Consider the following 56,925-nt stretch of genomic DNA (forward strand, 5'->3'; position numbering starts at 1 on the left):
GCGGGCCAGTATGGGGCCAGTCGCTGCCATAGGCGAGTATCGATGCCCCAGCCGGACAACAGCACGAGCTGTGTCATGATGCCGGCTCCGTGTCGAATGGTGCAGTGATGGCCAGGCGTGCCAGGGCGTCGAGTAGGGCATCGATCTGCACGTGGGTGTGTGCCGCCGAGAGCGTAATGCGCAGGCGTGCCTGCCCACTGGGTACGGTAGGCTCACGGATGGCGCCAACCAGAAAGCCGCTGTCGCGCAGGGCATGCCCCCACTGCATGACACGCTGGCTATTGCCCAGCAGGACCGGCTGGATCGGTGTCAGCGATGGCGTGAGTGGCAGCCCGAGCTGGTCGGCTGAGTTGCGCCAGTAGCGGATGTTGTAGTGCAGGCGTTGTCGGTGTTCGGGCTCTTTTTCGAGGATATCCAGTGCACGCAGGGTGGCACAGGCCACGCCGGGCGGCTGGGCCGTGGTGTAGATGTAGGGGCGTGCAAACTGGATCAATGCCTCCACAAGGTCGTTGTCGCCAGCGACGAAGGCGCCGGCGCTGCCCATGGCCTTGCCCAGGGTGCCCATCAGGACCGGTACCTGGTCCGTGCCAAACCGAGGGCCAACGCAACCGCTGCCGTCATCGCCAGTGACCCCGATGCCGTGGGCATCGTCGATCATCAGACAGGCATTGAAGCGTTGGCTGGTCTGGACCAGCGCGGCAATATCCGCGATATCGCCATCCATGCTGAACACCCCATCGCTTACCACCAGGCGCGGTGCATCGTTGCGTGAGCGCGCCAGCAGGCGCGCCAGGTCGTCAACGTCTCGATGGTGGAAGCGGCGCGATCGGGCGTTGCCGAGTCGGGCCCCATCAAGCAGGGAAGCATGGTTGAGCCGGTCGTGGAAAATTTGCATGTAGCCGTCGCCGAGCACCTGCAGGACGCTGAGGTTGGCCATGTAACCGGTGGAGAACAGCAGGGCGCGCGGGCGTCCGGTCAACGAAGCCAGACGCTCTTCGAGGACGTGGTGCGGCTCGAGATGGCCGCTGACCAGATGAGAGGCGCCACCTCCGGCACCGTAGCGTCGGGCACCTTCCGCCTGCGCCTCGGCGAGACGTGGATCCCGGGCCAGGCCGAGATAGTCGTTACCGGCGAAATCACAGAGTCTTTGCCGTCCATCATCGACCCGGTGATCGGGCAGGGGAGCCAGGGCCAGGCGTTGCCGCCATAATCCCCGCTGACGCTGCTGAGCAAGCCGCCGTTCGAGCTGTTGCTGCCACATGGTCAGTGCACGCTGGCGGCATCGTAGAACAGGGAGTCGTCTGTCTGGCGACGTGCCATGGCTGCATCCAGGATTGTCTGCTGGGCGGTATCGTCATGACAGGTTTCGGTGCGTTCGGGATGCAGGCCGAGCCGGGCAAACAATGCACGATCGCGTTCCACCTGAGGATTCTCGGTGGTCAGTAGCCTGTCGCCATAGAAGATCGAGTTGGCGCCAGCCAGAAAAGCCAGGGCCTGGGTGGCATCGTCCATTTGTTCACGGCCGGCAGACAGGCGAACATGGCTTTTCGGCATCAGAATACGTGCCACGGCGATGGCGCGAACGAAATCGAGCGGATCGAGGTCATCGACGTTTTCCAATGGGGTACCGGGCACCTTGACCAGCATGTTGATCGGCACCGACTCAGGGTGCGGATCGAGACGTGCCAGTTGCTGTAGCAGGCCGGCGCGATCGCGTGGCGCCTCGCCCATGCCGAGAATGCCGCCACTACAGACCTTCATCCCGGCCTGGCGGACGTGGCCCAGCGTCTCGAGACGGTCGGCGTAGGTCCGCGTGGTAATGATATCGCCGTAGAATTCGGGCGAGGTATCCAGGTTGTGGTTGTAGTAATCCAGGCCCGCAGCAGCCAGTCTTTCGGCCTGTGTGCCATCGAGCATGCCCAGCGTCATGCAGGTTTCCAGCCCCAGCGCCTTGACCCGGCTCACCATTTCCAGGACCACACCGAGGTCGCGCTCACGCGGGCTGCGCCAGGCCGCACCCATGCAGAACCGGCTGGCGCCGGCGTCCTTGGCGGCACGTGCCTGCTCGACCACCTTGTCGATCTCGAGCAGCTTCTCCTTGTCCAGTCCGGTATTGTAATGCCCTGACTGGGGACAATACTTGCAATCCTCGGGGCAGGCCCCGGTCTTGATCGACAGCAACGTCGAGACCTGAACGGCGTTGGCATCGAAGTGCATGCGGTGTACCTGCTGCGCTTGGAACAGCAGATCATTGAAGGGCAGGGCGAATAGCGCTTCGATCTCGTCGAGCGTCCAGTCGTGGCGCGTTGGGGTAGCGGCATGGGAGAACGAACTGGCCTGGGACATGTCGAGTCTCGCTAGGTAGTGAACCAAGGAAGAATGAAAAGTTGACTCCGATCATAGAGGTTGCCGAAACCCTGTCAACCAGGGCTTTTGAAAAAGTTGACGAGTGGTTGCGCCACTCGCTGCCGGGCCCGTGCAGTTTCTGTCTCTCGCCAGCGTTGCCCGGTCGGGCGTGGTGCCGGTCGTGCCTGGACGCGCTGCCCTGGAATGTACAGGCCTGCCGCCAGTGTGGCGAGCCTTTGCCGGCCGTCGCCGCAGAGCGCTGCGGGCGCTGTCTCAGCCAGCCGCCAGCCTTCAACTGGACGTTTGCAGGGCTGCGCTACGATGCAGAAATCGTCACGCTCATGCACCGGTTCAAATTTTCGGGTAAGCCCCGGGCCGGTGTGGTGCTGGCATCACTCATGCTCGAGACGTTGAAGGCGCTTCCGCAGAAGGACATGCCGCAGACGTTGGTCGCGTTGCCTCGCCATCCGAGTCGGGCACGCGAGTTCGGCTTCGACCAGGCGGCGTGGCTGACCACTTATCTGTCGCGTCACCTGGGCATCGTCGAAGCCAAGGCGCACCGGGTGCGGCACACCCCGACCCAGCGCGGGCTGGATCGTCGGGCCCGGCAACGTAACCTGCGCAATGCGTTTCGCATCGATGGCCCCTTGACCGGCCGGGTGGCGGTCGTCGATGACATCATGACGACTGGAGCGTCGCTGGATGAATTGGCTCGCGCCTGTCTAACAGCGGGTGCCGACGAGGTGCTGGCGTGGGCCATCGCCCGCACGCCGCCTGCCACGGCCGGCTGATTGCCTGCCGGTGGGGCCGGGGAGTCTGCTAGCATGGCAGCCATTGACGAACCAAGGAGCCACCATGGCTGCCAACCATCACCCTTTTGAAAGCCTGACGCCACAACGCATTGTCGAGGCCGTCGAGGCGCTGGGCATGTGGTTGCCCGGCGAGCCTTTCACGTTGAACAGTTACGAGAACCGTGTCTTTCTGGTCAGTGATGACGAGCGTCGACGCTGGGTCGTGAAGTTCTATCGACCCGACCGCTGGCGTGAGGCGCAGATTCGCGAGGAGCATACTTTCCTGGCCGAATTGGCGGACGCCGACGTGCCGGTGGCCGCTCCCTGGCAGAATGCCCAGGGCGAGACCCTGCACGACGCGTACGGATTTCGCTTTGCGCTGTTTCCTCATGTCCCTGGCCAGGCACCGGAACTGGAAAATCCCGAGCACCTGTATGCCCTGGGTGAACTGATCGGCCGGCTGCATGCCGTGTCCGAGCGTCGCGGTTTCGAGAAGCGTCCACGCCTGGACCCGGAAACCCTGGCTGCGCAGAGCCGTGAGCAGGTGCTGGCCGGGGCATGGCTCAACCGTCGGCAGCGCCAGACCTACGCCAGGATCAGCGAGACCCTGCAATCCCTGTTATCCGAGCGCGCCTGGCCGGCAGGCGTCGAGATCCGTGCCCACGGTGACTGCCACTTGGGCAATATTCTTGGCCGCGACCAGGAATTCGCGCTGGTCGATTTCGATGACTGCTGCATGGCTCCAGCCGTGCAGGATCTATGGATGCTGCTGACGGCCCAGAACGATCAGGAACTGCACATGCAGTTGAGTGAACTACTGGAAGGCTATGAGCAGCACCGCGATTTCGACCGGCGTCAGCTCGAATGGATCGAGCCATTGCGAGCACTGAGGCTGATGCGCCACAGTGCCTGGCTGGTGGCACGCTGGGAAGATCCTGCCTTTCCCCGGGCCTTTCCCTGGGTTGCCAGCGAGGATTACTGGGACCAGCACATTCGTATTCTGGAGCAGCAGCGTATGATTCTTGATGGTTCGCAGCGCTGGCTCGCCAGCACGTGATAGGCTAGCGAAGGCCAAAACGAAGCGGGGCCGCCCTGGTCAGGGCGGCCCCGCGTCTTTCGGCATGACGCGATACACGCTCAGTCGCCGGACTCGGAATTCGTCTCTTGCGGATTGCCGGTCTCTGCCTGCATCCGGCGTTGATTGATTTCCGCCGATGGGTTGCGCTGTGCATCGATCTGCAAGGCGCGGCCCAGACTTAGCTGGAAGGTGTGATCCGGCACGATCACGGCCCGAGAGCACTGGCCTTCCTGGCTCTCCTGGCAGACATCCAGGCCGAAGCCGCCTTCACGCTCATAAGCGGCAGCAGACAGCTCACCGCTGTAGATATGCGGTTGGCTGCCTTCGGGCTCGATGCAGGTTACTGACTCGGTGGTCAGGCGAACACGCTCTTCGGTGAGCTGGGCTCTGGCCGTGATCAGGCAGTACTCGGGCAGATGATGGGCCGCTGTGGACTGTGTGCGCGACACCGGGCGCAGCAGGACATCATTTCTTTCGGACGACGCACGGTCGAGGGTGACCCGGTCTATCACCTGAACATCGATGCGGGCATCGGCAGGCAGGCTCAGCGTGTCCTGCGCCGCCAGCGTCGGCATGGCCATGGCCGTCAGCAGCATATAGACGAAAGGTTTCAGCATGGCTTGGTCTCGACAAGCATTAGGGTTCCGTCGTGGGCAGGAACATGACGTCTGCACTCTAGCACAGTGCCGGATGGCTGGCAGCCGCGCCGGCGCGACAGGTTGTCGCGAATCACCGGATTAGCGCGTCACTGCGCGAGAGCCAGGAGTGCGGTAGAATCCGCCCGGCAGGGAAACATACCGTGACAATAACACGCACGCACCATGCCCGTGGGCAACGAGACATAGGTTCAACCGATGACTGAAGAACTTGCCAACCATTACCGGGAGATCATTGCCGGCCTGGGCGAAGACCCTGACCGCGAAGGACTCCGCGACACGCCCAAGCGCGCCGCCAAGGCGATGCAGTTTCTGACGCGGGGCTACAGCCAGTCTCTCGAATCGCTGGTCAATGGCGCGGTCTTCGCCTCTGAGACCGAAGAGATGGTGCTGGTCAAGGACATCGAGCTTTACTCGATGTGTGAACATCACCTGCTGCCTTTCATCGGCAAGTGCCATATCGCCTACATGCCGCGGGGCAAGGTGCTGGGATTGTCGAAGTTTGCACGTATCGTCGACATGTATGCACGCCGCATGCAGATCCAGGAAAACCTGACTCGGGAAATCGCCGAGGCGATCCAGCAGGTGACTGGCGCCCATGGTGTGGCTGTGGTGATCGAGGCCAAGCACATGTGCATGATGATGCGTGGCGTCGAGAAGCAGAACTCGAGCATGACGACTTCGGTAATGCTGGGTGCCTTCCGCAACAACCAGACGACGCGCCAGGAATTCCTGATGCTGGTCAACGGCCGCTGATCGAGACGAGAGGAATCGCGATGCCCTTGCATGCCCTCAACGATCAGCACCTCGATCACGACCTTGCCACGATCCGTATCAAGAACCTGCGTCTGCGCACGTTCATCGGCATCAAGGAAGAGGAAATCAAGAATCGTCAGGATGTGATCATCAATGTGGTAATCCGTTACCGTGCCGATCGCGCGGTCCAGTTCAACCACATCGAACAGGCCCTCAACTATCGCACCATCTCCAAGCACATCATTTCCCACGTCGAGGACGGTCGGTTCCTGTTGCTGGAGCGGATGACCCGCGAGATTCTCGACATCGTGATGTCCTATCCGCAGGTACTGACTGCCCAAGTGGAGATCGACAAGCCGTATGCCCTGCGCTTCGCGGATTCGGTGTCGATCACGCTGTCCGAGACCCGTGGAGACAATGCGGCAGTTTGACGGGTTGGTCTTGCACGGATAAACCTCTTAGCATTGGCATGTTGATTCAGCCAGCGGAGAGCGGCCTTGGACGGCAAGATCACCGAATTCGACGATGATGCACAGCAGGGCATGATCGTGACCCGCGAGGGCCAGTGCTATACCTTCTCGCTAGCCGATTGGCGGGGCCGGGGATTGCCCGGCCCGGATATCCTGGTCCGCTTCGACGTGGACGGCTCGAGGGCCGTGCAGGTATTCAACTTGCCTGAAAAGCAGCGTCGGGCGACGATGCGCGTGCCAGCCTCGACGGCTTCACCTGCCGTCAGCGACGCAGAGCTGTCCGGCGAATACGAGGAAGGCGTCGGTCGTCGCTATTCCGGGTGGGCGCTGGCGGCCATCGTCGTGGCCATCCTTGCGCTGTTCTTCGATGTTCTCGCCCCTGTGCTGGGACTGGTGGCCTCCGTGCTTGCCGTCCTGGGATTACGTCATGTACGCCGTCAGCCGCAACGTTACCGGGGCAGGGGGTTCTGCTGGGCGGCTATCGTGCTGTCGTTGATCGTTGCTACGCTATCCTTGCTGCTGGAACCATTGCCGACAACAACGTTATCCCTGTCGCCAGCTGTACCCGGCCATGAGCAAGCCGGGTAATGCACCGTCCAACGCGGCTGGCGTTCGTCATGCATCGATGAGCGTTAGCCGGCTCCGTGCGGCAACCATCGTTGTCGCCCTCATGGAAGGAGAACTTCATGGAATCCTTGCAAGACTGCCCACTGTTTCGTCCGTTTGCCTACATCGACGGTAGCTGGGTCGCGGCAGACAGCGGCGAACAGATCGATGTCCTCAATCCGGCAAATGGCGAGGTCATCGGCCAGGTACCCCGTCTGGGCCGGGCCGAGACCGAGCGTGCCATCGAAGCCGCGGAAGCCGCCTTTCCCGCCTGGCGCGCCCTGACCGCCCAGGAGCGCGCGGATATCCTGATGAAATGGCATGACCTGATGCATGAACATCAGGACGAGTTGGCGCTGATCATGACGCTGGAACAGGGCAAGCCACTCAAGGAGGCGGCCGGGGAAATCGGTTACGCTGCCAGCTTCCTGCGCTGGTTTGCCGAGGAGGCTCGCCGGGTCTATGGCGAGACCGTGCCAGCCGCGAAGAGCAATCAGCGAATCCTGGTGACCAAGCAGCCGGTCGGCGTGGTGGGCGCTATCACACCCTGGAACTTCCCGGCCGCCATGATCACCCGCAAGGTCGGTGCCGCCTTGGCTGCTGGATGCCCGATCGTCGTCAAGCCGGCCAGCCAGACGCCATTTTCGGCCACGGCAATGGCCCTGCTGGCCGAGCGCGCCGGGGTGCCTCGCGGGGTATTCAACGTCGTGCCCGGACGGGCCAGCGAAATTGCCTCGGCACTGACCGAGTCGCCGGTCGTGCGCAAGATCACCTTCACCGGTTCCACCGAGGTCGGTCGTCAGCTGATGAAGCAGGCCGCCGAGCATATCCAGAAGATCTCACTGGAACTGGGCGGCAACGCGCCGTTTATCGTCTTTGAGGATGCCGATTTGGATGCCGCCGTGGAAGGTGCCATGGCGTCCAAGTTCCGCAACGGTGGCCAGACCTGCGTGTGCGTCAACCGTTTCCTTGTCCAGTCCAGCGTGGTCAACGCCTTCTGCGAGAAGCTGGCTGCGGCCATGAACAGCGAACTGCACGTCGGCGACGGCACCGAAGAGGGTGTCAATATTGGCCCGCTGATCGATCAGGACGGGGTCGAGAAGGTCAGCCGTCATATTCGCGATGCCGTGGACAAGGGGGCGGAGCTGCTGCTGGGCGGCAACCCGCACCCACTGGGCGGCAACTTCTTCACGCCGACGCTGATCAACGATGCCAAGCCCGACATGCTGGTTGCTCAGGAGGAGACCTTCGGGCCGCTGTCGGCGGTGTTTCCCTTCGATGACGAGGAGGATGCCGTGGCAATGGCCAACGATACGCCGTTCGGCCTGGCCGCCTACTTCTATTCTCGGGACCTGAGCCGTGTGTGGCGTGTCTCGGAAGCGCTAGAGTACGGCATCATCGGGATCAACACCGGATTGATCTCCAATCCCGCAGCTCCCTTCGGTGGGGTCAAGGAGTCCGGTCTGGGCCGCGAAGGCGGTCATCAAGGACTGGAGGAATTTATGGAAACCAAGTATCTCTGCATCGACCTCGGGTGATGAGGAGAAACTCACCAAGCAGGGCGGCCCATGGGCCGCCCTGCTTGTTTGTGGCTGGGTCAGTGCTTGAAATGGCGCATGCCAGTGAACACCATCGAGATGCCTGCCTCGTTGGCTGCATCGATCACTTCCTGATCGCGCATCGATCCGCCAGGCTGGATGACGGCGGTGATGCCGGCTGCAGCGGCAGCATCAATGCCGTCGCGGAACGGGAAAAAGGCATCTGAGGCCATTACCGAGCCGGGCACCTCGAGACCTTCGTCCGCCGCCTTGATGCCGGCGATTCTGGCCGAGTAGACGCGGCTCATCTGGCCGGCACCGACACCGATGGTCTGGCCGTGCTTGGCATAGACGATGGCGTTGGACTTGACGTACTTGGCGACCTTCCAGGCAAAGGCCAAGTCGCGCATTTCCTGTTCGCTCGGCGCGCGCTCGGTGACGACCTGAAGCTCGTCGCGGCCGACCATGCCCAGGTCGCGATCCTGGACCAGCAGGCCGCCGGTGACCCGCTTGAAATCATGAGCGTGCTCGCGCTCGCCGGGCCACTGGCTGCCGGCGTCGAGCAGCCGCACGTTCTTCTTCTCGGCGACAATGGCTGCTGCCTCGTCACTGACACCGGGGGCAATGATCACCTCGACGAACTGGCGATCGATAATGGCGCGTGCAATGTCGGCATCCAGCGGGCGGTTGAAGGCGATGATACCGCCGAAGGCACTGGTGGGATCGGTGGCGAATGCCTTGTCATAGGCGTCGAGTGGCGTATCTGCCACAGCGACGCCGCAGGGGTTGGCGTGCTTTACGATCACGCAGGCCGTATCGGTGAAAGCCTTGACGCACTCAAACGCAGCGTCGGTATCCGCCACGTTGTTGTACGAAAGTTCCTTGCCCTGGCGCTGGATTGCCGTAGCGACACTGGCTTCGGTGGCATCGGCCTCGACGTAGAAGGCCGCCTGCTGGTGCGGATTCTCGCCGTAGCGCATCGACTGCTTCTTGCGGAACTGAACGTTGTAAGTGCGTGGGAACCCTGGCTCGCCCCCTTCCACGCGCTGACCCAAATAGTCAGCGATGGCCGCATCGTAGCCGGCGGTGTGCTCGAAGGCCTTGACCGCCAGGTCGAAACGCAGGGCGTCGCTGACGGCGCCCGCTGCAGAGTCCATGGCGTCGATAACACGCGAATAGTCCCCACTATCGACCACGATGGTAGTGTGGGCGTGATTCTTGGCGCAGGCACGAACCATGGTCGGACCGCCAATATCAATGTTCTCGATGGCGTCTTCCAGCGTGCAGTCGGTACGTGCCACGGTAGCGGCAAACGGATAGAGATTGACCACGACCATGTCGATGGGGTCGATGCCGTGCTCCGTCATGACCGCATCGTCCTGTCCGCGACGGCCGAGAATGCCGCCATGAATCTTGGGATGCAGGGTCTTGACGCGCCCGTCCATGATTTCGGGAAAGCCGGTGTGCTCGGAGACTTCGGTGACAGCGATGCCGTTGTCCTTGAGCAGGCGATAGGTCCCACCGGTGGACAGCAACGCCACACCGCGGTGCGCGAGTTCGCGCGCGAAGTCGACGATGCCAGTCTTGTCAGACACGCTGATCAGCGCGCGGCGTACCGGTAATGAGGACGGGGAGGATTGTTCGGCCATGGTGCTCCACTCTGCTCGCTAGGGGTCGCCCGGCGGCGGGGCGACGGCGTGAAATAACGCCAAGGGGAGCCGCTGGCGGCTCCCCTTGATGGTTGGATTCAGATCAGGTCGTATTGCTTGAGCTTCTTGCGCAATGTGCCGCGGTTGAGGCCTAGCATGTCGGCGGCACGGGTCTGGTTGCCGCCGGCATGCGCCATCACGGCACTCAGCAATGGTGCCTCGACTTCGGTCATGACCATGGCATACAGGTCGGTGACCATTTCGCCGTCCAGGTGGGCGAAATAACGTTGCATGGCGTCGTCGACAGCCTCGCGCAGGGTCTGCCCACGGGGTAGGCCGGCGGGAGTGTCGAGCGCCTCCTGATCGGTAGTGAAGGCTTGCCTGCTGGTCATGCTGCGCTGATCCCATGACTCGCCGGAGGGGTGCTCCGGTCGAAGAGTTCGTCGACGAATTGAAGTTGTTCCCCTGGGGCTTCCAGAGCATTGAAACGTGCCCGCAACGGCTTGGCATCCTCGCGTGTTCCCAAATACCAGCCGATGTGCTTGCGTGCGATGCGTACTCCCATATGCTGCCCATAAAACGCATGTAGTGCTGTCAGGTGGTCACTCATCACGTGGTGTCGCTCGGCCTGGGAGGGCTCGGGGAGTGTCTGGCCAGTGCTCAGGTAGTGATCAATCTCGCGAAATATCCAGGGATTGCCCTGGGCGCCGCGCCCCACCATCACGGCATCCGCACCAGTATAGTCGAGGACCTCGGCAGCCTTCCCGGCAGATGTAATATCGCCGTTGGCGAACACGGGGATCGTCACCGAAGCCTTGATGGCGGCGATGGTATCGTATTCCGCATAACCTGAATAACGCTGCTCGCGGGTGCGACCATGGACCGCCAGGGCGCGAATGCCGGCTTCCTCGGCCAGACGGGCAATGCGCGGACCGTTGATACTGTTTTCGCACCAGCCGGTGCGAATCTTCAGGGTCACGGGAATGTCGACCGCTCCAACCACGGCATCGAGAATGTCGGCGACCAATCGTTCGTCGCGCAGCAGGGCCGAGCCGGCCGCCTTGTTGCAGACCTTCTTGGCCGGACAGCCCATGTTGATGTCGATGATCTGGGCGCCCTGCGCGGCATTCAGGCGGGCCGCCTCGGCCAGCATGCCGGGATCGCCGCCGGCGATCTGCACCGAGCGTGGGCCGGGTTCGCCGCGATGATCGAGTCGTGAACGCGACTTGCGGGTATGCCACAGGCTAGGGTCGGACGTGACCATCTCGGACACCACCAGGCCGGCACCGAGCTTGCGGCAGAGCTGGCGGAAGGGACGATCGGTCACACCGGCCATGGGCGCCAGGATCACCCGGTTGGGGAGCTGGTAAGGACCAATGGCAGGCGGTTCGACGCAGGCAGTTGCTGGCATCGTGATTCGGGGTCTCGGCTCAAGGGGGTGGTAATGATACCGGCCGCAAGGGACTTATTGAAGGGCGACCGGTATCAACGCTGGTATTACCCGGCGGGCCGCCCGCCCGTCAGGCGCACCCAGCCGTCACGCTCTTCTGGGGCGTCCATGCGTAACCCTTGGGCAAGGTAGGCGTCGAGAACTTCATCGGCCTGGTTGGCAAGAATGCCCGATAGCGCAAGACGTCCACCCGGGGCGACTTGGCCGGCGATGCTCGGGGCGAGCTCGACCAGGGGGCCGGCTAGAATGTTGGCCAGGACAATAGCGTACTGGCCTTTCTCGAGCTGTTCGGGCAGGCATAATGCCAGTGCCTGGTCAGGGATGCCGTTGCGCTTGGCATTGTCGCGGCTGGCCGTCAGGGCCTGGGGGTCGATGTCGGTACCGACGGCGCGAGCGGCACCGAGCTTGAGCGCAGCGATGGCAAGAATGCCCGAGCCGCAACCGAAATCGAGAACCGCCTGGCCGTCGAGCCGCTCCTCGTCTGCCAGGGTGTCGAGCCACTCCAGACATAGCGCCGTGGTGGGATGCGTGCCGGTACCGAAGGCCAGCCCCGGATCAAGCAGCAGGTTTACGGCCTCGGGGTCAGGGGCCTCGTGCCAACTAGGAACGATCCACAGATGCTTGCCCATGCGCAGAGGCGAGAAGCCGTCCATCCATTCGCGTTCCCAGTCCCGGTCGGCGAGCAGTTCGTACTCGATTTCCGGGCAGGGTTCGTCGGGCATTTCTGCGGCCCAGGCCTGGCGCACGCGATCGAGCATGGCCTCGACGTCTTCCAGGTCGTCGTAGAGACCGGTCAGTACAGTCTCGTGCCACAGGGGCGTGGTGCCGCGTTCGGGCTCGAAGACCGGGTTGTCATGCGCATCCTGCAGGGTGATTGCCGAGGCGCCCTCCGCCGAGAGCAGCTCTTCCAGCGTGTCGGCCTGCTCGGGCGCAATGTGGGCTTTCAGTTGCAACCAGGGCATGAAGGACCTCCACGGTACGCGAGTCGAATGAAAAAAGGGGCGGCGTCGCCCCTTTCTTGATGGCTGTCGCCAGTGGGCGAATCAACCGCCGAGTTTCTTTTCCAGATAGTGGATATTGACTCCACCTTCCTGGAAATGGCCGTCGCGCACCAGATCCTTTTGCAGGTCGATATTGGACTTGATGCCTTCCACCAGCAGTTCGTCGAGGGCGTTACGCATGCGGTTCAGGGCCACCTCGCGGCTCTCGCCCCAGGTAATCAGCTTACCGATCAGGGAGTCGTAGTGCGGCGGGACCGTATAACCCGTATACAGGTGCGAGTCCATGCGTACACCCAGACCACCGGGGGCGTGAAACAGTGTCACCTTGCCGGGAGACGGCATGAAGGTGCGTGCATCCTCGGCATTGATACGACACTCGAAGGCGTGCCCGTCGAGCTTGACATCTTCCTGACGGATCGATAGCGGCATGCCGGAGGCGATGCGCAGTTGCTCCTTGACGATGTCCACGCCGGTCACCATCTCGGTGACCGGGTGCTCGACCTGAACGCGGGTGTTCATTTCGATGAAGAAGAACTGGCCATCCTCGTAAAGGAATTCAAAGGTGCCGGCGCCCCGATAGCCGATCTCGATGCAGGCATCGGTACAGGCCTTGAGTACCTTGGCGCGTGCCTCGGGCTCGATGTGCGGTGCGGGTGCTTCTTCCAGCACCTTCTGGTGGCGGCGCTGCAGCGAGCAGTCGCGGTCATAGAGATGAATGGCGTTGCCCTGGCCATCGGCCAGCACCTGAACCTCGACGTGGCGCGGCTTCTCCAGGAATTTCTCCATGTACACCGTGCCGTCGCCGAAGGCGGCGCTGGCTTCGGTGCGGGTCACGCTGATCGAGGAGAGCAGGTGGGCTTCGCTGTGCACCACTCGCATGCCGCGGCCACCACCGCCGGCTGCCGCCTTGATGATGACCGGGTAGCCGATGCGCTTGGCGGTGGCCAGTACCGCCTCGTCATTGTCGTCGGGCAGCGGGCCATCGGAGCCGGGAACGGTGGGCACACCGGCCTGCTTCATGGCTTCGATAGCGCTGACCTTGTCGCCCATCAGGCGGATGGTCTCGGCGCGCGGTCCGATGAACACGAAGCCGGAACGCTCGACCTGCTCGGCAAAATTGGCATTCTCGGACAGGAAGCCGTAGCCGGGGTGGATGGCGCTGGCATCGGTTACCTCGGCGGCGCTGATCAGCGCCGGGATATTGAGGTAGGACTGCGCCGAGGGAGCCGGGCCGATGCAGACCGCTTCATCGGCCAGGCGCACGTGCATCAGCTCGCGGTCAGCCTTGGAGTGCACGGCGACGGTGCGGATGCCCAGTTCCTTGCAGGCACGCAGGATACGCAGTGCGATCTCGCCGCGGTTGGCGATGAGTACCTTATCCAACATGGCGTTATCCATTCGTTCAGGAAATGATCAGCATCGGCTGGTCGAACTCGACCGGTTCACCGTCCTCGACAAGGATGGCCTCGACCACACCGTCCTGATCGGCCTCGATCTGGTTCATCATCTTCATGGCTTCGACGATGCACACGGTCTCGCCTTTCTTGACACTCTGTCCGACTTCGATGAACGGCTTGGCCCCTGGGGCCGGGGAGCGATAGAACGTTCCCACCATCGGCGAGGTCACGGCATGGCCTGCCGGCTGTGCCGGGGCCTGGGGTTCGCTCGGTTCGGCACCCGGCGCGGCTGTCGCGGGCTGCTGCGGCATCTGGGGGGCGCTGTGCATGCCCCAGGCCTGGGGCATCGGCATCGACGGGGCCTGGCCGCCATTGGGATGGCGGCTGATGCGTACCGATTCCTCGCCTTCCTGGATCTCGATTTCGCTGATGTTGGATTCTTCCAGCAGCTCGATCAGTTTCTTGACCTTGCGGATATCCATGTCGAAGTCTCTTGAATGTGAATTTGGCGTAATACGCTAACTATCGAGAAAGGCCGAAGACCATGCCGCGCGGCCTCCGGCACGAAAATCGCTTTCCTGCCCTGCCGGGGCTGTGAGCCGCTCCGACGGCTCCCGCGCACGCATGACAGCACCGGCCGAGACACCTCGCGATGCGAGTGACGAACCAGTGCAAATCGGAAGATGTCGAGGATGCGTATGCCAGTCATAGGGTCGAGAAGGGCGCTGTTAACCTGTTCAAACTCTGATCAGATCCCGGCAGAAAGCGGCAAGATGCTGCCTTGGGGCACCTTGAAAGCTAATGGAGGCGGAGTGTGACGAAAAACGCACAGGTTGTCCAGTTGCATCATCTCTCGGCCGCCGGGAATAACCGAACAATGTTCGAAATGAGCCTAGACCCCTTGGCTGGTTCGTGCGAACTGGCGGCGCACGCGTTCGAGGTGGGGAGCGAGTTCGGAGGCCTCGACTTCGCCTTGAATGCGCAGCCGAGAGAGTTCTTTGCTACCTGAAAAGAACAGTAGGCTGGGAGGACCGAACAGGCCGAACCGGTCGAGCAAGGCACGGCTGTCGTCGTTGGTGTCGGTGACATCGGCACGGATCAGGTAGAAGCCGGCCAGTTCACTGGCCACGGCCGGAGCGGGAAACACATCGCGTTCCATGATCTTGCAGGAAATGCACCATTCGGCGGTAACATCGACGAACGCAGGCCTGCCCTGTCGAGCAGCGACGTCTAACTCGTTCTCGAGTTGTGTCAATGTCGTGACCTGGGCAAACGCCGGAGCCCGCTCGGCATTGCCTGTCGTGGCCAGCCCGGCCAGTGGGCGAAACGGATTCTCGCTGCCTTGGGCGGCCCCCAGAATCAGGGCGATACCCCACGACAGCAATACGATGCCGGCCGCCTGCCGGACTCGCGGCCAGCCCTGGCGCTGGTTGAACGTCAGGGCACCCAGGGCCAGGGCCGTGCCGATCGCCAGGCCGCCCCACAGGAGAAGGCTGACAGGCCCGGGCAGGAGGCGCTCGACGAGCCATACCGCAACCGCCAGTAATAAAATGCCGAAGGCGGCCTTGACGCCGTTGAGCCAGGCCCCCGAACGGGGAAGCAGTGACGCTCCGAAGGTGCCTACCAGCAAAAGCGGAACGCCCATACCCAGTGCCAGGGCCAGTAGTGCCACCCCTCCCATCAGAGCATTGCCTGTCGTGGAGATGAATACCAGGGCACCAGCCAGAGGCGCTGATACGCAGGGCGACACGACCACCACCGACAGAGCGCCAGCCAGAGCCAGGCCCGGTACGCCGCTGCGTTGCAGACGGCTCTGCCAGGCATCGATGCGATTGGCCAGGCATGGGGCCAATCGCAAGTCGAAAATACCGAACATGGCCAGGGCAAAAAGCACGAACAGGATCGCGAACGGAATCAGGACCCAAGGCGACTGCAGGCGTGCCTGCAGATTGAGGCCGGCCCCGAATAGCCCCATCAGCACCCCGGCCAGGGCGTAGGTGATGGCCATGCCTGCGACATAGCTCGACGATAGCGCCAAGGCTCGGCCCCGCCCGGCCTGCTGGCCAACGATGATCGACGATAAGATGGGAATCATCGGCAGGACGCAGGGCGTGAAGGTCAGTCCCAGGCCGGCGAGGAAGAACAGGCCGAGCACGGCGAGTGGGGCAAGCTCGGTGAGCAGGTTGCGATAACGGGCGTCCTCGCTGAGAGTCGTTGCCAGCGAGCCTTGGTCTGCAAGTTCCGGATTGCCGGCGTCCTGAGGCGATCCTGGAGCGTCTGTCGTGTCAGCGTTCTGGAAAGCTATCGGCGGCGAACCGGGAAAGGCGCTCATCTCGAGGCGTTCGGGAGGGTAGCACAGGCCCGCATCGGCGCAGCCCTGGAAGGTGACGGCGACTTCGAGACCATCATCAGGCTGCCCCGTATAGGGAACCGTCAGGACGACCTGGTCGTAAAATACGTAGACATCGCCGAGAAACTCGTCGCTCTTGAACTGACCCGGTGGCAGTTGCGTTTCACCCAGCTCGACGCCGGACTCTAGGCTCTCGACGCTGAAACGGTGGCGGTAGAGATAGTATCCCTCGACGGCTTCGAAGCCGACATGCAGCCGCCCATCCTCGCGCCAGGCACTGGCCTGGAACGCCTGGTTCACCGGCAGGAAGGTCTGTTCCCCGGAGCGCTCGTCGAACCAGCCGGCCTGTGCCGTGGTCGTGAACAGTAGCGTGAATAGCAAAACGAGCAGGGAGGACAGACGTACCATCGACACCGGTTCCTTGAGGGGGGCTGTGCGCTGCATGCGACCATCGGCTTGCTGTCGAGTTCCGCCGTATCTTCAGCTAGGCCTAATGCCGTACGGGCGCACCGAAACGTGCATGATAGGATACCCTTTTGAAGGAACCAATCATCAACCGTCACGCCCAAGGACGTCGCGCATATGGCAATGTTTCGCAACCGCAAACGTCGAACCGAAGTGCTGGAACGCCCGGAGTATGGCTGGATATGGAAGCCCTTGCTGGCCTTGCTGGTGGTTTATCTTGTCGTCTGCATCGGACTGGGGATCTGGTGGAGTCTGCGACCGGACAGCTTCGACATCGACCAGGCGGTTGTCGAATGGCAGGGCAATGGGGCGCAGGCCACTCTGCCGCGAGGGGTGGCGATGTCATCGGCCGTGACCGCTTCGGTGGATACCCTGCTCGACAAGCCGGGTGGCCTGCTGCGCAATGATGTGGCACCACCCGGTGTGTGGCTCGATAACATGCCCAGTTGGGAACTGGGAGTGCTGCGCCAGGCGCGGCTGACGGTGCCGGCACTGGCCGCCATGAGTACCGGCGATGCTGCCCCCTTGGCCGATGCCGAGGAGGCGCTCGATACCGACAGCGAGGACTGGCTCTATCCGTCTGCTGAGAAGAGTTATGCCCTGGCCGTCGAGTTGCTGCATGACTTTACCGCAAGCCTGAGTGCCGGGAATGCCTTGACGACACGTGGTGATGCCTTGGCTAAGTGGTTGCGCAGTGAAGCCGAGCGGTTCGAGGCGCTGACGCGTCGCCTGTCGGCGAGCATTGACGATCCCGAGGCGCTGCGTGAGTTGGGGGTCGACGAAGCGGAGTTGCCCGAGGCTACGCCCTGGTACCGGGTCGACAATGTGTTCTACGAAGCGCGTGGCGAAGCCTGGGCGATGATGCATTACTTGCGGGGCGTGCGCCGGGATTATGCGGCGCTCTTCGAGCAGGCAGGCGCAATGGCTGGGCTCGAGCGCATGATTGCCGAACTCGAGATGGCGCTGCGTCCGCTGTGGAGCCCGATGGTACTGAATGGTTCCGGGTTCGGTATCTTCGCCAACCATTCGTTGACCCTGGCCAACTACACCATGGGGCTCAGCGATCAGGCCCGGCGCCTGGCCGATAGTATCGAAGGTGCCGAAGTCAGTACTCCGCAATCCACCCAGTCTCAGCCGTCCCCGGCTACGTCGCAGCAGGACACCCAGGCAGCGGCGGAAAATGGCGAGACATCAGCTGGCAATCCTGCTGACAGCAGTGGCGAGGGGCAAGAGCCACGCAATGCTGCCGAGCAGAACGAGGCGAGTCCACAGGCTCAGGGCAATGCAGCCCCTGAAGCAGCAAGTGGCAATGCGGACGCGGCGGGCCAGCCTGTCGGAGATGCCCTGCAGGTGCCTGCCTCTGACTCACAGGAAGCGTCGCAGTGAGCGACGCGCGTGGATAGGCATGAACGAGAAGGGCCGCCCTGGGGGCGGCCCTTCTCTCTTGAAGCGTAATCGCTGAGTTCGAGCTTAGTGGTCCTGATAGGCTGCCGCGGCCTTCTCGATGGCCTTGCGTGCTGCATCGGCGCCATCCCAGGACTCGACCTTAACCCACTTGCCTTTCTCGAGATCCTTGTAGTTCTCGAAGAAATGAGCGATCTGCTGGCGCAGCAGTTCCGGCAGGTCGGTGACTTCCTCGACCTCGTCGTACAGCGCGGTCAGCTTCTTGTGGGGTACGCAGACCAGCTTGGCGTCTTCGCCGGCTTCATCGGTCATGTTGAGAATGCCGACCGGGCGCGCACGGATCACGCTGCCGGGCTGGACCGGGTACGGTGTGACCACCAGGGCGTCGAGGGGATCGCCGTCGTCGGCCAGGGTGTTGGGGATGAAACCGTAGTTGGCCGGATAGAACATCGGAGTGGCCATGAAACGATCCACTAGCAGGGCATCCATGTCCTTGTCGATCTCATACTTGATCGGCGCATGATTGGCAGGAATCTCGATCGCCACGTAAACATCGTGGGGAAGGTCCTTGCCTGCGGGGATCTGGTTGAAGCTCATTGTCGAGTCCTTGCGGTTGGCCATGAAAGCGGAAAATTCGCCGAATTATACGAACTGCCCTGGACGATTACCAATCGTAGGCACGCAAAGGATGTTAGCCAATAGGCGATAGGCTGCCGCTGGCGTCGAAGGTATCATGTTTGGCTAATGCGTAATCCGAGGGGGTATCATCTTGGCGGAGCAAGCCTTGTCCTTGAGCTACGGTCAGGCCTTCGTGGCCCCGGAGCGACGTCGCCATCGCAGTTCGATGTCGGTCCAGGTGCCTGAAGGCAACACCCTGCGTAGCAAGGGGGTCTGCGCCCTGATCAGCGACTCGACCTGGCGCAATGCCATCGCCAAGCAGGCGGGTGACTTGAGCGTGCGCGGCTTTCTCGCCGATTACTATTCCACCCCAGAGCACTGGGATGTCAAGACCTCCGCTACCCGTGTCCTGCGGGCCCTCAACAGCTGGAGCTACAGCCAGAGCGGTTACATCGAGGGGGGAAGTTACGTCAGCTCCATGTCAGCCATGGTGTTGCGCGACCGGGAAGCGCATCTTTTCCATATGGGCGACACACTGGTATTTCGACTGCGAGGCGCCGAGTTCGAACAACTGACCCGCGATCATGTCACCGACCTGGGGGGCTACCGCTATCCGTCGCGCGCGCTGGGACTCGATGGCAATCTCGATATCGATTACGTGCGCACCCCGCTAAAGCAGGGTGATCTGTTCCTGTTCACCACGCGTGCCGTGCGCGGCACGTTGATGCCGTCGGACTACGTACAATTGATCCGCTCCGACGTCAGCGACCTTGACGCCGCCTGCGAGCGCCTTGCCGAGGCGGCCCAGACGCGTGCCGCCGAGCGTGGCTATGGCGGGGATCAGTTCTGCTTTCAACTGGTGCGTATCGACCGCCTTCCCGAGGAGGAGCCCGATCGTCCTCTAAGGCATTACGGCAACCTTCCTGTGCCCCCCGAACTCAGCGCCGGCGATCGGCTCGATGGTCTGGAGGTTCAGGCAGTGCTGTCGAAGACGGCCCAGGCGCGTGTCTATCGCATGCGTGACCTGCGCAGCGAGCGGGAGATGGTGCTCAAGGCACCCAGCCCCGAGTTGTCCAGCCGCAACGCCTATCTGGAACATTTCCTGTTGCAGCAGTGGGTCGTCGAGCGGGTCAATTCACCGTTCGTGGCGAGGGTCGTCGAACTCTCGAGACCACGCCAGCATCTCTACTATCTGATGGAATACATCAATGGGACGACGCTGGCGGATTGGGGGCACCGACATCCGCAGGCGAGTCTTGCCCAGCGCCTGGATATCGCACGCCAACTGGCCAAGGCCGTCCAGGCGCTGCATCGGCGGGATGTCCTGCACCAGCAGATCCATCCCGGCAATGTGCTCATCGATGCCCATGGCCAGGTGGTGCTCACCGATTTCAGTGCCTGCCACCTGCGTGAGGTGGATGGCCACAAGAAGGCCAGGGAGCTGGCGCGCCAAGTGGGACTAAGCGAGCATAGCGCCCCAGAGTATGCCCTGGATACCGATGTGGGCCGGCGCAGCGACCAGTATGCCCTGGCCTCGACCATCTACTGGCTGTTGACGGGTAGCCTGCCTTACGCTCAGGCGCCGAACCAGCTACGCACCCATACCGACCTGGAGCGGATGAGCTATCGCAGTGCACGGACGCGCAACCCCGAAGTGTCCAGCGAATTGGACGATGCCCTGCGGCGCGCCCTGGATCCTCAGCGGGCATTGCGCTTCCGCCGCCTGGCCGAGTTCGCCTATGCCTTGCGCGAGCCGCGCAAGGCGGCACGCGATGACGAAGGGCATGCGCGGCGTGAGCCGGCGATCTTCTGGCAAGGTATCGCTGGCATCCTGCTGCTGCTGCTGCTGCTTTCCTGGTTACTAAAATAGTTCCACAAACGCATACGCCCCGACCATGAAGCCGGGGCGTATGCGAGAAGCTGCCGGACTGCTTTAGAGTTCGAAAGTGGGCAGCTTGCGCTCGACCCGGGCCAGCTTCAGCTTGGCGACCTTCGGAAGACCGTTCTCGAATGGCGGGAAATCCTCACCCTGGATCAGGGGTGCCAGGTAGCGGCGGCAAGCCTCGGTAATGCCGAATCCATCGTCGCGGATGAAATCACGTGGCATGAACTTTTCCTTGTTGGCGACTTCCGCCAACGGTGCCGCCTCGACGGTCCATTCGTAGGGGCTATCACTGACCCGCTTGATGGCGGGCATCATGGCGTTCTTGCCTTCGAGGGCCAGTTCCACGGCCTTCTTGCCGACCGCATAGGACTGTTCGACGTCGGTCTTCGAGGCCAGGTGACGGGCAGCGCGCTGAAGATAGTCGGCAACGGCCCAATGATACTTGTAGCCCAGATCCTGCTTGACCATGCCGGCCAAGGTCGGTGCCACGCCGCCGAGCTGGCGATGACCGAAGGCATCGGTATTGCCGGCATCGGCCAGGAAGGTGCCATCCTCGTAACGGGCCCCTTCGGAAACCACGATCACGCAATAGCCATACTTCTTGACCGCTTCCTCGACCCTGGCCATGACTGCGGTACGATCGAAGGCAATCTCGGGGAAGATGACCATGTGCGGTGGCTCGCCTTCGCCGTTGCCGGCCAGAGCGCCAGCGGCAGCGATCCAGCCGGCATGGCGGCCCATGACCTCGAGCACGAAGACCTTGGTCGAGGTGGCGCACATGGAGGCGATGTCGAGTGCTGCTTCGCGGGTGGACGTGGCGATGTACTTGGCCACACTGCCGAAGCCCGGTGAGTTGTCGGTGATCGGCAGGTCGTTGTCGACGGTCTTGGGAACGTGGATGGCGGTCAGCGGATAGCCCATCTTTTCGGAGAGCTGCGAGACCTTGAGGCAGGTATCGGCACTGTCACCGCCGCCGTTATAGAAGAAATAACGGATGTCGTGCGCCTTGAAGACCTCGATCAGGCGCTCGTACTGGGCACGGTGGGTCTCGATGTCCTTCAGCTTGTAACGGCAGGAGCCAAAGGCGCCTCCCGGCGTATGGCGCAGGGCAGCGATGGCATCGTCGGATTCCTGAGAGACATCGATCAGGTCCTCGGTCAAGGCACCGATAATGCCGCTGCGGCCGGCATACACCTTGCCGATGCGATCCGATTCGCGACGGCAGGTTTCGATGACTCCGCAGGCACTGGCATTGATGACCGCCGTGACGCCACCGGACTGGGCATAGAAGGCATTGTACGTTGCCATGAGGGCTTCCTTTGCTCCTGTATTTTTTACTTAGAAAAGAAGGGGATCTGGGGGCTTATCATAGCCGAAAGCGGCACTTGCTGCACGGCAGCAGCCAGGAGCGTGCCGCCGGCCCGCTGGTGGCTGCAACGCTGGCCATGCTAGTCTCACGCGTTTGACACCGTGCCGTTCGGGCCGAGGCATTGTCGTTGCCTTCAGTACCCGACGCAACGCACGATGACGCTCGGAACTTCACGGCGAGAGGCCTCATGCACGTCCATATTCTTGGTATCTGTGGCACCTTCATGGGGAGCCTGGCATTGTTGGCCCGGGAGTTGGGCCATCGCGTCAGCGGCTCCGATGCCAACGTCTATCCTCCAATGAGCACGCAACTCGAAGAAGCGGGCATTGCCCTTTGCAACGGCTACCGGGCGGCCAATCTCGAGCCTCGCCCCGACCTGGTAGTCATCGGCAACGCGCTGTCTCGCGGCAATCCCGAGGTCGAGGCGGTACTCGATACCAAGCTGCCTTATATCTCTGGCCCTCAGTGGCTGGCCGAGCACGTCCTGCCCGGCAGGCAAGTACTGGCGGTGGCCGGTACGCATGGCAAGACCACCACGGCCAGCCTGCTGGCCTGGCTGCTGGAGTCGGCGGGCTTGGCGCCAGGCTTTCTGATTGGTGGCGTGCCACGCAATTTCGGGGTGTCGGCGCGCCTGGGCGATGCCCAGGCACCCTTCGTCGTCGAGGCTGACGAATACGATACGGCATTCTTCGACAAGCGCTCCAAGTTCGTGCATTACCGGCCCGATGTGGCCGTGCTGAACAACCTCGAGTTCGATCACGCCGACATTTTTCCCGACCTGAGCGCCATCGAGCGGCAATTTCATCACCTGGTGCGTACGATTCCCGGCCAGGGACGTGTCCTGGTTGCCGACCAGGAGCCGGCCCTCGATCGTGTGCTGGACATGGGCTGCTGGACACCGGTGGTGCGTTTCGGCAGCCATGAGACGAGTGAATGGCGTTTTGCGCTGGAGCGTGACGATGCGAGTCGTTTCCGGGTCATTCATGGCGACGAGGATGCCGTTGTCGACTGGGCCCTGACCGGCGATCATAACGCACGCAATGCGGTCGCGGCGCTGGCCTGTGCGGCAGCCTGTGGCGTCGATCTGGCCAAGGGCTGTGCAGCGCTGGCGCGTTTCGAGACGCCGCGGCGGCGCCAGGAAATCCGCGGTGAGGTGGCCGGTATCCAAGTGATCGATGACTTTGCCCACCATCCCACGGCGATCGCCACCACGCTCAAGGGATTACGCGCCGCGACCCCGTCGGGCAGGCTCCTGGCGGTTATCGAGCCGCGCTCCAATACCATGCGCCTGGGCACGTTGAAGGAGCGCCTGGCCGGCTGCGTAGCGGATGCCGATACGGTGTGGTGGTATCAGCCGCCGGGACTCGACTGGTCGCTGGATGCCATTCTGGAAGCCAGTCCGGTCCCTGCCAGTCGAGTCGAGGACATCGATGCGCTGGTCGAGACTGTAGTGGAGCACGCACGCCGCAACGACCGCATTGTCGTTATGTCCAACGGCGGTTTCGGCGGTATTCACGCCAAGCTGCTGGCTGCGCTGGAGCGCCGGCATGGGTGATGTCGCGGAAGGCTTTGCCGCGCCGGTTACCGTTGCCTTGACCGGCGCGTCGGGAGCGCAGTATGGACTGCGTTTGATCGAGTGCCTGGTTGCCGCTAACCATGAAGTCTGGGTGATGGTGTCGAAGGCGGCGCACATGGTCATTGCCACCGAGACCGACGAGAAGCTGCCGGCGCAACCGGCGAAGCTCGCCGATGCATTGGCCGAGCGTTGTGCGGCGGCACCGGGACAGATCCACTGCTTCGGTCGCGAGGACTGGATGGCGCCCGTGGCTTCGGGCTCCGGTGCACCGGCCTCGATGGTCATCTGCCCATGTTCGACAGGAACGCTATCGGCCGTGGCCACAGGGGCCAGCAACAACCTCATCGAGCGGGCCGCCGATGTGGCGCTCAAGGAACGTCGCCAACTGATCCTGGTGCCACGCGAAACGCCATTCTCGGCCATACATCTGGAGCATATGCTCAAGCTGAGCCAATTGGGTGCAGTCATCCTGCCGGCAGCACCGGGTTTCTATCATCGTCCCGACAGCGTTGCGGCGATGATCGACTTCATCGTAGCGCGGATACTCAATCAGTTGGGAATCGATCATCAACTCATGCCACGCTGGGGAGAGCCGGTGTGATCAACCTGTCGCTGTTGTCCGTCTTCATTCCCACATTTTTTCTTGTCTCGCTGACACCAGGCATGTGCATGACCCTGTCGATGGTGCTGGGCATGACCGTCGGCGTGCGTCGCGCACTCTGGATGATGGCCGGTGAACTCGTCGGTGTCGGTCTGGTGGCCGTGTCCGCCGGGGCCGGCGTGGCGACGCTGATGCTGCGACAGCCCGAATTGTTCATGGCCTTCAAGTGGCTGGGTGGCGCCTACCTGGCGTATCTGGGGATCATGATGTGGCGCTCGCGTGGACGCATGGCGATCCCTCTCGAGCCGAGTGACAGCACAGCGGTATCGCGTACCCAGTTGTTGACCCAAGGATTTGTCACGGCGGTGGCCAACCCCAAGGGGTGGGCCTTCTTCATCGCCTTGCTACCGCCGTTTCTGGACGCTTCGCTGCCGCTGGCTTCTCAACTGGCGATACTGGTCGCCATGATCCTGACGCTCGAGTTCTTCTGCCTGCTGCTGTATGCCGGTGGGGGACGCACCGCAAGCCACCTGCTGGCCAAGGGGGGCGGCGTGCGTCTGCTCAACCGTATCGCCGGGACGCTGATGATCGGTGTGGGGGTGTGGCTCGCCCTGGGCTGATACCCAGCTCAGGCGGGGGGGAGCCACACGATCCTCGCCATGACCAGCATCAACGAGGCCAGGCCAAGGGTTAGCCAGGGTGGGCGTAGCGGGGGGCGGGTAGCAAAATAATGATAACTGACACGCAGCAGGGCGCTGAGCGTCAGTCCCAGCAAGGCGCCTCCTACCAGGCCGCTGAGCCACGCGATGTCGAGCAGAAGGCAGGCCAGGCCCATGGCCAGACAGAGAAGTATGGCCGTCCAATAAGCGACGGCACGATACCTTGAAGCCAGCGTTTCTGAGACATAGGCGGCTACCAACCCGCTGATTACCACGGTGCCGGAGAGCAGTTCGCTAGGGTAGGCAATCATCGGCGTGTCGAGGGGCGTTCCCAGCGATAACTGCCGGAACAGAGCATTGGCCAGGATAATGGCCAGCAGGCCGCCCAGCAGATGCAGCAGAACGGCAGCCTGGCCGCGCAGCAGCAGCCAGGCCATCCAGGGAAGCGCAAGTGCCGTCCTGCCCAGCATGTCTCCCGCTTCGGCCAGCCAGGCGGCCAGTTGCAGGGACAGCAGCCCTGCCAAGGAATCGACGAAGACCTGTAATTGGCGGTCGATCGCCAGTGGTGCGCCACGATCTATCACCAGCAGGGTCCAGGCGCTCAGGGCCGACAGGCTGGCCAGCAACAGGACCAGCGATGCCAGCGGGAATTCGCCGCCCGGATAGGACTGGCGCAGGGCGTGCCAGAGTCGCCGTCGCCAGCCACGCTGGCTGGCGAAATAGGCCAAGCGCCGATAGATCCGGCCTTCGCGGGCCAATTGATGGCGAAGCAGGGAAAAGACCAGAGCGAGCACGATGATGATGGCGGCCAGCATGACCAGCCAGCGGTCGCTACCTGGTGGCAGGATCAGTAGTTGCTGCCAGGTCCGGCCCAGCAGGTAGCCGGGCAGCACGTAGGCCGGCGCCCAAAGTAGTGCCGAACCTACGTTGGACCAGGCGAAAGTGAACGGCGACATGTGCATCATGCCTGCAATCATCGGCACGATGGGCCGCACCGGGCCGACGAAGCGTCCGATGAGTACCGACAGGATGCCGTAGCGCTGAAAGAAGCGCGCGCCTCGGGCCAGCCACTCCGGATGTTGCTTGAATGGCCAGAGTACCGGAATACGCTCGCGCTGAGTGTAGCCGAGCAGAAAGCTGATGCCGTCGCCGATGACCGCGCCAACGAAGGCAAACCCCAGGATGAGGGGAATCGACAGGTCATAGTGACCGGCCAGCGAGGCGGCGGCGGTCATCAGCACCACGCCGGGAATTACCAGACCGACCACGGCCAGGGACTCGGTCAAGGCGATCACCAGGATTGCCACGAGCAGCCAGCCCGGCGAGGGCGCCAGGCTATAGAGCCAGTTGCCCAGATTCAAGATGAGGGCTCCGTCAACTTCAGACCGGCGGTCAGCAGGCGCTGCTCGAAGTGGGTGGTGGTTTCTCCCGGGTGAAGGTAGCAGGCATGAATCCGGGCCTGGATGGCGCCGGTCTCGGCAAATACTTCACGATTCAGGGCTCGCATTACGCGGTCACGGACGATCAGGGCGCCGGCCTCGCCGGTATCGGGCAGCAGTAGCCAGAACAGGGTGGGCTGATGCCGGCCGAGCAGATCGTGATGCCGGCAACTCTCGCGGATGGTCTGGCATACCCGGGCCAGCAACGTATGCAGCAGGGCAGGGCCGAATTGCTCGTCGGCCATTTCCAGTTGTGGCAGGTGAATGACCAGGGCTGCCATAGGGCGTCGCATGGCCCGGGCGCGGTCGACTTCCGCCGTGAGCCGCTCGGTGATGACCTTGCGGGACAGGGCATCACATTGTGCGTCGCTGGGCTCCGTGGCGCGCAACATGGCCGCGCGGCGATGTCGTATCCAGCCTGGCAACGTGCCGAAGCCGACCAGTGCCAGGTAATACAGGGCTGCCTCGAAGAGTGGCAGGTCGATGCCCAGCAGGGCCAGCCAGATGGGAGTCAACGTTAGGTTCAGAAGCAGGGCCGAGCCCAGTGGCAATAGCAGCAGCGTCAGTATCGGAGGCAGGCCCATCCACAGGATGGCGAGTTCCTGGCGAGGCAATTCCATGGCAATCAGCAGGTAACAACTGATCAATGCCAGGTAGGCCGAGAGGTGGCGGTAGTCGCGATTGGCGAAGCGCAGGAAGATCGCCCCTGCAAGCAGGACCGACAGCGAGGCCGGGACGAGGATGTCGTTGTAGGCACCCATGAGATAGTGCCAGACGGCGTAGCCGGCCAGTAGGATGGCGCCAATCGCATAGACCAGCACGAACAGGAACGAGGGCCAGCGCTGGCTTTCGGTGCGCGGCATCACTTGTTCTCCTCGAGAACGACGACCGGCTTTTCCTGGCGTTCCAGGGCGGCCATTTGCGTATCCAGTGACAGTGCCGGGGCAAGCGTGATGAAGCGCGCCTGGAAAGGAGAGGGCAAGCTGGCGAGCAGGGTGTTGCGGCGTAAGGTCGCTTCCTTGGCATTGCGATTGATGAGCAGGGCAGCCAGCGTCTGGCCGTCGGCCTGATAGCACGATTCATAACTGCGGGTGCTGGCGACCAGTGCTTCGGCCAGCGCTGGCTGGCAATTGCTCGGCGAGCGCAGCAGCAACAGCTCGCCGTGACTGCCTTCGCGTTCGCAGCGTGTCGTCTCCAGGCTCAGGTCGATTTTCAATTGGGCGCCCGACCAGAGCAGCAGGTGCTCCATCAGCCGGGTGCGGCTCGAGACACCCCTCCAGAGCGTGGAAAGACCCAATTGGCGAGCCAGTCCCAGCAGGAGCAGCGCAACCAGCAGCAGCCCGGTGAGCAGGCTTTCCGCCGTGGTATCGGTAAGGTGCATGACCTGCCAAAGGCATGACGCGGCTAGCAGGCTGTGCAATAGCAACAGCAGCACGGGCTGCGGCATGGCAATGACGGCGGCCCAGCCCCATAACCACATGGCATGCTGCTCGGGCGTCAGCCAGAGCAGTGTCGTCAGCAGCACGGCGAGAAAGATGGGCGCGGCACTATCGGGTAGTGCAGGCAGGCGGCGATAGCCCAGCCCGACACTGCCCATGCCGAGGCCACTCAGGACCAGAATGACGCGCGCCGGGGCGCTATGGGGCATCAAGGCCAGCAGCAGCACGGTCGAGGCCGTCAGCAACAGGGTCAGCCGGTAAAGCCCCTCTTTGAACTTGCTCTCCATAGTGACTTACTATTGATCCCTTCTCCGAATAGCGCACACTTTACGATACCTATCCTCATTCCGACGATACGTATCTTCGGGTTTCACTGAAATAACGCTCCCGGCTGGGCTTTGGCCGGGATGGCATGGAGAGTCTTCCCGGATGTCACACGCATTGTCCCCCGGCGACGATATCGGCGCCTACATGGCGCAGCTCGGTCAGGCTGCACGTCAGGCCAGTACTGTCATGCGGCGCACCAATACCGGGTGCAAGAACGCCGCCCTGCTGGCCATGGCTCGTCATCTCGAGGCAGCGCGTCCAACGTTGGTCGAAGCCAATGCCCGCGACCTGGAGCGCGGTCGTGCCTCTGGCCTGGACGCTGCATTGCTGGACCGCCTTGAGCTCAACGAAAGTCGCATCGATGCCATGATCGAAGGGCTCGAGCAGGTCGCCAGCCTGCCGGACCCGGTCGGCGAGATCGATGGGCTGCGTTCACGGCCGAGCGGAATCCAGGTCGGTCAGATGCGCGTCCCGCTGGGCGTCATCGGCATCATCTACGAATCGCGCCCCAACGTCACGGTGGAGGCCGCCAGTCTGTGTCTCAAGTCCGGCAATGCCTGCATCCTGCGGGGCGGCTCGGAAGCGCGTGAAAGCAATGCGGCAATTGCTGCGTGCATCACTCGCGGCCTGATCGAGGCCGGCCTGCCCGAGGCCGCGGTACAGGTGGTGGCCACCACGGACCGTGAGGCGGTAGGGCATCTGATCAGCATGCCCGAGTATGTCGACGTCATCATTCCTCGTGGCGGCAAATCCCTGATCGAGCGTGTTTCCCGCGAGGCCAAGGTGCCTGTCATCAAGCACCTCGACGGGGTCTGCCACGTCTACGTGGACGCCAGCGCCGACCTCGACAAGGCACTGGCGATTGCCGTCAACGCCAAGACGCATCGCTACGGTACGTGCAACACCATGGAGACGCTGCTGCTCGATGCGCCGGTTGCCGACGAACTGCTGCCCCGACTGGCGGCGGCGTATGCCGAGCATGGAGTCGAATTGCGTGGTTGCGAGCGCACTTGCCAGTTGTTGCCGGACGTGACGGTGGCCAGCGAGGCGGATTGGGCGGCGGAATATCTTGCCCCGGTCCTTGCGGTGCGTGTCGTCGACGGTATCGACGAGGCCATCGAACATATCGAGCGCTACGGCTCGCACCATACCGATGCCATCGTTACCGAGTCCTATACGCTGTCACGTCGTTTCCTGGCCGAGGTCGACTCGAGTTCGGTGATGGTCAATGCCTCGACGCGCTTCGCGGATGGTTTCGAGTACGGGCTGGGAGCGGAAATCGGCATTTCCACCGACAAGCTGCATGCGCGGGGGCCAGTCGGGCTGGAAGGGCTGACGACACGCAAGTACATCGTGCTGGGCGATGGTCATGTCCGCCGCTGAGCCTCGTCATGCCCGGGTCGCCATGCTCGGAGGAACGTTCGACCCCGTGCATCTCGGCCATCTGCGCAGTGCCGTGGAACTTTGCGAGGCGCTGACACTCGATAGGGTGCTCATGGTGCCGGCCCACGTGCCGCCGCACCGGGAGGCACCGGGCGTGAGCGCTGCCGACCGCTTGGCGATGCTGGAGGCGGGCATCGGCGACACGCCCGGCCTGGTAGCCGATGGTCGTGAATTGCAGCGGGAAGGACCTTCCTACAGTGTCGACACTCTTGCCGAGCTGCGTGCCGAGCTAGGCGACTCGGCGCGCCTGGTCATGACGGTGGGGCACGATGCCTTTCTCAAGCTGGCAGAGTGGCATGCGCCCGAGCGGTTATTCGAGTTTGCCCACATCGTGGTAATCGAGCGACCCGGATACACCGCGGCACTGCCTCGTGCGCTCGAGACCTTGCTGGGCGGGCGCGAAGTGCAGAGCCCCGAGGCACTTTTCTCCCGGCCTGCTGGCGGTCTGCTGCGCCTTGCGCTACCCAGTCGCATGGCCATTTCGGCAACAGGCGTGCGCCAGCGTTTGCAAGATGGCCGCAGTATCCGCTATCTGGTACCCGAAAAAGTGGAAAGCATTATCCAGGCGCGCAATCTTTACCGATAACGGTAGCGATCGGGGTAAAATGCCGGGACGTGGGCGTACCCGGTCAAGGCGCCGGACATCGCACCGTGTTGCCGTCAGTCATTCATGAGGAGCTAATGCACATCGAATCGCTCAAGACCTTGGCGGTAGATGCCCTTGAGGAACTCAAGGGACAGGATATCGCCGAACTCGACGTGTCGAGCTTGACCAGTGTCACCGACACCATGCTGGTCGCCAGTGGTACATCGACGCGTCATGTGGCCGCACTGGCCGACAACGTAGTGGAAAAGGCCAAGGACGCCGGTGTGCGTCCACTGGGTGTCGAGGGGCATGCCGGGGCAGACTGGGTGCTCATCGACCTGGGAGATGTGGTGGTTCATGTCATGATGCCGGACGCCCGTCGTCTCTACGACCTCGAGCGTCTCTGGGCCGACCTGCCCAGCGATGTCGAGGAGGAGGGACGCGGGGGGCGAGCGTGAAGGTCCGCCTGCTCGCCGTTGGTAACCGTATGCCCGCCTGGGTCGAGCAGGGTGTCGAGGAGTATCGCAAGCGGCTGCCGCGCGATTTTGCGCTGGAAATCGTTGAGATAGCGCCTGGGGCGCGGGGCAAGAACGCTGATGTGGCCCGCGCCGTGGCTCAGGAAGGCCAGCGCATGCGCGAGCGCTTGCGGGGCAATGAACGCCTCGTTGCCCTCGAGGTCCAAGGCCAGGCCTGGAGTACCGAGCGGCTGGCTCGGGAGGCCGACCACTGGCGTCACGACGGGGGCGATGTCGCCCTGCTGGTCGGCGGGCCGGATGGCCTCGAGCCCGGTCTATCGGCCAGTGCGCACCAGCATTGGTCGCTGTCGCCCCTGACCCTGCCTCATCCGTTGGTGAGACTGTTGGTGGCCGAGCAGCTGTATCGTGCCTGGACACTCCTGGTAGGGCACCCCTATCACCGTTGAAGCTGTGGAATAATCCCGTTCCTTTCTTAAAGCACGAGTCAGAGATGTTCTTCCTGCATGCGTAAACGTCGCGAGACCCTGAAGGACACAGAGCAGGAAGTTCGCGTCTTTCGTAACCGTTCACTGCTGGCCGCCCTGGTGGTGGTGTTGATGACTGGTGGCCTGGTCGCACGCCTGGTCTATCTCCAGGTGGTCCAGCATGACATCTACATTACCCGCTCGGACAAGAACCGCGTGCGTGTCGAGCCGTTGCCGCCGACGCGTGGTCTGCTGTTGGACCGTAATGGCATGTTGCTGGCCGAGAACCGGCCGACATACAACCTGACCATCGTGCCCGAGCGGGTCGACGATCTGGAGGAAACGTTGGGATTGCTGGTGGATATCCTCGGGTTGCCCGAGGATCAGGCGAGGGTGTTCAAGGAGCGTTCACGCCAGCGCCAGCGCCCGTTCCAGCCGGCCCTGTTGATGAGCGAGCTCAACGAGAAGCAGATCGCCAAGCTCGCCATCAATCGCTACCGCTTGCCGGGGATCGAGGTCGAAGCGCAGTTGCTGCGCTATTACCCCGACACCGACATCATGTCGCATGTCATCGGCTACGTGGGACGAATCAACGCCGAGGAACTGGCCTCCCTGGACAAGGGGGACTATGCGGGAACGCACTTCATCGGCAAGACCGGTGTCGAGAAAGAGTACGAGGCGGTGCTGCATGGCGAGGCGGGCCTGCGCAAGGTCGAGACCAATGCCCGCGGACGTGTCCTGAGGGAATTGGGACGTACCGATCCCGAGCCTGGCAAGGATATCGTGCTGACCATCGACAAGCGTCTGCAGAAGCTGGCCTATCAACTGCTCGACGGCCGGCGGGGGTCGATCGTTGCCATCGAGCCGGCGACTGGCGAGATCCTGGCCATGGTGTCGTCGCCTGGTTTCGATTCCAACCTGTTCGTCACCGGAATCAGTTACAAGGACTACCGGGGGCTGCAGAACGACCCCGACCTGCCACTCTACAACCGGGCGATTCGCGGACAGTATCCACCTGCCTCGACGGTCAAGCCCTACATGGCGTTAGCGGGACTCGAGAATGGCGTCATCACGCCCAAGGAGACTGTCTACGACCCCGGCTACTACAAGCTGCCGGGATTCGAGCGGCGCTACCACAACTGGTTGCGTTGGGGACACGGCCGTGTCGATATGCATCGTGCCATCGTGGTTTCCAATGACACTTATTTCTACAACCTGGCGCATGACCTGGGCATTGATCGCCTGGCCGAGTTCATGCACCGCTTCGGCTTCGGCGAGGAGACCAGTGCCGACGTCTATGGCGCCGCCAGCGGGTTGATGCCGTCGAGCGAGTGGAAGCGCGAGCGTCACGGCCAGGTCTGGTTCCCTGGCGAAACCCTGTCGGTGGGTATCGGTCAGGGCTACTGGCTAGCGACCCCGCTGCAGATGGCCACGGCGATGTCGGTGCTGGCCAATCGTGGCGAGTGGGTCACCCCGCATCTGGCCAAGCGTGTCGACGGCGAGACGATCACCCCGCCCAAGCTCAAGGAGGATATCGAGCTTTCCAATGAGCGCTGGTGGAACCTGATCGATAGTGCCTTGGAAGATGTCATGACCGGTAGCGAAGGAACGGCGCGCCGTTCCGGGCAGGATTTGGCCTATCGCATGGCCGGCAAGTCAGGGACCGCCCAGGTCTTCACGCTTTCCAATGATGAACGCTATAACGCAGCCGAGCTCGAGGAGCGTCTGCATGACCATGCGTTGTTTACCGCGTTTGCCCCTATCGAAAATCCGCAGATCGCCCTCGCCGTGATCATCGAGAACGCTGGCGGGGGCAGTAGCCATGCTGCGCCACTGGCACGCCAGATTCTGGATGCCTGGTTATTGCCCGATGACGAGCGGCTTGACGAGGCCGGTGCAGCCACCGAGGAGCACGAGATTCATGAAACCGAATGAGTCGGCCCTGCTCCAGGCCAGCCGCGGCCGAGCTATCAAGCGACGCCGCAGCGTATGGGAGCGTATCCACATCGATCCCTGGTTGCTGGGCTTGCTGCTGGTGCTGCTGGCGAGCGGCCTGGTGGTGCTGTACAGCGCCAGCGGACAGCGCCTGGCCGTGGTCGAGGGGCAGGTGATGCGCTTCGGCGTGGCGCTTTCTGCGATGGTCGTGCTGGCGCAACTGTCCCCGATCACGTTATATCGCTGGTCATTGCCGTTATACCTGGCCGGCCTGGCCATGCTGGTAGCCGTCGAAATCATGGGTGATATCGGCATGGGCGCCCAGCGCTGGCTGGTGATTCCCGGGGTGGTGCGATTCCAGCCGTCGGAACTCATGAAGCTGGCCATGCCGATGATGGTCGCTGCCTACCTTCATCGCCGGCCATTGCCGCCAGGGCTCAAGGACATTCTGATCTGTGCAGTGATCTTGGCTGTGCCGGTGGTATTGATCGCCAAGCAGCCGGATCTGGGAACCTCGTTGCTGGTGGCCAGCGCAGCCGTGTTCGTGCTGCTGATGGCCGGGCTCTCCTGGCGTTTGATTGGTTGCCTTGCCGTGCTGGCGGCTGCCGCGTTGCCGCTGCTGTGGTTGAACATGCACGCCTATCAGCGTCAGCGCGTGCTGACCTTCCTCAACCCGGAAAGCGACCCGTTGGGGGCGGGCTGGAACATCATCCAGTCGACAACGGCGATAGGTAGCGGCGGCATCGGCGGCAAGGGCTGGACCCAGGGCACCCAGTCGCAGCTGGAATTTCTGCCCGAGCGGCATACCGACTTCATCGTCGCGGTGCTGGGTGAGGAGTTCGGCCTGGTCGGCATGTTGCTGATCCTGGTCCTGTATCTGATGATCGTGATGCGCGGACTGATCATCGCCAATCGTGCCCAGGACACCTACGGTCGCTTGGTGGCGGGTAGCATCACGCTGACGTTTTTCATTTACCTGTTCGTTAACGTAGGCATGGTCAGCGGCATTCTGCCGGTCGTGGGCGTGCCGCTTCCCCTGGTCAGTTTCGGGGGGACCTCCAGCGTGACCTTGCTGGCCGGTTTCGGTATTCTCATGTCGATTCATAGCCACCGTCGCCTGCTGCCACGTTAGCCGGCTTAGCACGGCGCTCGCGGCTACGGCATCAGAGAGAGCGAATGCGCATTTTCAGGGGAGTCGCAAGACGATGAGGGAAGCCTTTGGTCAGGCAAAGCGGGCCCTTGCCACGCTGCTGTCGGGTAGCCTGCTGCTGGTCATGCCAGCCAATGCTGCCGAAAATTTCGACCCGGCCAGTCATGAGGGTGCACGCGCCCTGGTCGACGAGCTGGCTTCCCAGGGAGTGGATCGCGATTGGCTGACACTGGCCCTGACACGTGCCGAGTACCGTCCGGCGGTACTCGAGGCCATGTCGGGAGCAGCCGAGCGTCGTCTGCGCTGGGATGAGTACCGCAATATCTTCATCAAGCCCGAGCGTATCGAGGCCGGAGTGAACTTCATCGAAGCCCACCGTGACGCCTTCGAACGTGCCGAAGCCCAGTATGGCGTTCCTCCGGAAATCATTGCCGCCATCATCGGCGTGGAGACCTTCTACGGGCGGCATACCGGCACGCACCGCGTGATCGATTCGCTGGCCACGCTGGCCTTCCATCATCCACGTCGCGGCGACTTCTTCCGTGGTGAACTCGCTGCGTTTCTGGAAATCACCAACGAACAGCAGGTGGACCCGCTGACGCTTGATGGCTCCTACGCCGGGGCCATGGGGTATCCCCAGTTCATCCCGACCAGCTATCAAGCCTATGCCGTGGACTTCGACGACGATGGCATGCGCGACCTGTGGCACAACCCGGTCGACGCCATCGGTAGCGTCGGCAATTACTTCGCCCGTCATGGCTGGACACCTGGTGCCCCGGTGATCAGCGATGCCACAGGGCCGGCGACGCCGCCTGGCGGGATCACTTTCAACCGTACCGACAAGCCCTATGCCTCGCTCGCCTCGCTGGCCGAGCAAGGCATCGAACCGGCCGATGGAGCTTCGGCGTCAGGCGACGAGACGCAGGTCATTCCCGTGATGCTGGATTTCGCCGACGACAAGGTGGCCTATCGTCTAGGGCATCACAACTTCTATGTCATCACCCGTTACAACCATAGTCACCTCTATGCCATGGCGGTCAACACCCTGGCCGAGCGTATCCGTGAAGTCATGGAGGCAGAAGCATGATGACGCGCTGGCTCGGGCCGGTCATGGTCGTGGCGCTGCTGGCCGGATGTGCCGGTGGAGGCGGCAGCTACCAGGCCGGGCAGGGGGGCGAAGCGAAAAGTGGCGGTGGCCGTTATGCCATGGACAGCGATGCCTACCCCGATCTGCCACCCGATGTCTCCAACGTGCCGGACGCCGTGCCCCGCGTCGAGCCACTGGCCAGGAGCGGCAACCGCCCGACCTATGAGGTCTGGGGCAAGACATATCATGTGCTGCCCAACGCCGAGGGGTACCAGAAGAGCGGCAGGGCCTCATGGTACGGAGAGAAGTTCCACGGCTACGCCACGGCGAGTGGCGAGATCTACGACATGTACAAGATGTCGGCGGCGCACCGTTCATTGCCGTTGCCGACCTATGCTCGTGTAACCAATGTCGACAATGACCGCTCGGTGATCGTCAAGGTCAATGATCGTGGCCCGTTCCACGACGACCGACTCATCGATCTGTCCTATGCTGCCGCCGCTCGCCTGGGTATCCTGCGTAATGGCACCGGTAGCGTGCGTGTCGAGGCCATCGACCCCGTGGCGTGGCAGGCCAGGCAGCAAAAAGGTCCGCAGGGGACGACGCCCAGTACGCCGGCGCTAGCCCAGGCGGCGGCACCGACCGCGCCGGCGCCATCAAAGGGGGCTGAAGCCGCTCGCAGTCCCGGCGCGTCACCGTCCAGTGGGTCCGCTGGCGGTAACGGTGCCTCGCCAAATGCCGGCGCCTCTGCATCATCCCCTCAGGCAGACACCCCGAGTCCTGCCTCCGGCCAGCAAGTCTACCTGCAGGTCGCCGCCCTTGGCTCGGCAGCCAATGCCCAGGCCCTGCGCGACCGTTTGCAGAACGAACTGGACAGCCCGGTGCGCGTCGACAGCGACGAGCGACTGCATCGAGTCCAGGTCGGCCCGGTTCGAGATCCTCTCGAAATCGAGGCATTACGCAGTGAACTGCGTCGCGTAGGATACGCGCAATCCTTTACCATTACTTCCAGCGACTGAGCTGATCATCATCGTTCATCGACCCGAACCACGAGAAACCTCATGAGATTGCCTGCTTTACCGTCACTATCCTGGCGTCTGCTTCCTGCCGTGGTCACGGCTTGCGTCCTGCTCATCCAGCCTGTCCAGGCTCAGCAGGCTACGCTTCCGGACACCATGATCCCTTCGCCACCGGCCCTGAACGCCACATCATGGATACTGATGGACGCCAACAGTGGCGAGATCCTCGTCGAGCATGATGCCGATCAGCCCCTGCCGCCGGCCAGCCTGACCAAGATGATGACCGCCTACCTGGTCGAGCACGAGATCGATGCCGGCAACATCGCTCCCGATGACATGGTCAACATCAGCGAGAATGCCTGGCGCACCGGTGGCTCCCGCATGTTCGTGCGCGAGGGGACCCAGGTTCCCGTGGCCGACCTGCTCAAGGGCGTGGTCATCCAGTCGGGCAATGATGCGAGCGTGGCCCTGGCTGAGCATATTGCCGGTGGCGAATCCTCGTTTGCCGACCTGATGAACCAGCAGGCACAGCGAATGGGCATGGACAACACCCATTTCGTCAACGCCACCGGGCTGCCGCACGAGAATCACTATGCGTCGGCTCATGACCTGGCCATCCTGGCCAAGCACATCATCCAGGACTTTCCGGGGCATTATCAGATCTATTCCGAGAAGTACTTTACCTACAATGACATTCGCCAGCCCAACCGCAACCGCCTGCTATGGCGCGACCCGTCGGTCGACGGGCTGAAGACCGGTCACACTGAAGAGGCCGGTTACTGCCTGGTGGCTTCGGCCAAGAAAGGCGACATGCGCTTGATTGCCGTGGTGATGGGCACCAACTCCGACGAGGCCCGTGCTCAGGAGACCCAGAAACTGCTGAGCTACGGTTTTCGTTTCTTCGAGACGTTCAAGCTTTACGACCAAGGTGCGGTACTCAACGAGCCGCGTGTCTGGGGCGGGAGCAAGGACAATGTCCGTGTTGGCGTCGGCGAGGCGCTCTATCTGACCGTGCCCCAGGGCAAGCGTGACCAGATGACGGCCCAGCTCAACATCCAGGAAACCATCAATGCTCCGGTTCAGGCTGGCGAGCAGTTGGGGACCCTGCAGATCAGCCTGGGAGATGAAGTTGTCAGGGAGCAGTCGCTCATCGCTCTTGAAGCAGTGGAAGAGGGAGGGCTCTTCAAGCGGCTCTGGGACATGGTGTTGAAGTTCTTCACTGGCCTGTTCAACTGAGGCGCCAAGGCCAGCGGTGAACCACCGCTGGCCTTGGTAACAGAGGCATAGGTTGAGTAGAATACTCGGAAATGCCTTTCGTCGAGTGATCCTATGACCGACAAGTCGCTGCGGGACCTCCGCACGTCGGGCTCGTCAACGGCGCCACAAGCGCCCAAGGTCGAGTTTCCCTGTGATTATCCCATCAAGATTGTGGGCGATGCCGCTCACGACTTCCAAAGTGTTGTCATCGAGGTGGTCGAAGCGCATGCCCCCGGCTTCGACCGTCAGAGCGTGAGTGTCGTTGACAGCCGCAATGGCAAATTCCAGTCGGTACGTGTCACCATCACTGCCACCGGTAACGAGCAGCTGCGTGCCCTGTTTGCCTCGCTCAAGGCGACCGGCCGCGTTCACATGGTGCTGTGATGGCCAGCGAAGGCGGCTTGGCGCCGATTCAGGTGCATTGTCTGGGGCGCCGGCCCTATCTGCCCGTCTGGCAGGCGATGCGCGAGCTCACCGATACCCGTGACGCCGATACGCCGGACCAGTTCTGGCTCGTGGAGCATGACCCGGTCTTTACCCAAGGGCAGGCAGGCAAGCCCGAGCACCTGCTGATGCCCGGCGATATACCGGTGGTCGCCACCGATCGTGGCGGACAGGTAACTTACCATGGGCCGGGCCAGGTGGTGCTCTATCCGCTGCTCGACGTTCGTCGGGCGCGTCTGGGGGTGCGCGATCTGGTCACTGCGCTGGAGCAGGCAGTGATTGCTTTGCTGGCGGCACATGGGGTGGTGGCGTATGCTCGTCCCGATGCGCCCGGTGTTTACGTGGAAGACGCCAAGATCGCCTCGCTCGGGCTGCGTATCCGGCGTGGAGCCAGCTTCCATGGTGTGGCCCTGAATGTCGATGGTGACCTGTCACCTTTCTCGCGGATCAACCCCTGTGGCTATGCCGGCATGGCAATGACGCGGCTCGCCGATCTGACAGGTGACTGTCCGGGTACTGACGTTGTGTCGCTGCAACTGGCGGAATGTCTGGCTCGGCAACTGGGAAGAGAGCTCGTTCGGACCGAGTTGGCCGACGCCTGATCTCATTGTATCTCTGCACAACAAGCCCCCCAGTAGCATGCTGCCACTGGGGGGCTTGTTGTGCGGTCGGTATTCGAGCTTAGCCGACGTTGACGGCTGCGATACGGTTCGGGTCGGTCTCCTGGCCAGGCACCTTGGCAGGCGCGGCCAGACCGAGATTGTTCTTCTCGAACACTCGGTCGGCCCGGTAGCTGGAACGAACCAATGGACCGGACGGCACCTCCATGAAGCCTTTTTCCAGGCCCAGGACGCGATAGCGTTCGAATTCGTCTGGCGTCACCCAGCGTTCGACCGGCAGGTGATTGCGTGTGGGCTGCAGGTACTGTCCCAGCGTGACGATGTCCACACCAATGGCGCGCAGGTCGTCGAATGTCTGCAGTATCTCTTCCTCGGTCTCGCCGAGCCCCAGCATCAGGCTGGTCTTGGTGATGATCTCGGGGCGGTGCCGCTTGGCATGGGCCAGCACATCGAGTGTCTTGCGATAGCCGGCTCGCGGGTCTCGGACGCGCTGGGTCAGGCGCTCCACGGTCTCGACGTTCTGGGCGAAGACCTCGAGTCCCGAATCGACAACGCACTCGATGGCACTGGGCACTCCGTCGAAATCCGGTGTCAGTGCTTCCACCGCGACCTCGGGGGTGCGTGCCTTGATGGCGCGAATGCAGTCGGCATAGTGGCTGGCGCCGCCATCTGGCAGGTCGTCACGGTCAACCGAGGTGAGCACCACGTAGCGCAGCCCCATCAACTCCACCGACTTGGCCGTGTTCGCCGGTTCCTCGGCATCCAGCCAACCCTTCGGGTTGCCGGTATCGACGGCACAGAAGCGGCAGGCCCGGGTGCAGACCGAACCCATCAGCATGATAGTGGCGGTGCCGTTGCTCCAGCACTCGCCCATGTTCGGGCAATGCGACTCGGCACAGACGGTGCTGAGCCTATGCTCGGCCACGTTCCGCTTCACGGCGTCGAAGCGCTCGCCTCCGGGAATCTGCGCGCGCAGCCACTGGGGCTTGCGGCCGTTGACGCCACCCGTTTCGGCCTGGCTGCGCACTTTCATGCCATCCTTGATGGCGGCGATGCCATGGTCATTGCGGTACTTTTCACCGCTGGTGACGCGTTTGGAAGGGGTGTCGCTCATAGCTGTGAGCCTCTCTGCTCGCCGGGCGATGACGCCGGTACTGCGCTACCTCGGGTCCACCGGGAGCGCGTCGATCGGCGTTTCAAGATAGCCTGGCACGTCGAATGATGCGTGGATCTCTGTCGATAAAATACCACAGGAACCCCGGTGCTTGACAGATGACCACGCGGTACCGCGATGCTGCCGGTCAGTGGTCGGCCATCGGCAGACAGACGAAACTCGGCCCGGGGGCAGGCTCCAGAGGGGCCTTGAAATGAGCGTTGAGTTCGGGAAGCAGTTCGCGCACGAAACGCAGGAACAACTCGGTCACTGGGGTGGGGTAGCGGTCCTTGGGGTAGACGGTGCACCACGAGCGCTTGAGCGGGAAGCCGGGGAGATGCGGCGAGGCCAGCAGGCCGGAAGCCAGCTCCAGTTGCACGGCCAGGCGCGGAAGCACGGCCACGCCGAGATGTGCCATGACCCCTTGCTTGATGGCTTCGTTGGTGCCCAGCTCGATGGTATGTGCCAGCGATACACGCTCGCGAGCGACGAACTCCTCGAAGGCGGTGCGCGTTCCCGAGCCGGGCTCGCGCATCAGTACGTAGTGGCGCGCAAAATCCTCCAGCGACGCGGATTCCGCGGTAAGCAGGGGGTGGCCCGGCCACACGATGGGGATCATCTCGTTGTCGAGAATGGGCATGAAAGCCAGGTTGGCGTCGTCGGGAACCATGCCCATGATGACCAGGTCGTCGCGGCGTTCGGCAAGGCGTTCCAGCGCTTGTCCGCGGTTGCAGACGCGAAGTCGAATCTGCACTTCGGGATAGCGCGCCCGGAAGCGCGCCAGGATATGCGGCACCACATACTGGGCGGTGGAGACGGCTGCCAGGTTGAGCTCACCGCGGATGGTCCCGGCCAGTTCGGACAATTCCATCTGCAGGCTGGAGACCTGGCCAAAGATCGACTGCACCGAGGCCGCCAGGGCATCGGCTGCCGGCAGGACATGCAGTGTCTTGCCAGCATACTTGAACAGGGGCTGTTCCAGCGCCTGTTCCAGCTGGCGTATCTGTGCACTGACGGCCGGCTGTGTCAGGCCGAGTTGCTCTGCCGCGCGCGAGTACGACTGCTGTCGATACACTGCCTGGAATACCTGCAATTGGCGAAAGGTCAGCCGGTTGAGCAGATGGGGTCGAGACATAGTTACCCGCCTAGGTATAAGCCACACCTTATAGGTTGGCAAAAAAATATCAATTTTTCTATTGGTGTATCGCCGGGTAGCGTTAGTGGCACACCTAGCGCGGTCATGGCGAGGGCCTATGTCGCCCAGTCTTTCCCATGCCCGTTATCGACGCAACCCTGGAGGCAGCCCGTGTTCCAGAAACTGCTGATCGCCAATCGCGGCGAAATTGCGGTGCGTATCGTGCGTGCCTGCGCCGAGATGGGCATACGCTCCGTGGCCATTTATACCGAGCCGGATCGCTTCGCCCTGCACGTCAAGCGTGCCGACGAGGCCCACTTCGTGGGCGATGATCCGCTGGCCGGCTATCTCGATCCGCGGCGCATCGTCGACTTGGCCCGCGAGACCGGCTGTGACGCCATTCATCCCGGTTACGGTTTTCTCTCCGAAAACGCCGACTTTGCCCGGATCTGCAGCGATGCCGGTATCGCCTTTGTGGGACCCGATGCCTCGGTAATCGCCAGGATGGGCGACAAGACCGCAGCACGCAGTGCCATGCAGGCGGCCGGGGTGCCGGTCACACCGGGCTCGAAAGGCAATCTGAACGATTGCGACGAGGCGCTGGCGCTGGCCGAGCGCGTCGGCTACCCGGTCATGCTCAAGGCAACGTCCGGTGGTGGCGGCCGCGGCATTCGCCGCTGCGATACACCCGACCAGTTGCGTCAGGCCTGGGATCGCGTGATTTCCGAGGCGACCAAGGCCTTCGGTAATGCCGCCGTGTTCATGGAGAAGTGTGTTGTCGAACCTCTGCATATCGAGGTGCAGGTCCTCGCGGACCGCCATGGCAACGTCATCCATCTCTTCGAGCGAGATTGCTCGATCCAGCGTCGCAACCAGAAGCTGATCGAAATCGCCCCGAGCCCTCAACTCACCCCTGAACAGCGTGCCTATGTCGGTGAGCTGGCAGTGCGTGCCGCCGAAGCGGTCGGCTACGAGAATGCCGGTACCGTGGAGTTTCTCGTCAAGGGCAACGAGATCTACTTCATGGAGATGAACACCCGGGTTCAAGTGGAGCATACCATCACCGAGACCATCACGGGGGTGGATATCGTCCGCGAACAGATTCGTATTGCCGCCGGCAAGAAACTGGCCTTCCGTCAGGAAGACATTCGCCACCATGGCTTCTCGATCCAGTTTCGCATCAATGCCGAAGATCCCAAGAACGACTTTCTGCCCTCGTTCGGGCGCGTTACCCGCTACTACGCTCCGGGGGGGCCAGGCGTACGCATCGATACGGCCATCTATACCGGTTACACCATTCCGCCCTACTTCGATTCGATGTGCCTCAAGCTGATCGTCTGGGGGTTGACCTGGGAGGAGACGTTGAATCGCGGGATCCGGGCGCTTAACGACATGCGCCTGCAAGGGGTCAAGACCACGGCGCCCTATTACCAGGAGATCCTGCGTCATCCCGAGTTCCGTAGCGGGACCTTCGATACCGGCTTCGTGCTGGCCCATCCCGAGCTGCTCAACTACTCGGTAAAACGCAACCCTGAAGAGTTGGCCCTGGCCATTGCTGCCGCCATCGCTGCCCACGCCGGACTATAAGGAGCTTCCATGCAACACAGTCAACCTTCACGGGTCCATGTGACCGATGTGGTTCTGCGCGACGGTCATCAGTCACTGATCGCCACCCGGCTGCGTACCGAGGACATGCTGCCGATCTGCGCCAAGCTCGATGCCATCGGTTATCACTCGCTGGAAGTCTGGGGCGGGGCAACCTTCGATGCCTGCGTGCGCTTCCTCAAGGAGGACCCATGGGTACGCCTGCGCGAGCTCAAGGAGGCGCTGCCCAACACGCCGCTGCAGATGCTGGTGCGTGGACAGAACCTGCTTGGCTACCGTCACTATGCCGACGATGTGGTGGAGCGCTTCATTGCCAAGTCCGCCGATAACGGCATCGACATCTTCCGCGTCTTCGATGCGCTCAACGACCTGCGCAATCTGGAAACGGCAATGCGGGCGGTCAAGGCCAGCGGCAAGCATGCCCAGGGGACCCTGTGCTACACGGTGAGTCCGGTACATACGCTGGACATGTTTGTCGATCAGGCACGGCAGCTCGTGGACATGGGCGCCGATTCGATCGCCATCAAGGACATGGCCGGCCTGTTGACGCCCTATGCTACCGGTGAACTGGTCGCGACCCTGACGGAAGCAGTCAATGTCCCGGTCCACCTTCATGCGCATGCCACCTCGGGGCTGTCTGCACTGTGCCATCTCAAGGCCGTCGAAGCGGGCTGTCGACATATCGACACCTGCATTTCCGCCTTTGCCGGCGGTACCAGTCATCCGTCGACCGAGTCGATGGTTGCCGCTTATGCCGATACCGACTATGACACCGGGCTGGATCTCGAGGCGCTCAAGGAGATTGGTGACTACTTCCGTGAAGTACGCAAGAAGTATGCGGCCTTCGAGAGCGAATTCACCCGTGAGGACGTTTCGGTCCAGATCAATCAGGTGCCGGGCGGCATGATGTCCAACCTGGCCAACCAGTTGCGGGAGCAGAATGCCCTGTCGCAGATTCGTGAGGTCTTCAACGAGATTCCCCGGGTTCGCGCTGATCTGGGCTATCCACCGCTGGTGACGCCGACATCCCAGATCGTCGGAACCCAGGCGGTCATGAATGTACTCACCGGCGAGCGCTACAAGGCCATTACCAATGAGGTCAAGCGCTATCTGCAAGGGGGGTATGGCAAACCACCGGCCGAGGTGGATGAAAGTGTCCGTCGTCGTGCCATCGGCAACGCACCTGTCGAGGAAGGGCGCCCCGCCGATCGTCTGTCGCCGGAAATGCAGCGTTTGAGCGCGGATATCGGTGAACTGGCGGATGGGGAAGAGGACGTGCTCACTTTCGCCATGTTCCCCGAATTGGGGCGTGAGTTCCTGCAGCAGCGTCGCGATGGCACGCTGAGCCCCGAGCCGTTACCGAGCATGCCCGAAAGCAGCAGCCGCCCGGTGACCGAGGGTACGCCTACCGAGTTCATCATCGATGTGCATGGCGAATCCTATGAGGTCCAGATTACCGGGGTCGGCAGCAGCAAGGGCGGCAAGCGTCAGGTTTACCTGACCCTCGATGGCATGCCTGAAGAAGTGGTCTTCGAAGCCAAGGATGCCTATGTCGGTGGCGCCGTCTCGGGGCGCGCCCAAGCCACGGCGGCCGGACACGTCACTACCTCCATGCCCGGCAATATTGTCGATGTGCTGGTGTCGGTAGGTGACAGCGTCAAGGCCGGGCAGGCCGTGCTGATCACCGAGGCGATGAAGATGGAGACTGAGGTTCAGGCGCGCGTCAACGGTACCGTGCAGGCCATTCACGTGGCCAAGGGAGACCGGGTGACGCCCGGCGAGGTGCTGGTCGAGATTGAGGAAGCCTGAAGTCGTCCAGGCGCGTCATGTTTTCTCTCGTTGCTTGCCCGGCCTTGAGCCGGGCTTTTTTCGGTCGCCTGACGCTGGGGCCCAACGAGCAATCGCGTCCTGGGTTTTTTCGTTTTTGCTGCCATTGCCTATGCTGTCTGAAGCATTTCAGGTCAGGAGAAGGGACGAATGAACGCCAAGGGCATGCTCGAGGAATTGATGAAGCAGGCAAGTCACGGTGCCAGCCAGGCCAAGCATGGCGGTGCCGATATCGGCAGGCTTCTCAGCAGTAATGTGCTGGGCTTGCTGGTAGGCACCAAGCGCGGACGCAAGATGAGTGGCAAGGCGCTCAAGTACGGTGTCATTGCAGGAGTGGGCATGCTGGCCTGGAAGGCCTGGCAGCAGCGACAGGCAAAACGGTCTCAGGCGACCGCCTACGAGGCGGCGGTCGAGGACGAGCCGCCATTCGAGCGCCTGCAGGACGAAGTCGCCAAGGAGCAGCGCGGCCAGATGATTCTGCGTGCGATGATTGCTGCGGCGTGCGCCGATGGCCATCTCGACGATATCGAACGGACCCAGTTGGGCGAACAGATCGAGGCCATGGGTGCCGATGCCGAGCTGCGTGCCTGGGCGGCTCAGCAGATGCTGGCGCCACCGAGTGTGACCGAACTTGCCGGTGAGGCGGATTCCGGACAGGCGGCACGCGAGATGTATCTGGCCAGCGCTGCCATCATCGACGACCAGAATCCCGCCGAACGGGCATGGCTCGATGAGTTTGCCGCTGCGCTGAAGCTGGACGCTGACGTGGTCAGGGAACTTGAGCTGCAGGCAGCGGCAGTGACCTGATTGCCGTTGTGTCAGGACTCGCTGCGTGGGGTGGCGTTGATCTTGTGCAGTGCCAGGTCGGCGCCTTCATATTCCTGTTCTTTATCCAGGCGGATGCCGACCACAGCCTTGAGGCCGCCGTAAATCATGGCACCGGCGAGCATGGCCATCAATGAGTTGACGGCAACCAGCCCACTGATGCCGTCTACCGTCTGGGCCGACATCACGTTGAAGCCGAACTAGCCAACGGTCAGCGTCCAGGCGCCCAGCGCCAGGAATGGGATGCTCGATGGCGGATGTGCGGCCACGGCTCCCTGGCGTGGGTAACGTCCCCGACGCGCCCCGAGCAGCAGCACGGCCACCAGTGCCAGCCAGCCGCCAAAGCCGTGCACGACCATCGAGCCGGCGAAATCGTGAAACGGCTGCCCGAACGTGGCCTCGAGCCAGGCCTGGATGGCGAAATTGCCGTTCCAGACCATCCCTTCGTAGAGCGGGTAGGCCAGTGCCACGATCAACAGGGTAGCGGTGAATTGCGGGTAAAACCGGGCACGCTCGGCTATGCCTCCCGAGATGATGGCCGGAATGGCGGCAGCGAAGGTCAACAGAAAGAAGAATTTGACCAGGCCGTAGCCATTATCCACCGATAGGGCGGCGGCATTATCGAAGAAGCCAATGCCATAGGCCAGCGTATAGCCGATCGTGAAATAGGCAACGGTCGAGGCAGCAAAATCGGTGATGATCTTGACCAGGGCATTGACTTGGTTCTTGCTGCGTACCGTGCCCACCTCCAAGAAAGCGAACCCTGCATGCATGGCCAGGACCATGCATGCGCCGAGCAGGAGGAACAGCACATCGGTGCTGGACGGGGTGTAAGTCATGTCGTCTTTTATGTCTCTTCAGTGTCTCGTCACTCTGCGCGCAAGCAGCGCTGCAGGATTCCCAGGCAAGGTATGCACTTTTTGTGCCATAGATAACTTTTTTATTAATCAATGCCTTGCCGGTCTCTTGTTTGGTTATGGTGCGTGGCAGGCCAGTTGTTGGTGCACTCAGCGTACTCGAGTTAACCATTTTGGTGCGCAGGGCCTGGTGTGCTGCCCTGTTCTTGTTCACTAACCGCCCGGGGCGATGCTGACGAAATCATCGCTGCAAAATTGGTGTGATAGCGTTACTCTTATCTTGCAGTGCAGCAATCATCCTTATGGAGTCGTGCCATGTTTCCCGTTTTTGCCTCGTTCGCTGAAGCTACCGGCGCATTCTGGGACCCGCTGGGCGCAGGGCGTGCTGCGATGAGTTACTGGCGGGACGCCTGCGAGCGCAGTGTGCTCTATCTGGACGTCATGCGTCAGCGCGGCAACCAGTATCTGGAGCATATGGAGCAGACCAAGCCCAATGTGCTGGGGTTCGATACCGAAGTGCTGATGGATGGACGCCAGTTACCGAATCCGGTCAATTACGAGCTGATGCGCATCATTCCTCCGGCGGGCATCGATATCGACGAGAGCATGCGTCCGTTCGTGGTCGTCGACCCGCGAGCCGGTCATGGGCCAGGGATCGGGGGGTTCAAGCCCGACAGCGAGATCGGGGTGGCGCTACGGGCCGGCCATCCCTGTTATTTCATCGGCTTCCTGCCGTTCCCCGTGCCGGGGCAGACCGTGGAGGATGTCGTCGAAGCCGAAGTGGAGTTCCTCAAGCACGTCATCGAGCGCCACCCAGAAACGGTCGAGAAGCCCATGGTGGTGGGTAACTGTCAGGCAGGCTGGCAGCTCATGATGGCGGCGGCGCTGGAGCCGGCGTGCTTCGGTCCGATACTGATAGCCGGCGCACCGCTGTCGTACTGGGCAGGAGAGCGTGGAAAGGCGCCGATGCGCTATTCGGGCGGTCTACTGGGGGGAAGCTGGGTGACGGCACTGGCGGGTGACCTCGGTCACGGTCACTTCGATGGCGCCTGGCTGGTCCAGAATTTCGAAAAGCTGAATCCGGCGAATACGCTATGGACCAAGCAATACCGGCTCTATGCCAATGTCGACACCGAGGCTCAGCGCTACCTGCAGTTCGAGCGCTGGTGGGGTGGCCATGTGGTGCTCAATGCCGAAGAGATCCAGTACATCGTCGACAACCTGTTCATTGGCAATCGCCTCAGCACCGCTCAGCTAATGACCCGGGACGGCCGGCGGATCGATCTGCGCAACGTACGTTCGCCGATCGTGGTGTTCTGCTCCAAGGGGGACGATATCACCCCGCCCCCGCAGGCGCTGGGCTGGGTCGAGGACCTCTACGATAGTGTCGATGACATCATCGCCAACGAACAGACCATCGTCTATTGCGTCCATGACACTACCGGGCATCTCGGGATCTTCGTGTCGGGCAGTGTGTCCCGCAAGGAGCATGCCGAGTTCACGGCCAACATGGACTACATCGATATCCTGCCGCCTGGCCTCTACGAAACCCAGGTGACCGAGAAGCCGGCCTCGGCAGCGAATCCCGATCTCGTCGATGGCGATTACTTGCTCGAGTTCAGCCCGCGCAATCTCGATGACATCGACGGAATCGTCAGGAATCTGCCGGAAGATGAGCGACGCTTCGCCACGGTAGCGCGTATCTCCGACATCAACCTGGGACTGTATCGTCGATACTGGCAGCCCTGGTTACAGGCGGTGATGACCCCCGAGGCGGCTCGCTGGATTCGTCGCATGCATCCGATTCGCCTGGGGTACAAATTGTTGTCGGATCGCAATCCGCTGACTGTGCCCCTGCCCGTGATGGCCGAGGGCATCAGGGCCAACCGGCATGCCGTCGAGGCCGGCAATCCGTTTCGTGTTGCCGAGGGCATGCTCTCGGACCAGATCGAGCGTAGCCTGGAAGGCTATCGTGAAGTGCGTGACTCCCTCTCGGAGAGGCTGTTCATGCAAATATACGGTCAGCCATGGCTGCAGATCATGGCGGGGCTAGGGGCATCCGAGGCGCGAGTCTTGCCCAACCCAGGCGCGCAGCCCGAGCATCGTCGTTTCATTTCCCAGCGGAAACAAGAAGTGCATGCCTCGATAGAGCGGGGCAACAGCCATCATGCAGTGATGCGTGCATTGATCTTCGTGCTGGGCGGGGCGCCGACCACCGACGAACGCAATTTCCAGAGCCTGAAGGCGACCCGCGCCGAAGTCGAGCCGAATATCGATTTGACCAGTTTCAAGGCGCTGGTCCGCGATCAGTTCTTCATTCTCAAGCACGATAGTCATGCGGCGCTCGAGGCGCTGCCCGTGCTGTTGGCCGGGGAAAGTGCCGAGGCCATCGATGGTCACTTTGCGCACATCGAGCAGGTCGTATCGGCACGGGGAACGCTGGACGAAAAGAGCCAGTCGCGCCTGATGTTGGTCAGAAAGCTGTTCGACAAGGCCAAGCCCCAGGCCAAAGAAGAAAAGGGCACGTCAGGTAGTGGCGGGTCCGCCGAGCCAAAGGCGTTACAGGAAACTGCGCCTGAAAGCAGAGCGGCGGAGCAGGGTGAGCCAACCGCGGCCGCCACGCAAAGCGAGCGCCAGGCTGAACCGCCGACAGCCTCGAAAGAGACAGCAAAGCCAGAACACCGAACGCCATCGCAGCGTCGCAAAAAAAGAAGAACGCCGCCATCGGGGTCTTCCTCATCTTGAGCATGAGGCACCATGAAAAACGCCGCCCTCGGGCGGCGTTGTCATTACTGTGCAGTTGTCACGGCTGGGTACGTGCCGCCACCCAATCACCCGCGTCGGGAATGGCCATGCGGTATTCCTCGGCGAGGTAGGGCGAGCTGATCAGGAAATCTGCGCTGGCCGCATTGCAGGCCACCGGGATGTTCCACAGCGCTGCCAGGCGCAGCAAGGCCTTCACATCCGGATCGTGGGGCATGGGTGCGAAGGGGTCCCAGAAGAATACCAGCAGGTCCAGGCGCTGTTCGGTGATGCGCGCACCGATCTGCTGATCGCCACCCAATGGGCCGCTCATCAGGCCTTCCACGGTCAGGCCCAGGGCTTGCGCGACACGCCTGGCGGTCGTTCCCGTACCGACCAGGTCATGCTGGCCCAAGGTGTTCCGCCAGCGATCAACCCATTCCAGCAGCTCATCCTTCTTGCCATCGTGAGCGATCAGGGCAATGCGCTTGCGTTTCGGCAGTGTGCGGTGGGCTTGTCGCGTGGGCCGCTGCTCGCTCATGACACGTCATCCACTCTGATGATCTTCATGGTGTTGGTACCACCATGGGCATTCATGTGATCGCCCCGGGTCAGGATGATGTGATCGCCCGGCTCGGCGATACCGCGTTCGACCAGCAATTCGATGGCGTGCTGGTTGAGTTCCAGCGGTGTCATGTCACTGGTATCGAAGGGCAGCGAGACCACGCCACGATACAGCGCCATGCGCCGCTGGGCGGCGGGGCTGTGCGCCAGGCCGACGATGGGCAGCCCGGAGCGGATGCGCGAGGCAATCAGCGGGGTGTAGCCAGTGGACGTCATGCAGGCGATGGCTGCCACGCCGTCGAGATGGTTGGCGGCATACATGGCTGACAGTGCCACAGTCTCGTCGATGCGCGTGAAGTCCTCGTGGATGCGATGCTTCGACTCCTGGATGCTGCGTTCACGCTCGGCGCCCAAGCACAGCCTGACCATAGCTTCGACGGTTTCCACCGGATAGTCGCCGGCAGCGGTCTCGGCGGACAGCATCACTGCGTCGGTGCCATCGAGAACGGCATTGGCGACGTCGAACACTTCGGCCCGGGTCGGCAAGGGGGCGTTGATCATCGACTCCATCATCTGGGTGGCCGTGATCACCGCACGATTGAGGCTGCGGGCGCGCTGGATGATGCGCTTCTGTACGCCGATCAACTGGGCATCGCCGATTTCCACACCCAGGTCGCCACGCGCGACCATCACGGCCTCGGAAGCGCGGATGATGTCATCGAGGGTCTGCTCATCGGAAACGGCCTCGGCGCGCTCGATCTTGGCTACCAGGCCGATATGCTTGCCGGCCTCGCCGAGCAGTTCGCGGGCCAGTTGCATGTCGGCTGCAGTGCGCGGGAAGGAGACCGCAAGATAGTCGACACCAATGTCGATGGCGGTCTTGAGGTCCTCGCGGTCCTTGTCGGTGAGCGCCGCGGCGGACAGGCCGCCACCTTGCTTGTTGATGCCCTTGTTATTGGACAGCTTGCCGCCGACACGCACTGTCGTATGGACCCGCGGCGGATCGACGCGATCGACCACCAGTTCGAGACGTCCGTCGTCGAGCAGCAGGACATCGCCAGCCTTGACGTCGTCGGCCAGCGCCTTGTAGTCGCAGCCGACCTGGGTGACGTCACCAGCATCGCGGTCGAGCGAGACATCGAGGATGAACTGCTGGTCCTCGGCAAGGGTGACCGCGCCCTCGGCGAAACGGGCAATACGAATCTTGGGTCCTTGCAGATCACCCAGCGCGGCGATGGTCTTGCCGTGACGCTCGGCAGCCTCGCGCACGGCTTCCAGGCGGCGGCGGTGGTCGTCGGGGCTGCCGTGGGAAAAGTTCAGGCGCACCACGTCGACCCCGGCCTGTATCAGCTCGTCGAGGACGCCATCGCGGTCACTGGCGGGGCCCAGGGTGGCGACGATCTTGGTGCGACGGATGGGGGCATGTACAGGGCCGTGCATGAGGGACTCCTTGTTGCCTATATAAAAGTGGGCAGCGTTGGCTCATGGCGTGTTCGACTACCCGTTATTGTCGTACAGAATTCATGTAGTCAATTTACTACATGATACAGCATGCAGGTGGCCTGCGGAAAACGACTTCCCAATTCAAGGCTCAGCGTTCATGGACGATGTAACAACACGGTGAAAAGACAAGGCTATCCAGACATTGCACATGGCATGGCCTTGCATGGTGATGTCAGGCACGTCTAGTGTCACTGAGAGCCCGTACTCACCCAGGCGACTGCCATACCCTGTCATCGCCCAGTGCCTCGCGAGGCCATCGCCGAGGCGACAACTGGCGCAAAGTGAATGGCTGGGGTAGGGTAGGCGCATTTTTCCGTCTCACCGATGGACAGGCCGCCGATGGCTGACATCGGCCTAGAAGAAAGATTTGGAGCACTATGGGCAAGTCACTGGTGATCGTCGAGTCGCCGGCCAAGGCCAAGACGATCAACAAATACCTCGGCAATGACTTCATCGTGAAGTCGAGCGTAGGTCATATTCGTGACCTGCCGACCAGCGGCTCGGGCAAGAGTGCCAGCGATCCCAAGGAGCGCGCTCGACAGGCGGCCGCCACGCGCAAGATGTCGCCCGATGAGAAGGCGGCCTACAAGAAGCAGAAGTCATGGGACCAACTGGTCCGGCGCATGGGCATCGATCCCGAACATGGCTGGAAGGCCAACTACGAGATCCTGCCGGGCAAGGAAAAGGTCGTGGCCGAACTGGCCAAGCTGGCCGAGAAGGCCGATGCCATCTATCTGGCCACCGACTTGGACCGCGAAGGGGAGGCCATCGCCTGGCACCTGAAGGAAACCATCGGTGGCGACGACGAGCGCTACAAGCGGGTCGTGTTCAACGAGATCACCAAGAACGCCATCAAGGAGGCATTCAAGGAGCCTGGCAATCTCAACGTGCCGCGTGTCGAGGCCCAGCAGTCACGGCGGTTTCTCGACCGTATCGTGGGCTTCATGCTCTCGCCGTTACTGTGGAACAAGATTGCGCGTGGCCTGTCCGCCGGTCGCGTCCAGTCGGTGGCCGTGCGCCTGATCGTCGAGCGTGAGCGCGAGATTCGTGCCTTCGTGCCCGAGGAGTTCTGGGATGTGCATGCCGACCTGGTCAGCCCCGATGGTGAGCCGGTGCGCTTCGAGCTGGCGCGCCAGGACGGCAAGCCTTTCCGGCCGACCTCCGAGGCCGAGACCATGGAGCGCATTGCCGGCCTGAAACAGGCGGCATTGGCAATCACAGCGCGTGAGGAAAAGCCCACGCGCTCCAAGCCGAATGCGCCTTTCATCACCTCGACCCTGCAGCAGGCTGCCAGCGGTCGCCTGGGCTTCTCGGTCAAGAAGACCATGACCCTGGCCCAGCGGCTCTACGAGGCTGGCTATATCACCTACATGCGTACCGATTCCACCAACCTGTCGCAGGATGCGGTGAACGGAGTGCGCGACTACATCGAAGGGGCGTTCGGCAAGCGTTACCTGCCCGAATCGCCGAATCGCTACACCAGCAAGGAAGGCGCCCAGGAGGCCCACGAGGCGATTCGTCCCTCCGAGGTGACCCGCACTGCCAGTGACCTGGCGGGCATGGAGCGCGATGCTGAACGTCTTTATGACCTGATCTGGCGCCAGTTCGTGGCATGCCAGATGCCACCGGCGGAATACCTCTCGACCACGTTGACCGTGGAAACCGGTGGCTACGAGCTGCGTGCCAAGGGCCGTGTACTCAAGTTCGACGGCTATACTCGCGTGCTCAAGCCCACCGGCAAGAAGGACGAGGACCAGACCCTGCCCGACCTGGCCGAAGGCACATCGATGACGCTGGACCGGCTCGATCCGCAGCAGCACTTCACCAAGCCGCCGGCCCGCTTCACCGAAGCCAGCCTGGTCAAGGAGCTGGAAAAACGTGGCATTGGCCGGCCGTCGACCTACGCCTCGATCATTTCGACCATCCAGGACCGGGGTTACGTCAAGCTCGAGAACCGGCGCTTCTATGCCGAAAAGCTGGGGGACATTGTCACGGATCGGCTTTCAGAGTCGTTCAGCGATCTGATGGATTACGGCTTTACGGCGCGTATGGAAGACAGCCTCGACGAAGTGGCCGAGGGGGAACGTGACTGGCGCAGCCTGCTCGACGACTTCTATGCCGAGTTCCGGACCAAGCTGGAACATGCCGAGGGCGAGGAAGGCATGCGTCCCAACCAGCCGGTGCCCACCGACATCGACTGTCCGAGTTGCGGACGCAAGATGCAGATTCGTACTGCCTCGACCGGCGTGTTCCTGGGCTGCTCCGGCTATAACCTGCCGCCCAAGGAGCGCTGCAAGACCACCATAGACCTGATTCCCGGCGACGAGGCGGTGGCCGCCGATGCCGGCGAGGATGCCGAAACCGACGCGCTGCGTGCCAAGCGCCGCTGCCCCAAGTGCGGCACGGCGATGGACAGCTACCTCATCGACGAGACCCGCAAGCTGCACATCTGCGGCAACAGCCCGGATTGCGACGGCTACGAGATCGAACAGGGGCGCTTCAAGCTCAAGGGCTACGAGGGGCCGACCATCGAGTGCGACAAGTGCGGCAGCGACATGCAGCTCAAGTCGGGGCGTTTCGGCAAGTACTTCGGCTGCACCAACGACAACTGCAAGAACACCCGCAAGCTGCTTAGGAATGGGGAGGTCGCGCCGCCCAAGATGGACCCGATCCCGATGCCGGAGCTAGCCTGTCAGAAGGTCGATGACCATTATGTCCTGCGTGATGGGGCCAGCGGACTGTTCCTGGCCGCCAGCCAGTTTCCCAAGAATCGCGAGACCCGCGCACCGCTGGTCGAGGAGCTCAAGGCCCACGCCAAGGAGCTGCCCGAGAAGTATCATTTCCTTCTCGATGCACCGAGTAAGGACCCGGATGGCCGCCCGGCGCAGATCCGTTTCACGCGCAAGACCAAGAGCCAGTACGTCATGACCGAAGAGGATGGCAAGGCCACCGGCTGGAAGGCAACCTATGACGACGGTCGCTGGCATGTCGAGGACAAGCGTAAATGACCCCGAGAAGCCGAACCAACCAACTGCTGTACCAGGCGGAGCTGTTGCTTGCGCTCCCTGGCGGGGACGACGAGCATGCCGCTTCGCGGCGCATGGCCACAGAGGAAGGGGCGCTGGCACTGCTGGAACTCGCCCTCAATGCCGCGCTGCGCGAAGTGACGGAGCATGCTCGCCTAGCGCGTCATGACTGGCGAGGACTGCTGGGCAGTGACGAGGAAGCCATCGCCGAGGTGCGGCGTTTACGCGAGCTCAAGGAAACGCCCGATAGCTGGCTTGGGGTACTGACGGCTCGCATCGACACGTTGCACAGCGTCGACGGGGCGGCACGACGTGAAACCGGCGACGCCTCGTTGATCGTGGCTGCCGGCCGCATGGCGCTGGTCGATGAATTGCGCTGGTGCCTGCGTGAGTTCAAGGCATCGCTGAGTGCGCTGCGCGAAACCAGCTTCGAATGGTGACGTCTTTCCAGCCGGGGTGGTAACCTTGAGAAAAATAACGACCATGGCGTATCGCTGTGGTCGTTTTTCATTACACGGTACCCGACTAGCCGAGGTGTTTGTGTCAGAGACTGCCATATTGGAAATTGTCGAACTCGCCGATGGCGAGATCGTGTTGCGCCCTGCCGAAGGCGAGGGCAAGCCGCTGTTGAGTATTCGCATATCCGACGAGGCGGCCGATCTGCTGCGCAATAGCCGCTTTGAGGTGGCCCGCGAAATGATCGATCACGCCATCACTCGCACTACCCTGTGGGAAGGCGGTGAAGAAGATGCCGAGTTGCCCGATACGGTGCATTGACCCTCGGTGCCAGGTATCTGCCTGGAATAGTCGATAGTCCACGAAAAACCGCTCGCCGTTGGCGAATGGCGCGTATGCTCAAGGTTCTACCTCTTGAGGCGCGCGGCATGCATCTTCGCATCGGTTATGAAATCGTTTACGAGTGTCCCCAGCCGACACCCATGATCCTAATGACTCATGTGCATTATTCGCGGGTCTCGGATTTGGTGTCACCGGACTCGCTGATCACCAAGCCCGCATTACCGACGTCTGCCTACCGGGACTCTTTCGGCAACTGGTGCGTGCGCCTGGTCGCACCGGCGGGCCGCACCGTGCTCATGACGGATACCGTGATTCGTGTATCGGCGCAGCCCGATATCGCATGCCGTTGGGCAAGCCAGATCCCGGTCGAGTCACTGCCGGCCGAGACGCTGCAGTTTCTGCTGGGAAGTCGTTATTGCGAGACCGATCGCCTGTCGGATATTGCGTGGCAACTGGTGGGGGCTGCTCCGCCAGGCTGGGAGCGCGTCCAGGCGATCTGCGACTTCGTACACCGGCATATCACGTTCGGCTACCACTTTGCCCGGGCCACCAAGTCGGCATTCGAGGTCTACCATGAGCGCGGCGGAGTCTGCCGCGACTTTGCTCATCTGGCCATTGCCCTGTGTCGTGCAGTCAATATTCCTGCGCGGTACTGCACTGGGTATCTGAGCGATATCGATATCCCGCCGCCGCACTCACCCATGGATTTCCATGCCTGGTTCGAGGCCTATCTGGGAGATGGCTGGTATACGTTCGATCCACGTAACAACGATCGTCGAGTCGGTCGTGTGTTGATTGCCTATGGCCGCGATGCCGCCGACGTACCCATCGCCCATACGTTCGGGCCAGCGCTGCTGAGCAACTTTCGCGTCTGGACCGAAGAGGATCATGAAGAGTTACCTGGCGAAAGGGGGCAGCAATGAGTCGCGATGATGTGAAGTTCCGTTCCAAGGTGGCATGCGGTGCGGAACGCGTTGCCATTCTGGTTGACGTCCAGAACGTTTATTACACGACGAAGCAGGTATTCGACCGCCATTTCGATTACAACACGTTCTGGAAACAAGTGACTGATGGGCGGGAGGTAGTGGCTGCCATGGCGTATGCCATTGCACGAGACGACGTCAAGCAGCAACAATTCCAGAATATTCTCCGTGGTATCGGATTCGAGGTAAGGCTCAAGCCCTACCTCCAGCGTAGCGATGGCTCGACCAAGGGCGACTGGGATGTCGGCATCACGCTGGATGCCATCCGTCTTGCCGAGCAGGTCGACCGTATCGTACTGGTCTCGGGTGATGGTGACTTCGACCTGCTCGCCCAGCGGGCGCGACATCGCTATGGCGTGGCGTTCGATGTCTTTGGCGTTGCCGAACTGACTGCACGTTCGCTCAGGCTTGCCGCCAGTGAATTCGTTGCCATCAACGAAGGATTGTTGCTCGAAAGGCGTGACTGATCGGCACGGCCCATGCGGGGCTACGGTTCCATTCGCGATCATCAAGAAATGTGCTTCCAAAGTGCAGCTTTTCGCAGCTTCGCTTGGCTGAGGTGCCGATAAGGTGACTCCGTGGCAGAAACCTGCGGAGCACCGAAATGTTCTTCCCCAAGCATCCTCTCACGCTGGCGCTTTCCTTGATCGTGTCTTCTTTGGCCGTTTCCGGCTGCTCCAGCGGCGGTGGGGGTGGTTCCAGTGCCCACAACGACGCTGGCCGTCACGACCCGGTTCTCGAATGGGCCCCTCCCGTCAAGGAGTCATCCGGCACGCTCGATAGCGATGGCAACGCAACCTTGCCGGTGTTGTCGGGAGAGGCCGTGCTCGTGGGTATTGCCGATGCCGGGTTTCGTGTCACGCACGAAGCGCTGTCCGGCAGCAAGCGGGCCACGGTCAACCTGTACGATCCCTCTTCGTCAGGCGTGTCCACCAACGCCGACCACGGTACCGCAGTGGCTTCGCTGGTGGCCGGTGGGCCTGGTGATGCCGACCTCATCCTGGCCAAGGTCAACGATGACACTTCCTCGGTGACCGATTCACGACTGCTGGACTACAGCGTGGGTTTTCTGGCCGACCAAGGCGCACGTGTCATCAATCAGAGTTACAGCCATCGTCTGGAAGCGCCGAGTTCAACGGCTACCTACCAGGGCGTGAATCTACTCAATTCCTTGAAGCAGATCACCACCAGCAATGCTGGCAAGGGGACGGTCTATGTCGTGGCGGCGGCCAACGATGGCAAGCCACTCACGGCAACCAATCCGGTTCACCAGTATTCGGGTATCTTCGAGCGCATGCTGATTGTCGGTGGCACGGTCGGCGAGGATGCGCAACTGAAGGCCCATGCAAGCAGCAACCATCCAGGTGAGGATGCACAGTGGCAGTCCCGCTTCCTCACGGCGCCCTGGCAGGCCAAGGCTGCCATTGCCACCAGTGATACGTCCTACGCGATCTGGCATGGCACGTCGGTGGCCGCTCCGGTGGTAAGTGCCTACGCCGCGGCAATCATGCAGCTTTGGCCGCACCTGGATGCCAAGCAGGTTTCTGCATTGCTGC

The 56,925-nt window shown here is 62.3% G+C and carries 52 protein-coding genes and 2 pseudogenes (2 of these 54 running past the window's edge); 33 read left to right on the forward strand and 21 right to left on the reverse strand.

Going from position 1 to position 56,925, the window contains the following annotated elements:
- The 3 genes in view from BM194_RS09605 to bioB are tightly spaced (at most 2 nt apart) and all read right to left on the reverse strand, a layout consistent with a single transcriptional unit that may run on beyond the window.
- Positions 1-77, reverse strand: partial view of an alpha/beta fold hydrolase gene (locus tag BM194_RS09605; protein WP_092846134.1) — the start only. The gene continues 670 nt to the left of window position 1, outside the view; 77 of the gene's 747 nt are visible here — the first part of the coding sequence; it begins with the start codon at positions 75-77; its stop codon lies beyond the left edge, outside the window.
- A complete protein-coding gene (gene bioF, locus BM194_RS09610) occupies positions 74-1,261 on the reverse strand; it encodes an 8-amino-7-oxononanoate synthase (protein ID WP_092846136.1) in 1,188 nt (395 codons plus the stop codon). The genes BM194_RS09605 and bioF overlap by 4 nt, the downstream gene beginning before the upstream one ends.
- 2 nt (positions 1,262-1,263) lie before the next feature.
- The gene (gene bioB / locus BM194_RS09615; protein WP_092846138.1) at positions 1,264-2,346 is read right to left on the reverse strand and encodes a biotin synthase BioB; all 1,083 of its coding nucleotides are present in this window, start codon (positions 2,344-2,346) and stop codon (positions 1,264-1,266) included.
- A gap of 107 nt (positions 2,347-2,453) precedes the next feature.
- Between bioB and BM194_RS09620 the strand changes: the two genes are divergently transcribed.
- Positions 2,454-3,137, forward strand: coding sequence for a ComF family protein (locus BM194_RS09620; protein ID WP_340148080.1), 684 nt, complete (start codon positions 2,454-2,456; stop codon positions 3,135-3,137).
- Positions 3,138-3,201: 64 nt separating this feature from the next.
- Complete coding sequence (locus BM194_RS09625; protein WP_092846140.1) at positions 3,202-4,194, forward strand: serine/threonine protein kinase; 993 nt, start codon at positions 3,202-3,204, stop codon at positions 4,192-4,194.
- An 80-nt stretch (positions 4,195-4,274) separates the two neighbouring features.
- On the opposite strand, the gene BM194_RS09630 is transcribed toward BM194_RS09625, so the two are convergent.
- Entirely contained in the window at positions 4,275-4,832 is a 558-nt protein-coding gene (locus tag BM194_RS09630) for a TraB/TrbI/VirB10 family type IV secretion system protein (RefSeq protein ID WP_092846142.1), read from the reverse strand.
- A 237-nt stretch (positions 4,833-5,069) separates the two neighbouring features.
- Here BM194_RS09630 and folE point away from each other — a divergent pair, with 237 nt between their 5' ends.
- The 4 genes from folE (at position 5,070) to BM194_RS09650 (ending at position 8,241) form a co-directional block, all read left to right on the forward strand.
- Positions 5,070-5,627 (forward strand): GTP cyclohydrolase I FolE, encoded by a 558-nt coding sequence (gene folE, locus BM194_RS09635; RefSeq protein ID WP_092846144.1) that lies wholly within the window; start codon positions 5,070-5,072, stop codon positions 5,625-5,627.
- Positions 5,628-5,647: 20 nt separating this feature from the next.
- Positions 5,648-6,058, forward strand: a complete 411-nt coding sequence (folX, locus tag BM194_RS09640; protein WP_092846146.1) for a dihydroneopterin triphosphate 2'-epimerase — start codon at positions 5,648-5,650, stop codon at positions 6,056-6,058.
- 66 nt (positions 6,059-6,124) lie between these two features.
- Positions 6,125-6,685, forward strand: a complete 561-nt coding sequence (locus BM194_RS09645; RefSeq protein WP_092846148.1) for a DUF4190 domain-containing protein — start codon at positions 6,125-6,127, stop codon at positions 6,683-6,685.
- Between the two features lie 98 nt (positions 6,686-6,783).
- Positions 6,784-8,241 carry an NAD-dependent succinate-semialdehyde dehydrogenase gene (locus BM194_RS09650; protein WP_092846150.1) on the forward strand — a complete coding sequence of 486 codons (1,458 nt, stop codon included), beginning with the start codon at positions 6,784-6,786 and terminating at the stop codon, positions 8,239-8,241.
- 59 nt (positions 8,242-8,300) lie between these two features.
- On the opposite strand, the gene purH is transcribed toward BM194_RS09650, so the two are convergent.
- From purH to dsbD, 7 genes are all read right to left on the reverse strand, one after another.
- Complete coding sequence (gene purH, locus BM194_RS09655) at positions 8,301-9,890, reverse strand: bifunctional phosphoribosylaminoimidazolecarboxamide formyltransferase/IMP cyclohydrolase (RefSeq protein WP_092846152.1); 1,590 nt, start codon at positions 9,888-9,890, stop codon at positions 8,301-8,303.
- Between the two features lie 98 nt (positions 9,891-9,988).
- Positions 9,989-10,282, reverse strand: coding sequence for a DNA-binding transcriptional regulator Fis (fis, locus tag BM194_RS09660; RefSeq protein ID WP_092846154.1), 294 nt, complete (start codon positions 10,280-10,282; stop codon positions 9,989-9,991).
- A complete protein-coding gene (gene dusB, locus BM194_RS09665) occupies positions 10,279-11,301 on the reverse strand; it encodes a tRNA dihydrouridine synthase DusB (RefSeq protein WP_092846156.1) in 1,023 nt (340 codons plus the stop codon). Before dusB ends, fis begins: the two co-directional genes overlap by 4 nt.
- 86 nt (positions 11,302-11,387) lie before the next feature.
- The gene (prmA, locus tag BM194_RS09670; protein WP_092846158.1) at positions 11,388-12,302 is read right to left on the reverse strand and encodes a 50S ribosomal protein L11 methyltransferase; all 915 of its coding nucleotides are present in this window, start codon (positions 12,300-12,302) and stop codon (positions 11,388-11,390) included.
- Positions 12,303-12,383: 81 nt separating this feature from the next.
- Positions 12,384-13,727, reverse strand: a complete 1,344-nt coding sequence (accC, locus tag BM194_RS09675) for an acetyl-CoA carboxylase biotin carboxylase subunit (protein ID WP_092846160.1) — start codon at positions 13,725-13,727, stop codon at positions 12,384-12,386.
- A 16-nt stretch (positions 13,728-13,743) separates the two neighbouring features.
- The gene (gene accB / locus BM194_RS09680; RefSeq protein ID WP_092846162.1) at positions 13,744-14,220 is read right to left on the reverse strand and encodes an acetyl-CoA carboxylase biotin carboxyl carrier protein; all 477 of its coding nucleotides are present in this window, start codon (positions 14,218-14,220) and stop codon (positions 13,744-13,746) included.
- A gap of 410 nt (positions 14,221-14,630) precedes the next feature.
- Complete coding sequence (gene dsbD, locus BM194_RS09685; RefSeq protein WP_244890926.1) at positions 14,631-16,532, reverse strand: protein-disulfide reductase DsbD; 1,902 nt, start codon at positions 16,530-16,532, stop codon at positions 14,631-14,633.
- Between the two features lie 138 nt (positions 16,533-16,670).
- On the opposite strand from dsbD, the gene BM194_RS09690 reads away from it, so the two are divergent.
- Positions 16,671-17,939 (forward strand): DUF2333 family protein, encoded by a 1,269-nt coding sequence (locus BM194_RS09690; protein ID WP_092846166.1) that lies wholly within the window; start codon positions 16,671-16,673, stop codon positions 17,937-17,939.
- An 84-nt stretch (positions 17,940-18,023) separates the two neighbouring features.
- Here BM194_RS09690 and ppa read toward each other — a convergent pair whose 3' ends face one another.
- The gene (gene ppa, locus BM194_RS09695; protein WP_092846168.1) at positions 18,024-18,554 is read right to left on the reverse strand and encodes an inorganic diphosphatase; all 531 of its coding nucleotides are present in this window, start codon (positions 18,552-18,554) and stop codon (positions 18,024-18,026) included.
- A gap of 247 nt (positions 18,555-18,801) precedes the next feature.
- Here ppa and BM194_RS09700 point away from each other — a divergent pair, with 247 nt between their 5' ends.
- Entirely contained in the window at positions 18,802-20,445 is a 1,644-nt protein-coding gene (locus BM194_RS09700; protein WP_422730653.1) for a protein kinase domain-containing protein, read from the forward strand.
- 63 nt (positions 20,446-20,508) lie between these two features.
- Here BM194_RS09700 and BM194_RS09705 read toward each other — a convergent pair whose 3' ends face one another.
- Complete coding sequence (locus tag BM194_RS09705; protein ID WP_092846172.1) at positions 20,509-21,768, reverse strand: 6-phosphofructokinase; 1,260 nt, start codon at positions 21,766-21,768, stop codon at positions 20,509-20,511.
- 248 nt (positions 21,769-22,016) lie between these two features.
- Here BM194_RS09705 and mpl point away from each other — a divergent pair, with 248 nt between their 5' ends.
- From mpl to BM194_RS09720, 3 genes are read left to right on the forward strand one after another with little or no spacing between them, the layout of a single operon-like run.
- Positions 22,017-23,384 (forward strand): UDP-N-acetylmuramate:L-alanyl-gamma-D-glutamyl-meso-diaminopimelate ligase, encoded by a 1,368-nt coding sequence (gene mpl, locus BM194_RS09710; RefSeq protein WP_092846174.1) that lies wholly within the window; start codon positions 22,017-22,019, stop codon positions 23,382-23,384.
- Entirely contained in the window at positions 23,377-24,006 is a 630-nt protein-coding gene (locus tag BM194_RS09715; protein WP_092846176.1) for a flavin prenyltransferase UbiX, read from the forward strand. Before mpl ends, BM194_RS09715 begins: the two co-directional genes overlap by 8 nt.
- Positions 24,003-24,626, forward strand: a complete 624-nt coding sequence (locus tag BM194_RS09720) for a LysE family translocator (protein WP_177223383.1) — start codon at positions 24,003-24,005, stop codon at positions 24,624-24,626. Before BM194_RS09715 ends, BM194_RS09720 begins: the two co-directional genes overlap by 4 nt.
- Positions 24,627-24,634: 8 nt before the next feature.
- Here the strand turns inward: BM194_RS09720 and BM194_RS09725 are convergent, their stop codons facing one another.
- From BM194_RS09725 to BM194_RS09735, 3 genes are read right to left on the reverse strand one after another with little or no spacing between them, the layout of a single operon-like run.
- Positions 24,635-26,026, reverse strand: coding sequence for a DedA family protein (locus BM194_RS09725; protein ID WP_092846178.1), 1,392 nt, complete (start codon positions 26,024-26,026; stop codon positions 24,635-24,637).
- On the reverse strand, positions 26,023-26,967 hold the full coding sequence (locus tag BM194_RS09730; RefSeq protein ID WP_092846180.1) for a diguanylate cyclase domain-containing protein: 945 nt from the start codon (positions 26,965-26,967) through the stop codon (positions 26,023-26,025). Before BM194_RS09730 ends, BM194_RS09725 begins: the two co-directional genes overlap by 4 nt.
- Entirely contained in the window at positions 26,967-27,830 is an 864-nt protein-coding gene (locus BM194_RS09735) for a hypothetical protein (protein ID WP_092846182.1), read from the reverse strand. Before BM194_RS09735 ends, BM194_RS09730 begins: the two co-directional genes overlap by 1 nt.
- A gap of 142 nt (positions 27,831-27,972) precedes the next feature.
- Here BM194_RS09735 and BM194_RS09740 point away from each other — a divergent pair, with 142 nt between their 5' ends.
- The 11 genes from BM194_RS09740 to lipB all read left to right on the forward strand — a co-directional run bounded on the left by BM194_RS09740 (position 27,973) and on the right by lipB (position 38,333).
- Positions 27,973-29,253: a glutamate-5-semialdehyde dehydrogenase gene (locus tag BM194_RS09740; RefSeq protein ID WP_092846184.1), complete on the forward strand. Its 1,281-nt coding sequence runs from the start codon at positions 27,973-27,975 to the stop codon at positions 29,251-29,253.
- A complete protein-coding gene (gene nadD, locus BM194_RS09745; RefSeq protein WP_092846186.1) occupies positions 29,234-29,899 on the forward strand; it encodes a nicotinate-nucleotide adenylyltransferase in 666 nt (221 codons plus the stop codon). Before BM194_RS09740 ends, nadD begins: the two co-directional genes overlap by 20 nt.
- Positions 29,900-29,994: 95 nt before the next feature.
- Entirely contained in the window at positions 29,995-30,357 is a 363-nt protein-coding gene (gene rsfS / locus BM194_RS09750; protein ID WP_092846188.1) for a ribosome silencing factor, read from the forward strand.
- Positions 30,354-30,821: a 23S rRNA (pseudouridine(1915)-N(3))-methyltransferase RlmH gene (rlmH, locus tag BM194_RS09755; RefSeq protein WP_092846190.1), complete on the forward strand. Its 468-nt coding sequence runs from the start codon at positions 30,354-30,356 to the stop codon at positions 30,819-30,821. The genes rsfS and rlmH overlap by 4 nt, the downstream gene beginning before the upstream one ends.
- Before the next feature lie 57 nt (positions 30,822-30,878).
- Complete coding sequence (gene mrdA, locus BM194_RS09760; protein WP_092846192.1) at positions 30,879-32,774, forward strand: penicillin-binding protein 2; 1,896 nt, start codon at positions 30,879-30,881, stop codon at positions 32,772-32,774.
- Positions 32,761-33,906: a rod shape-determining protein RodA gene (gene rodA / locus BM194_RS09765; protein WP_092846194.1), complete on the forward strand. Its 1,146-nt coding sequence runs from the start codon at positions 32,761-32,763 to the stop codon at positions 33,904-33,906. The genes mrdA and rodA overlap by 14 nt, the downstream gene beginning before the upstream one ends.
- A 73-nt stretch (positions 33,907-33,979) precedes the next feature.
- Positions 33,980-35,011, forward strand: coding sequence for a lytic murein transglycosylase B (gene mltB, locus BM194_RS09770; RefSeq protein ID WP_092846196.1), 1,032 nt, complete (start codon positions 33,980-33,982; stop codon positions 35,009-35,011).
- Positions 35,008-36,030: a septal ring lytic transglycosylase RlpA family protein gene (locus BM194_RS09775; RefSeq protein WP_092846198.1), complete on the forward strand. Its 1,023-nt coding sequence runs from the start codon at positions 35,008-35,010 to the stop codon at positions 36,028-36,030. Before mltB ends, BM194_RS09775 begins: the two co-directional genes overlap by 4 nt.
- A 42-nt stretch (positions 36,031-36,072) precedes the next feature.
- Complete coding sequence (locus tag BM194_RS09780) at positions 36,073-37,266, forward strand: D-alanyl-D-alanine carboxypeptidase family protein (protein ID WP_092846200.1); 1,194 nt, start codon at positions 36,073-36,075, stop codon at positions 37,264-37,266.
- Between the two features lie 93 nt (positions 37,267-37,359).
- On the forward strand, positions 37,360-37,671 hold the full coding sequence (locus BM194_RS09785; RefSeq protein WP_092846202.1) for an HP0495 family protein: 312 nt from the start codon (positions 37,360-37,362) through the stop codon (positions 37,669-37,671).
- Complete coding sequence (gene lipB, locus BM194_RS09790; RefSeq protein ID WP_092846204.1) at positions 37,671-38,333, forward strand: lipoyl(octanoyl) transferase LipB; 663 nt, start codon at positions 37,671-37,673, stop codon at positions 38,331-38,333. Before BM194_RS09785 ends, lipB begins: the two co-directional genes overlap by 1 nt.
- Positions 38,334-38,412: 79 nt before the next feature.
- On the opposite strand, the gene lipA is transcribed toward lipB, so the two are convergent.
- Positions 38,413-39,465, reverse strand: a complete 1,053-nt coding sequence (gene lipA, locus BM194_RS09795) for a lipoyl synthase (RefSeq protein ID WP_092846206.1) — start codon at positions 39,463-39,465, stop codon at positions 38,413-38,415.
- A gap of 187 nt (positions 39,466-39,652) precedes the next feature.
- Positions 39,653-40,639, reverse strand: coding sequence for a LysR family transcriptional regulator (locus BM194_RS09800; protein ID WP_092846208.1), 987 nt, complete (start codon positions 40,637-40,639; stop codon positions 39,653-39,655).
- Positions 40,640-40,810: 171 nt separating this feature from the next.
- On the opposite strand from BM194_RS09800, the gene BM194_RS09805 reads away from it, so the two are divergent.
- From BM194_RS09805 to BM194_RS09815, 3 genes are all read left to right on the forward strand, one after another.
- Positions 40,811-42,226, forward strand: a complete 1,416-nt coding sequence (locus BM194_RS09805) for an acetyl-CoA carboxylase biotin carboxylase subunit (protein WP_092846210.1) — start codon at positions 40,811-40,813, stop codon at positions 42,224-42,226.
- A gap of 9 nt (positions 42,227-42,235) precedes the next feature.
- Entirely contained in the window at positions 42,236-44,053 is a 1,818-nt protein-coding gene (oadA, locus tag BM194_RS09810; protein WP_092846212.1) for a sodium-extruding oxaloacetate decarboxylase subunit alpha, read from the forward strand.
- A gap of 168 nt (positions 44,054-44,221) precedes the next feature.
- Positions 44,222-44,878 carry a tellurite resistance TerB family protein gene (locus tag BM194_RS09815; protein WP_092846214.1) on the forward strand — a complete coding sequence of 219 codons (657 nt, stop codon included), beginning with the start codon at positions 44,222-44,224 and terminating at the stop codon, positions 44,876-44,878.
- 122 nt (positions 44,879-45,000) lie between these two features.
- Here the strand turns inward: BM194_RS09815 and BM194_RS09820 are convergent.
- A pseudogene (locus BM194_RS09820) lies at positions 45,001-45,735 on the reverse strand (ammonium transporter); the annotation flags it as partial.
- Positions 45,736-46,068: 333 nt separating this feature from the next.
- On the opposite strand from BM194_RS09820, the gene BM194_RS09825 reads away from it, so the two are divergent.
- Positions 46,069-48,498 (forward strand): DUF3141 domain-containing protein, encoded by a 2,430-nt coding sequence (locus tag BM194_RS09825; protein WP_092846216.1) that lies wholly within the window; start codon positions 46,069-46,071, stop codon positions 48,496-48,498.
- 58 nt (positions 48,499-48,556) lie between these two features.
- Here the strand turns inward: BM194_RS09825 and BM194_RS09830 are convergent, their stop codons facing one another.
- Both BM194_RS09830 and pyk read right to left on the reverse strand, forming a co-directional pair.
- The gene (locus BM194_RS09830; RefSeq protein WP_092846218.1) at positions 48,557-49,036 is read right to left on the reverse strand and encodes a methylglyoxal synthase; all 480 of its coding nucleotides are present in this window, start codon (positions 49,034-49,036) and stop codon (positions 48,557-48,559) included.
- The gene (gene pyk, locus BM194_RS09835; protein ID WP_092846220.1) at positions 49,033-50,499 is read right to left on the reverse strand and encodes a pyruvate kinase; all 1,467 of its coding nucleotides are present in this window, start codon (positions 50,497-50,499) and stop codon (positions 49,033-49,035) included. The genes BM194_RS09830 and pyk overlap by 4 nt, the downstream gene beginning before the upstream one ends.
- A gap of 17 nt (positions 50,500-50,516) precedes the next feature.
- Here pyk and BM194_RS21125 point away from each other — a divergent pair.
- The 7 genes and pseudogenes from BM194_RS21125 to BM194_RS09865 all read left to right on the forward strand — a co-directional run.
- Positions 50,517-50,588: pseudogene (locus tag BM194_RS21125) on the forward strand (KxYKxGKxW signal peptide domain-containing protein); the annotation flags it as partial.
- A 351-nt stretch (positions 50,589-50,939) separates the two neighbouring features.
- Positions 50,940-53,570: a type I DNA topoisomerase gene (gene topA, locus BM194_RS09840; RefSeq protein ID WP_092846222.1), complete on the forward strand. Its 2,631-nt coding sequence runs from the start codon at positions 50,940-50,942 to the stop codon at positions 53,568-53,570.
- Positions 53,567-54,028 (forward strand): DUF6586 family protein, encoded by a 462-nt coding sequence (locus BM194_RS09845; RefSeq protein WP_092846224.1) that lies wholly within the window; start codon positions 53,567-53,569, stop codon positions 54,026-54,028. Before topA ends, BM194_RS09845 begins: the two co-directional genes overlap by 4 nt.
- A 100-nt stretch (positions 54,029-54,128) precedes the next feature.
- On the forward strand, positions 54,129-54,365 hold the full coding sequence (locus tag BM194_RS09850; protein ID WP_243836115.1) for a hypothetical protein: 237 nt from the start codon (positions 54,129-54,131) through the stop codon (positions 54,363-54,365).
- Between the two features lie 107 nt (positions 54,366-54,472).
- Positions 54,473-55,309: a transglutaminase-like domain-containing protein gene (locus tag BM194_RS09855; protein WP_092846529.1), complete on the forward strand. Its 837-nt coding sequence runs from the start codon at positions 54,473-54,475 to the stop codon at positions 55,307-55,309.
- Positions 55,306-55,836, forward strand: coding sequence for a LabA-like NYN domain-containing protein (locus BM194_RS09860; RefSeq protein ID WP_092846228.1), 531 nt, complete (start codon positions 55,306-55,308; stop codon positions 55,834-55,836). The genes BM194_RS09855 and BM194_RS09860 overlap by 4 nt, the downstream gene beginning before the upstream one ends.
- Before the next feature lie 137 nt (positions 55,837-55,973).
- Positions 55,974-56,925, forward strand: partial view of a S8 family serine peptidase gene (locus BM194_RS09865; RefSeq protein ID WP_092846230.1) — the 5' end (the start) only. The gene runs 1,310 nt beyond the window's last position; 952 of the gene's 2,262 nt are visible here — the first part of the coding sequence; the start codon lies at positions 55,974-55,976; its stop codon lies off the right edge, out of view.

This window comes from Modicisalibacter xianhensis (genome assembly GCF_900113605.1).
Lineage (GTDB): Bacteria > Pseudomonadota > Gammaproteobacteria > Pseudomonadales > Halomonadaceae > Modicisalibacter > Modicisalibacter xianhensis.

What these genes read in the sequence shown, in the direction of transcription:
- lipA (WP_092846206.1), bottom strand. Translation starts at nt 39,465, where the DNA reads ATGAGCGACACCCCTTCCAAACGCGTCACCAGCGGTGAAAAGTACCGC.
- BM194_RS09730 (WP_092846180.1), bottom strand. Translation starts at nt 26,967, where the DNA reads ATGCCGCGCACCGAAAGCCAGCGCTGGCCCTCGTTCCTGTTCGTGCTG.
- oadA (WP_092846212.1), top strand. Translation starts at nt 42,236, where the DNA reads ATGCAACACAGTCAACCTTCACGGGTCCATGTGACCGATGTGGTTCTG.
- rsfS (WP_092846188.1), top strand. Translation starts at nt 29,995, where the DNA reads ATGCACATCGAATCGCTCAAGACCTTGGCGGTAGATGCCCTTGAGGAA.
- BM194_RS09735 (WP_092846182.1), bottom strand. Translation starts at nt 27,830, where the DNA reads ATGGAGAGCAAGTTCAAAGAGGGGCTTTACCGGCTGACCCTGTTGCTG.
- BM194_RS09740 (WP_092846184.1), top strand. Translation starts at nt 27,973, where the DNA reads ATGTCACACGCATTGTCCCCCGGCGACGATATCGGCGCCTACATGGCG.
- fis (WP_092846154.1), bottom strand. Translation starts at nt 10,282, where the DNA reads ATGACCAGCAGGCAAGCCTTCACTACCGATCAGGAGGCGCTCGACACT.
- BM194_RS09775 (WP_092846198.1), top strand. Translation starts at nt 35,008, where the DNA reads ATGATGACGCGCTGGCTCGGGCCGGTCATGGTCGTGGCGCTGCTGGCC.
- BM194_RS09845 (WP_092846224.1), top strand. Translation starts at nt 53,567, where the DNA reads ATGACCCCGAGAAGCCGAACCAACCAACTGCTGTACCAGGCGGAGCTG.
- mrdA (WP_092846192.1), top strand. Translation starts at nt 30,879, where the DNA reads ATGCGTAAACGTCGCGAGACCCTGAAGGACACAGAGCAGGAAGTTCGC.
- mpl (WP_092846174.1), top strand. Translation starts at nt 22,017, where the DNA reads ATGCACGTCCATATTCTTGGTATCTGTGGCACCTTCATGGGGAGCCTG.
- folE (WP_092846144.1), top strand. Translation starts at nt 5,070, where the DNA reads ATGACTGAAGAACTTGCCAACCATTACCGGGAGATCATTGCCGGCCTG.
- BM194_RS09650 (WP_092846150.1), top strand. Translation starts at nt 6,784, where the DNA reads ATGGAATCCTTGCAAGACTGCCCACTGTTTCGTCCGTTTGCCTACATC.
- BM194_RS09705 (WP_092846172.1), bottom strand. Translation starts at nt 21,768, where the DNA reads ATGGCAACGTACAATGCCTTCTATGCCCAGTCCGGTGGCGTCACGGCG.
- topA (WP_092846222.1), top strand. Translation starts at nt 50,940, where the DNA reads ATGGGCAAGTCACTGGTGATCGTCGAGTCGCCGGCCAAGGCCAAGACG.
- bioB (WP_092846138.1), bottom strand. Translation starts at nt 2,346, where the DNA reads ATGTCCCAGGCCAGTTCGTTCTCCCATGCCGCTACCCCAACGCGCCAC.
- lipB (WP_092846204.1), top strand. Translation starts at nt 37,671, where the DNA reads ATGGCCAGCGAAGGCGGCTTGGCGCCGATTCAGGTGCATTGTCTGGGG.
- BM194_RS09855 (WP_092846529.1), top strand. Translation starts at nt 54,473, where the DNA reads ATGCATCTTCGCATCGGTTATGAAATCGTTTACGAGTGTCCCCAGCCG.
- accC (WP_092846160.1), bottom strand. Translation starts at nt 13,727, where the DNA reads ATGTTGGATAAGGTACTCATCGCCAACCGCGGCGAGATCGCACTGCGT.
- BM194_RS09830 (WP_092846218.1), bottom strand. Translation starts at nt 49,036, where the DNA reads ATGAGCGAGCAGCGGCCCACGCGACAAGCCCACCGCACACTGCCGAAA.
- purH (WP_092846152.1), bottom strand. Translation starts at nt 9,890, where the DNA reads ATGGCCGAACAATCCTCCCCGTCCTCATTACCGGTACGCCGCGCGCTG.
- BM194_RS09625 (WP_092846140.1), top strand. Translation starts at nt 3,202, where the DNA reads ATGGCTGCCAACCATCACCCTTTTGAAAGCCTGACGCCACAACGCATT.
- dsbD (WP_244890926.1), bottom strand. Translation starts at nt 16,532, where the DNA reads ATGCAGCGCACAGCCCCCCTCAAGGAACCGGTGTCGATGGTACGTCTG.
- BM194_RS09860 (WP_092846228.1), top strand. Translation starts at nt 55,306, where the DNA reads ATGAGTCGCGATGATGTGAAGTTCCGTTCCAAGGTGGCATGCGGTGCG.
- accB (WP_092846162.1), bottom strand. Translation starts at nt 14,220, where the DNA reads ATGGATATCCGCAAGGTCAAGAAACTGATCGAGCTGCTGGAAGAATCC.
- BM194_RS09780 (WP_092846200.1), top strand. Translation starts at nt 36,073, where the DNA reads ATGAGATTGCCTGCTTTACCGTCACTATCCTGGCGTCTGCTTCCTGCC.
- folX (WP_092846146.1), top strand. Translation starts at nt 5,648, where the DNA reads ATGCCCTTGCATGCCCTCAACGATCAGCACCTCGATCACGACCTTGCC.
- ppa (WP_092846168.1), bottom strand. Translation starts at nt 18,554, where the DNA reads ATGAGCTTCAACCAGATCCCCGCAGGCAAGGACCTTCCCCACGATGTT.
- pyk (WP_092846220.1), bottom strand. Translation starts at nt 50,499, where the DNA reads ATGCACGGCCCTGTACATGCCCCCATCCGTCGCACCAAGATCGTCGCC.
- mltB (WP_092846196.1), top strand. Translation starts at nt 33,980, where the DNA reads ATGAGGGAAGCCTTTGGTCAGGCAAAGCGGGCCCTTGCCACGCTGCTG.
- rodA (WP_092846194.1), top strand. Translation starts at nt 32,761, where the DNA reads ATGAAACCGAATGAGTCGGCCCTGCTCCAGGCCAGCCGCGGCCGAGCT.
- bioF (WP_092846136.1), bottom strand. Translation starts at nt 1,261, where the DNA reads ATGTGGCAGCAACAGCTCGAACGGCGGCTTGCTCAGCAGCGTCAGCGG.
- BM194_RS09700 (WP_422730653.1), top strand. Translation starts at nt 18,802, where the DNA reads ATGTCGGTCCAGGTGCCTGAAGGCAACACCCTGCGTAGCAAGGGGGTC.
- prmA (WP_092846158.1), bottom strand. Translation starts at nt 12,302, where the DNA reads ATGCCCTGGTTGCAACTGAAAGCCCACATTGCGCCCGAGCAGGCCGAC.
- BM194_RS09715 (WP_092846176.1), top strand. Translation starts at nt 23,377, where the DNA reads ATGGGTGATGTCGCGGAAGGCTTTGCCGCGCCGGTTACCGTTGCCTTG.
- nadD (WP_092846186.1), top strand. Translation starts at nt 29,234, where the DNA reads ATGGTCATGTCCGCCGCTGAGCCTCGTCATGCCCGGGTCGCCATGCTC.
- dusB (WP_092846156.1), bottom strand. Translation starts at nt 11,301, where the DNA reads ATGCCAGCAACTGCCTGCGTCGAACCGCCTGCCATTGGTCCTTACCAG.
- BM194_RS09785 (WP_092846202.1), top strand. Translation starts at nt 37,360, where the DNA reads ATGACCGACAAGTCGCTGCGGGACCTCCGCACGTCGGGCTCGTCAACG.
- BM194_RS09825 (WP_092846216.1), top strand. Translation starts at nt 46,069, where the DNA reads ATGTTTCCCGTTTTTGCCTCGTTCGCTGAAGCTACCGGCGCATTCTGG.
- BM194_RS09815 (WP_092846214.1), top strand. Translation starts at nt 44,222, where the DNA reads ATGAACGCCAAGGGCATGCTCGAGGAATTGATGAAGCAGGCAAGTCAC.
- BM194_RS09690 (WP_092846166.1), top strand. Translation starts at nt 16,671, where the DNA reads ATGGCAATGTTTCGCAACCGCAAACGTCGAACCGAAGTGCTGGAACGC.
- BM194_RS09800 (WP_092846208.1), bottom strand. Translation starts at nt 40,639, where the DNA reads ATGTCTCGACCCCATCTGCTCAACCGGCTGACCTTTCGCCAATTGCAG.
- BM194_RS09630 (WP_092846142.1), bottom strand. Translation starts at nt 4,832, where the DNA reads ATGCTGAAACCTTTCGTCTATATGCTGCTGACGGCCATGGCCATGCCG.